The following is a 57671-nucleotide window of genomic DNA, read 5'->3' as shown; positions in this document are numbered from 1 at the left end:
GTGGTGCCGGCGGCGGGTGCGGTACGGCGGGTGGTGAGAGCGGTCATGGGGTCTCTCCCCGGTTCGAACGGGAGCCCACGGTCTTGAGGAAGCCGAAGGACAGCACAAGGGTGATGGCGGCGATGACGACCGAGGTGGCGGCCGCCGAGTAGATGTCGCCCTTGACGAAAGCGTCCTGGTACACCTTCATCAGCGGGGACCAGGTGCTGGGCAGCGAGTTGGTCAGCGGTCTGAGGGTGGTGGGTTCGCTGAACACCTGGAGTGTCGCGATGATCGAGAAGAAGAAGGTCAGCACCAGGGACGGGGCGACGATCGGGATCTTGATCCGCAGGGCCGTCTGGAACTGCGAGCAGCCGTCGAGCCTGGCCGCCTCGTAGATCTCGGCGGGTATGGAGCGCAGCGAGGTGTAGATGACGATCATGTTGAAGCCGGTGCCGCCCCACAGGGCGATATTGGCCAGGGCCACATAGAGCGGCCCGCCGTCCAGCAGATCCGGCTGCGGCAGGCCCGCCCTCTGAAGCAGGTAGTGGAACGGGCTGACGTCCGGCAGGTAGAGGAAGCCCCACATCAGCGCGGCGATCACCCCGGGGACGGCGTACGGCAGGAAGATCGCGAGCCGGGAGAAGCCACCGAGCCGGGTGCGCTCGGCGTCCAGCATCAGCGCCAGGACCAGGGCGAGTCCGAGCATCGAGGGCACCACGATCGCCCCGTAGCCCAGCACCCGCAGGGCGCTGCCGAGGAGTTCGGAGTCGGACAGCGCGCCGGTGTAGTTGGACAGCCCGGCCCACACCTCCTCGCGTGCGCCCCGACCGAGCCCCAGCCCCTTGACCTCGACCTTGCGCAGGCTCAGATAGAGGGCGTAGCCGATGGGCAGGGCGAAGAAGAGCGCGAACAGGACGACGGCGGGGAGGAGGAACGCGTACGGGGCGCCGCGTACGCGCCGGCCGGCGCGTCCCCGGCCCGCGCGTTCCCGGCCGACGGGAGCCGGTGGGGCCTGAGAGGTTCTGGTGGTGCCCGGTGCGCGGCCCGGGCCGCGCACCGGGCGGGTGTCGGCGGCCTTCACCCCTTGACCTCGAAGCCCTGCTTCTGGAGGTCGGCGACGGTGGCCCGCTGCATGGTGGCGAGGGCCCCGGGGAAGTCCGACTTGTTCTTGGCGGCCTGCGCGAAGGAGTCCCGGAAGGTGGTGTACGCGACGTTCACATTCGGGCCCCACGCGGAGGGCGCGGTGGTCTTCGCGATCTCGGCGGCCTTCGCGTAGAAGTCCGGCTGGTTCGGGAAGAAGCCGGGGGCCGCGCTGAGCGCGCCGCCGGTCTGGGCGGCGGTGGCGGCCGGGTAGATGCCGCCCTCCTTCACCAGCGCGGCCAGTGCCTCGCTGTCCGTGTTCAGCCAGCTCGCGAACCGTGCGGCGGCCTTCTTGTGCTTCGAGTCGGTGGTGACGCCGGTGGACGAGCCGCCCCAACTGCCGGTGGCCTGCTGCCCCTTGCTCCACTGCGGCAGCGGCGCCATGGCCCACTTGCCCGTGGTGTCGGGCGCCGCCGTCGTCAGGGTGCCCGGTGCCCACACCGCGCTCACCCAGGCGATCTGCTTGCCCGTGTTCAGCGCCTTGTTCCAGGCCGGGGTGTACATCGGCTGGTTGTCGACGGCGCCTTCCGCGACCAGATCACCCCAGAAGCCAGCGACCTTCTTGGTGGCGGCGTCGTCGATCGCGACGTTCCAGGTCTCGCCCTTGGTGGTCCACCACCGGGCGCCCGCCTGCTGCGCGAGGCCGGCGAAGAGGCCCGCGTCGTTGCTGGAGAACGTGGTCAGCGCCTTGGACGGGTCCTTCTTCTTCAGGGCGCGCGCGGTCTTCGCGAACTCGTCCCAGGTCTCCGGGACCGTCAGCCCGTACTTCTTGAAGAGATCCGCGCGGTAGTAGAACATCATCGGCCCGGAGTCCTGCGGCACCGCGTAGACGGCGTCGGTGCCGAGGGTGGTCTGCTGCCAGACACCGGGAGCGAACTTGCCCTCGACACCGGAGACTTCGGAGGAGACGTCCGCCAGGACGTTGTTGCTGACGAGGGTCGGCAGCGCCTGGTACTCGGCCTGCACCAGGTCCGGGGCCTTCTTCGCCTTGGCCGCGGTGATGATCTTGGTGACGAGGTCGTCCCCGGAGGCCTGCTTCTTGACCGTCACCGTGATGCCGGTCTTCTTGCCCTCCGTCGCGTTCCAGATGCCGGCGACCTTGTCCATGCCGGGTGCCCAGGCCCAGTAGGTGAGCGCGGCGGGACCACTGGACTCCGGGTCGCCGTCGTCGCCCGAGCCGCAGGCGGCGAGGGTGGTGACGCCGAGCGCGAGGGTGAGGGACGTGGCCACGAGGCGTCGTCGCGTCGTGAATTGCATGGTGTTACTCCCCTGACGAAGGTCTCCGCGATGAGTGCGGCCGACCGGCCATGCTCTGTGAGCGTTCACAGTAGAGAAACTTTCCGGACACTTGTCAATGGTTGTTCCTGTGCGCTTATGTTGGCTCTGCGTCGCCGCCTCAGTGTGTGCACGTTCCCAGACCGTGTATCAATCTTCTGCATGCCGTACAGGAGGCATCCATGCCGGATACCGCACCCGAGGGCCTCGAAGGACTCGCGTACGGCGGGGACTACAACCCCGAACAATGGCCGGAGGACGTCTGGGCGGAGGACGTCCGTCTCATGCGCGAGGCCGGCGTCACCCTGGTGAGCATCGGGATCTTCTCCTGGGCCCTGATCGAACCCGAGCCGGGCCGCTACGACTTCGGCCGGCTGGACCGGATCGTCGCCCTGCTGCACGAGAACGGCATCCGGATCGACCTCGGCACCCCCACTGTCGCCCCGCCCGCCTGGTTCTACCGCGCCCACCCGGAGGCGCTCCCCGTGAGCCGGGAGGGCATGCGGTACGCGTTCGGGTCGCGCGGCGCGATCTGCCACAGCTCGACGGCGTACCGCACGGCCGCCGCGGCCGTCACCGAGCAGCTCGTCCGCCGCTACGGCAGCCACCCGGCGCTGGCGCTCTGGCACGTCCACAACGAGTACGGCGTCCCCGTCAGCGCCTGCTACTGCGAGAACTGCGCCGCCCACTTCCGCCGCTGGCTGACCGCCACCTACGGGAACGTGGAGGGGGTCAACGAGGCATGGGGCACGGCCTTCTGGGGCCAGCACTACGGATCCGTCGAGGAGATCGAGCCGCCCCGCGCCACCCCCACCGTGTGCAATCCCGCGCACCTCCTCGACTACGCGCGCTTCGCCGACGCCACCATGCGGGAGAACTTCGTACGGGAACGCGACATCCTGCACCGGCTCTCCCCGGGGATCCCGGTCACCACCAACTTCATGACCGCCCTCAGCCAGTGCGACTCCGTCGACTACTGGGCCTGGGGACGGGAGGTGGACCTGGTCACCAACGACCACTACCTCATCACCGACGGCCGGCGGACCCATGTGAACCTCGCCATGACCGCCGACCTCACCCGCTCCGTGGCGGGCGGCGCCCCCTGGCTGCTGCTCGAACACTCCACCAGCGGAGTCAGCTGGCAGCCCCGCAACCCCGCCAAGGCGCCGGGCCAGATGGCCAGGAACAGCCTCGCCCATGTGGCCCGCGGCTCCGACGGCGCGATGTTCTTCCAGTGGCGCCAGTCCCGGCGCGGCGCCGAGAAGTTCCACTCGTCGATGCTCCCGCACGCCGGCACCGACAGCCGCGTCTGGCGCGAAGTCGTCCGGCTCGGCGCCGACTTGGACAGTCTGGCGCCGGTACGGGGTACGAGAACGGTCGCCGACGCCGCCATGCTCTGGGACTGGCAGTCCTGGTGGGCCCAGCGGCTGGAATGGCGGCCGAGCGAGGACCACGACGCCCGCGAGCGGGCCGACAGCTTCTACGAGGCGCTCTACGACCGGCATCTCACCCTCGACTTCGCCCACCCGGAAGCCGATCTGTCGGCCTACCCGCTCGTCGTGGTGCCCGCCCTCTACCTCGCGAGCGAGGCCACCGGCCGCAATCTGCGGACGTACGTCGAGAACGGCGGCACCCTGGTCGTCTCGTACTTCTCCGGCATCGTCGACGAGCACGACGCCGTCCACCCCGGCGCCTACCCCGGCGTCCTGCGGGACGTACTCGGCCTGACCGTCGAGGAGTTCTCGCCCCTCGGCGAAGGCGAACGGGTCCGGATCACCGCGGCCGACGGCTCCGAGCTGACCGGAGACGTGTGGAGCGAGTTCGTGGTCCCGCGCGGCGCCGAGACGGTCTGGACCTACGCGGACGGACTCGCCGCCGGTCAACCGGCCATCACCCGGCACCGGCTGGGCCGGGGGACCGCCTGGTACATCTCGACCCGCCTGACGCCCGCCGCCCTCGACACGGTCCTCGGCGCCGCCACCGAGGACGCCGGCCTGACGCCGCGCACCGATCTGCCGCGCGACGTCGAGGTGGTGCGGCGCTCCGGCGAGAGCGGCGAGTACGTCTTCGTCGTCAACCACACCGGGACGGACACCAAGGTGCCCCTGCCCGGCCACGGGACCGAACTCCTCACCGGCGAACGGGCCGCGGGCCGGCTCGCCCTGCCGGGCGGAGCGGTACGTGTCGTGAGGCTCGACAGCTGAACCCGCCGTCCCACCCGTCCTACCCGTCCCACCCCTGACCTCCCGGGCCGCGCCTGTCATTTCGCGGCGCGGCCCGGGAGCACCACCGTTCTTCCCCGCGTACGGTCGAAGGGACATCGACGATGCACTCCGCACACCGCCCATGGCGCAGACCGCTCAGAGCCATGGCCATATCCGCGCTCGGCGCGCTGCTCCTGACAGCCCTGCCCGCCCACGCGCAGGCGCAGCCCGCGGCGACGCCACGGGCCAAGGCCGCCGCCACCCTCACCAACGCCGGATTCGAGACCGACGGAACCGGTACGAGCACCCCGTCCGGCTGGAGCACCTACTCGGCGGGCGGCCAGAACACCGCCTCCTTCACGGAGGCCGGAGGTTACAGCGGCAGCCACCGCCTCACCCACTGGTCGGCGTCGGCCTACAAGGTCGAGACGTACCAGTACCTGACCGGACTGACCGACGGGAACTACACCCTCAGCGCCCGGGTACGCTCCAGCGGCGGCCAGAACGCCACCTACATCGCCCTGCGCGGCTGTGGCAGCACCGAACAGCGCACCGATCTTCCGCCGACGGCCAACGGTCAGTGGATCCGCCTCGTGACCTCGGTGAACGTCCGTGGCGGGGCCTGCACCATCAGCCTCAACTCCGACGCCCACGCCGGGGAATGGGCCAACTTCGACGATCTCACCCTCACACCGGGGGCGACGGGTCTGTCCGTCAAGGGCGGTGACGTCTCGACACTCGCGAAGAACGAGGCCTTCGGAGCCACCTACCGCACCGCCGACGGTACGAGCGGGAACGCCCTGGGCGTACTGCGCGGCGCCGGAATGAACTACGCGCGGCTCAAGGTCTGGGTGAACCCGGCCGACGGCTACAACGACAAGAAGAATGTCCTCGCGATGGCCACGCGGATCAAGGCCCAGGGCATGAAGCTCCTGGTCGACTTCCACTACTCGGACCGCTGGGCCGACCCCGGTCAGCAGAACAAGCCGGCCGCCTGGGCCTCGCACTCGTACAGCCAGCTGCGGACCGACGTCTACAACCACACCTTCGACGTCCTGAACGCCCTCAAGGCGCAGGGCACCACCGCCGACATGGTCCAGATCGGCAACGAGACCAATGCCGGCATGCTGTGGCCGGAGGGTTCCACCGACAACTGGACCCAGCTCGCCGGTCTGCTCACCTCGGGCGCCCAGGCGGCGAAGGCCGTCGCGTCCTCCACCAAGGTCGCTCTGCATCTGGCCAAGGGCGGCGACAACGCGGGCACCCGCTGGTGGTTCGACCAGGCGGTGGCGCGCGGTGTGCCGTTCGACGTCATCGCCCTGTCGTACTACGGCTACTGGCACGGGCCGCTCTCGGATCTCCAGACCAATCTGGACGATGTGTCGGCGCGCTACGGGAAGCCGGTGCTCGTGGCGGAGACCGCGTACGCGCACACCCTCGCCAATGACGACTTCCTGGCGAACAACGTGTCCTCGGCCGGCCAGCTGCCGGCCGGCTACCCGGCGACACCGGCCGGTCAGGCGGCCAATCTCCGGGACGTGATGAATGTCGTGGAGGCGGTCCCGGGCGGCCGGGGCCTGGGGATCGTCTACTGGGAACCGGCGTGGACCGCGGTCCGGGGGAGCGGCTGGGATCCGCAGGACCCCGCGTCCGGAAACGCCTGGGAGAACCAGGCGCTCTTCGGGTACGACGACAGGCTGTTGCCCGCGGCGGGCTGGTTCGGACACCGGTAGGAGGAGCGCGCGGCTGCGACCGGTGCCCCTCCCGGCGAACACTGCCGGGAGGGGCACCGGTCGCGCTGCCGGGAGAGGCACCGGCGAAGGACACGTCCCCCGGCGGACCGGAACATCCGGATCCGCCGGGGGACGTATCAGTGTGTCCGCACGGTCAGTTGACGTGACGTCAGTTGACGAACACGCTCGGGCTTCCGGACTGGCTCGTGTCCTTCACCGGCCCGTACTTGGCGGAGAAGTAGCTGGACGACGGGCAGGTGATGGGCCCTCCCGACTTGCTGAACAGCTGGTTGGCGAACGTGATGGAGTTGTCCGTGTTCGACGTGGTGCCGTTGAGACCTGTCGAGGTGTAGGTGCAGGTCGTCAGGCCGAGCAGGGTGTTGAGCTTGACGGTCGTCTGCAACCCGCCGCCGACCCCCACCGTGATCGGCCCGCCGGAGGTGACCGACGTGACGGCCGGCAGTTTCTCGACCGTGATGCTCTGGACTCCGGTGGTGCCCAGGATGTTCGACGTGCAGCCACCGAAGGTCTGCGCCGTGAGCGACTCGGTGGCGGTGCCCGGAGCGGCCGGATTGGCCGTCACGGTGGCGGTGAACCCGGAAGCGGTGCAGGTGATGCCGGTGGTTCCGCCGACGGAGGTGCGGATCGCGACGGTCGTACCGGCGCTCAGTGACGAGGTCAGCACGTCCCCGACGGCGACGGCCGAACCGGCGGCGCCGCCGTAGGTGAGGACGTTCCCGGCGGCGGGCGCCGTCCCGGTGGCGAATGCCTGCCCGGCGGCGAGGAGAGCGGCCGCCGCGGTGAAGCCGGCGGTGGCGAGGACAGTGCGTCGAGCACCCATACGAAGTCCCTTTCGCGAGTGGAGGTGTTGACGTACGCGTGGTGGCGGGGGGCCGGGTACGGCCGGGCCGGACACGGAGTCCGGCACCGCGCGACCCACTGCGGCTCTGCCGTGGGTCACACACCCGCCGCGGCCGCGCCGCGCGCGTCGTCGATGGCGCAGGACGGCGGAGGCGAGGAGGGCGATGAGGCCGTTCCGCGCCTGCGACGTGCTGACGGTGGGGGGAGAAGGTCTGCCCTGGGTGGTTGAGACGGCGCGTCCACCTGGAGGGCGTCCGGGGCTGGAGGGTGTCCGGGGCCTGGAGCACGGGGGAGGAGCGGAAGTGGAACAGGCCCGGCGCCACGGACCTGTTCCACGCCACGGACGAGTGCGGCACAGAAGGAAACCCAAGAGGGTTGTAGACCTGTCCGATGGATGGAGTCAAGGGTCCGGGAGGAAAGAGACCGAGGGAAGTTACCCGCGGTACCCAGACGTCAGAGGTGCCTGCCACAGGTGCACACATGGTCAACACCCAATTTTCACAAGGTAGTTGACCCCGTCGATACCTGGGAGTAACTTTCGGGTCGACTCCCACGGCCGCGCCGGTGACACACCCCGAGGGACCCTGCCGGCGCCGGGAGCTGTCCGCGCCAGGACTTCGCCGCTCAAGCTCGTTCCGGTCACCACATCTTCAGGAGCAGCTCATGGCCACGTCCGAAGTCACCGGCGGTGAAACGCCGGAGAGAACTTTACGGCGGGGGAGAGTGCGGTTCCGCCGCGCCGCGCTCATGGGCGCACCCGCGCTCGCCGCGGCCGCCACTCTCGTGATCCTCACCGCCCAGGGCGCGATCGCCGCCCAGTTCGCCATCTCCGGCATGCCGTTCACCGTCACCGCGGACCGTATGGAGGGCAGGGGCTTCGAGCAGTTCGGCGGCATGGACAACATGGCGGAGGGAAGTCCCAACGCCGGCGACACCGGAGGGCAGGTCCTGGTGGTGGTCTCCGCCATCAAGACCGCCAAACTGACGAAACTGTGCCAGAGCGTCGAACTCGGTGGCACCTTCCTGCACATCACCGCGGGCGACAAGGGAACGCCCGTGACCGCGACCGATCTGACGACCGACTCGACCGTCCTCACGGGCAACACCGCGGACTTCGACAACATCGAGATCGGCGGGGACGCCAGCACCTTCGACAAGGCGGGCGTCAAGGGACCCCTGGGCGTCTTCGGCCAGCAGGCCGACACGGTCACCATCACCAAGCTGCGGCAGACCAACTGGGCGACCACGGCCGCCAAGTTCCGGCTGCCCAACCTCCACCTCGGCTTCAGTTCCCAGGGCTGCTGAGCGTGGATCCTCGCGAAACGGAGCCCCCGGCCGGGACAGCCGTCCCGGCCGGGGGCCGCCGTCCCGTGCGCTCCTTCAGGGCCTGGCGCAGGCGCCGCCCTTTCTGGGGCGGACTTCTCCTGCTGCTCGGCGGCGGTGAGATCCTGCTCACCGAGCAGGCCTCCATCTCGGTCGTCCTCCAGGCGGGCGCGGGCGGCATCGCCGCCTATCTGCTCCCGCTGGTGATGGCCGTGTGCGGACTCCTCGTCCTGCTGAACCCCGCCCAGCGGCTGTTCTACTCGGTCATCGGCGTACTGGTCTCGCTGGGCACCTGGGTCACCTCCAACCTCGGCGGGTTCTTCATCGGTCTGCTGCTCGGCCTCATCGGCAGTTCTCTGGCTTTCGGCTGGCTGCCCGATCAGGAGCCGCGCCGCTGGAGGCGACGGTCACGCCACGAGACGGCGTGACACCGCCCGGGCCGTCCGGCTTCCGGCGCCGGGTCAGCGGCCGCTCGACGAGGTAGTGGGAGGCGAGGGCCGCGGCGAAACTGGCGGCGACAGTGGCGGGCCCGTGCCAGGCGGCGTCCACTCCCAGGTCGGAGATGAGCCGGCCGATCGGGTAATGCCACAGGTACAGGCCGTAGCTGAGGTTCTGTCCGATCCAGACCAGCGGCGCCAGGGACAGCATCCGGGACAGCCGGGCGCGCGGGCGCAGTTCCAGCGCGGCCAGCACCGTGGCCGACAGGACGGCGGCCACCAGGAAGCCGACGGTGTACCAGGGCATGGACCAGGCGCCGGCCCCGGTCAGCGGAACCTGCCAGACGATCAGGGCCAGCACCGCGAGCGCGGGCCAGGCCAGCCGGCCCGACCACCGCGCCAGCGCGGCGAGCCGCCGGTCCTCGCTGTGCAGCCGGGCGACCACCACGGCCAGCAGCGCACCGACCAGCAGTTGGTCGGCGCGGGTGTCCATGCCGTTGTAGATACGGTGTGCCGCGCTCGGGCTCCACAGGACGAAGCGCCACACCAGGGGCAGCAGGCACAGCGCCGCCGTGCAGAGCAGCACCGTACGCGCCCCGACCCGGCGCAGGAGCAGCAGCAGAATCGGCGGCCAGAGCAGGTAGAACTGCTCCTCCACGCTCAGTGACCAGGTGTGGGAGAGGAGAGAGGTGTCGCTGGAGTAGATACCGGGCTGCGCCGCCCGGACGATGTTCATCAGGAACGTCGCGGACAGGACGACGGCCGCCCAGGCGTTGTCGAAGCCGGGCAGCCGGGTGGTGAGGGCCAGAACGGCGCACACCGCGCAGACGGCCAGCAGGGCCGGGACCAGCCGGAGCCAGCGTCGCCAGTAGAAACCGCGCAGGGCGACATCGCCGGTACGGGCGAACTCCGCCAGCAGCAGCCGGGTGATGACGAAGCCGCTGATGGTGAAGAAGACATCGACACCGAGGGAGCCACCCGGCAGCAGGTCCGGCTCCAGGTGGTAGACCATGACCAGCGCCACGGCCACCGCCCGCAGCCCGTCCACGCCCCGCACCCGTCGGCCGCGCAGCGCGGAGGGGAAACCGCGCCCGTCCCGGTCGGACCGCCCTCCCCGGTAGAGCCGCCCACCCACGCGCACCGGGATCAGATCCCACGCGAGACCGGGCCGGACGCCTTCGCGCCCGGCCCGTTGAGGCAGTTGTACGGTGCTGCCGCCCGGTCTGTCCGGGCCGCTCGCGCTGTCCTCTTCCGTCGCTCCGGGCGCCGCCGTCCCCGCCGTCGCTTCCGTAGTCCGAGTGCTGTCCATTTACAGCCCGTGCCCGCAAAGCGATCGGGCACGCGGGAGTTCATCGAATCCTCAGAAAGCGCGTGCGTGCCCGAGAGAAAGCGCGTGCGTGCCCGAGCCTGGAATACGCCGTACGGCTCTGCCGCGGTGGCTGCGCGAACATGGCACTGCGTGAGCACACGGCGATACGTGAAGCACACGGCTCTACTTGAGCGGCTCCGCGAACAGCGGGACGACCTTCTCCAGCGCGTACACCACCGAGAGCACCGAGTCCGTCGCGAAGGCCGAACTGAGGTTTTCGTCGTCGAACACCACGGAATGGCCGGCCTTGACAGACGGGATCGCCTTGTACAGAGGGTCGTCGCTGATCGTCTTGGCGTCGACCCCGATGGGGGCCATCACCGTCAGATCGGCGTCGAGCAGGTCGAGGTTCTCGCGGGAGACCGTGATGGAGAACGAGTCGCCGGCCTTGGCGTCGATATCGGGGCTGTTCTTGAAACCGAGGCGTTCGACGAAGTCGACGCGGCCCGTGCCGCGCACATAGGCGCCGAACGCGCTGCCGGTCCGGGAGCCGAGCGCGATCGTCCTGCCCTTGAACTCGGGGTGGGCGGCGACGGCGGCCGCGAACTTCTTCTCGGTCGCCGCGATGAGCTGCTTGCCCTTGTCGGCGACGCCCAGGGCGGTCGAGACCATCTCGGTCTGCTTCTCCCACGAGATCTTGTACTGGTCACCGCCCTTGGGGACACCTATGGTGGGGGCGATCTTGCTCAGTGTGTCGTAACGTTCCTGCGCACCACTGGACTTGGTGTCCAGGATGAGATCGGGTTCGAGGGCCGCGATCTTCTCGAACTCGGGCTCCAGCGTGCCGATCATCCGCGGGCTCTTCTTGTAGAGGCCCTTGGCCCACGGACCCACCCCGTCGCCGCCGAACGCCAGCCAGTCGCTCGCTCCGACGGGCTGCACTCCGAGCGCCAGCACGGCTTCCGCGTCGCCCCAGCCCAACGCGACGACACGCTTGGGCTGTTGCTTGACGGTGACATCGCCGAACTTGGTCGCGACCGTGGCCGGGAACGCGCCCGACGCGGCGCCGGACGCGCCGTCCGACGACGTGTCCTCGGACGATGACGTACCGCAGGCGGTCAACCCCACGACCAGGGCCGTGAGAACGGCCCACAACGCCACAGGAGCCGGACGGGAACGACGGGTCGGGGTGGCGGAGTGAACAGAGGGAGCCGGAGACATTCTTCGCATTCGCATGTATTTAGGTTAGCCTAACCTGTGTTACTTCAAGGCTGCGGGGTTCTGCTTTTCCGGCGCCTCACCGATGATGTGGTGCCGTCCGATGGGCACGATCATCGGAGTCCCCGAAGCGGGATCCTCCGTGACCGAGCACCGCATCCCGAACACGTCGGAGACCAGCTCCGCCGTCACGATCTCCGTGGGAGCCCCCTTCGCCACGATCCGCCCGTCCTTCATGGCGATCAGGTGATCGGCGTAGCGGCAGGCCAGGTTGAGGTCGTGCAGGACCACCACGGTGGTGGAGCCGTACTCACGGTTGAGGTCGGTCAGCAGGTCCAGTACGTCGAGCTGGTGGCTGATGTCGAGATACGTGGTCGGCTCGTCCAGCAGAAGGATGTCCGTACGCTGGGAGAGCGCCATGGCGATCCACACCCGCTGCCGCTGGCCGCCCGACAGTTCGTCGACCGGCCGCGCCGCGAGTTCCAGCACATCGGTGGCCAGCAGGGCCCGCGCCACGGCCGTGTCGTCCTCGGCCGTCCAGCGGCGGAACCAGCCCTGGTGCGGATACCGGCCCCGGCCCACCAGGTCGCTCACCGTGATGCCGTCGGGCGCCACCGGGCTCTGCGGCAGGATGCCGAGGACCGTGGCGACCTCCTTGGTCGGCATCTCCTGGATGTTCCTGCCGTCGAGGAGCACGCTCCCTGAGGACGGCGCCAGCAGCCGGGCCATCGAACGCAACAGGGTGGATTTCCCGCATGCGTTCGGGCCGACGATCATGGTGATCGCGCCCGGCGGTATGTCGACACTCAGCCCGCTGACGACCTCACGCCCGTCGTAGCCGAGCCGGACGTCCCGCGCCTGGAGAGTGTGCTCCGCACTCATGTGCAGATCCTTCCGTTCCATCATTCATCCGCCCCTGCCCACCCGGTTCGCGCGAGCCAGAAGCCACAGCAGATACGGCGCACCGATCACACTCGTCACCACACCCACCGGGAACTGGGTGGCCCCCAGCAGATGCTGTGCGGCGAAGTCCGCGACGAGCACGATCAACGACCCGGTCAGCGCGGCGGGCAGCAGCGCGGCGCCCTGGCGCGGGACGAGGCGCCGCGCGATCGGCGCGGACACGAACGCCACGAAGGCCACCGGACCGGCCGCGGCAGTCGCCACCCCGGTGAGCGTCACCGCGCAGGCGAGCAGGGCGAGGCGCCCGCGCTCCACCCGGCTGCCGAGCCCCACCGCGGTCTCGTCGCCCAGTTGCAGCGTGCGCAGTGAACGTGCCGCGAGAAACGTCAGCGGTACGAGCACCGCCATGGCTCCCACGAGGGGCCACAGCTGGTTCCAGGAACGGCCGTTGAGGCTTCCCGTCAGCCACGCCAGCGCGTCCTGTGCCACGGCCACGTCGGAGCTGGTCATCAGGTGCGAAATCATGCTGGACAGTGCCGCGCCGATGCCGATGCCGATCAGGACGAGCCGGTATCCGGTCACACCGCCGCGCCACGCGAGCGAGTAGATCGCCGCGGCGGCCAGTACGGCACCGAGCAGCGCGCTCGCGGAGAGCGCGTAGCCGCCGGCACCGAAGGCCACACTGGCCAGGACCGCCGCGGCGCTGGCACCCGAGCTGATACCGATCACATCGGGGCTGGCCAGCGGGTTGCGCAGCAGCGTCTGGAACACGATGCCCGAGAGGCCGAACGCGGCTCCGACGAAGGCCCCGATCAGCGCCCGGGGCAGCCGCAGTTCGAGGACGACGAACCGCGAACCGGCGTCGCCTCCGCCGAACAGGGTGGCCACCACATCGGCCGCCGGGACGACCAGGTCGCCGAAGGCCAGGGTCGTGCACAGGGCGGCCAGTACGGCGGCCAGCAGCGCGAAGGAGACGGCGGTGGAACGGGCCCGGCCGGCCCGGCGGACGCGGGCGACCTCCCGTACCGCACCGGCCAGCCGGTCCTCCGGGGATCCGCCGTCCGGAGACATGCCCTTTTCGGTACTGCTCACGGCTTCCTGGGCCACCGACCCTGCCAACTCCCTCACAGCTCGGCCAGGTTGCGACGACGCACCAGGACAATGAAAGGCACGGCGCCCACCACCGCGGTCACGATCCCGACCTGCACCTCGCCGGGCCGGCCGATGAACCGGCCCACGACATCGGACAACAGGATCAGCGAGGGCGCCAGGAGCGCGCTGTACGGCAGGATCCAGCGGTAGTCCGGGCCGGTGATCATCCGGCCCGCGTGCGCGATGACGAGGCCCACGAAACCGATGGGCCCGGCGATCGTGGTGGCCGCGCCGCACAGCAGCACCACGGCGGCGGCCGACACCAGCCGGGCCACGCCCACACGCTGACCCAGCGCACGCGCGATGTCGTCACCCAGGGACAGGGCGTTGAGCTGCGGCCCCAGTGTGAGGGCGAACAGCACGCCCACGGCGATGAACGGCACCGCCTGCCACAGCACTTCGGCATCCCGGCCGGACAGCGAGCCGACCTTCCAGAAGCGGAACCGGTCGAAGACCTGACGGTCTGTCAGCAGGATCGCGGTGGTCAGTGAGGTGAGGATGGCAGTGGTCGCCGCTCCGGCCAGAGCGAGTTTGACGGGTGTGGCGCCCTCCCGGCCCAGCGAACCGACGCTGTACACCAGCACGGCGGCGACGAGCGCGCCGATGAACCCGAACCAGATGTACTGGGACGGAGCCGTGAAACCGAGTACGCCGATCCCGAACACGACGGCCACCGAGGCACCCGAGTTGACGCCGAGGATGCCCGGGTCGGCCAGCGGATTACGGGCGACCCCCTGCATGACCGCTCCGGCGAGTCCCAGCGCGGCTCCCGTCAGCAGGCCCGCGACCGTACGCGGAACGCGCTCCTCCCGTACGACCAGCTGCGCCTTGTCGGACAGGTCCGGGTCGAACACCGCGCGCAGTACGTCGTCCACGGTGATGTGTTCCGAGCCGAACAGCAGGCTCGCCCAGGTCGCGGCGACGAGCACCAGCACCGTCATCAGCAGGCCCACGGCGAGCTGGGGGCGGCTACGGGCCGGGCGGCGGGGCGTGTGCGTGGGGCGGTCCGACGCCTCGTCCGTCAGGGACTCCGCTGTCACGCTCCGCCTGCTCTCGAATGGAGCGCGCCACCGTGCATCTGAACTGCCCTCACTGTGCTTTCCGCGAGCGGGTGCCCGCCGCACGGAGCCCTCTGTTCCTCGTAAAGTAAGGGGAGCCTAACATCGCTGGCCCGCTCTTTTACCACCCCTGTCCAGGAGAAACCGTGATGCCGGACGACGTGACACCGGTCCCTCCGGCCCGGGAGCGCTGACGGCGCGAGAGATTTTTTTCCGCGAGGTTCCGAAGTTTTTGTTATCCGGCCCCGCCCCGCCACGTCTCCCAGAGGAACGCACCCCCCACCGCGACAGGAGCGCATTTCATGGGCCGCGACAACAAGCACAAGATGAGCCGCCGCAGCATGCTGCAGATAGCCGGCGGACTGGCCGTGGCCGGAGCCGCGGGCGGCGTCACCGCCGCCATGACGGGAGACAAGGCCGACGCCGCGCCGGCGACCTTCACCCACCCGGGCATGCTGCACGCCCACGGGGAACTCAACCGGGCCAAGGTCAGGGTCAAAGCGGGCTCCCAGCCCTGGACCGCGGGCTGGGACCGGCTCGTGGCCAACAACCACGCGCAGAGCACCTGGACGCCACGGCCGACCGGGACGATCATCCGCGGTGGCGCCGGCCAGAACTACCCGCAGCTCTACAACGACATCCACGCCGCCTACCAGAACGCGCTGCGCTGGAAGACCGCCGGAACCACCGCGCACGGCGACACCGCCCGGGACATCCTCAACGCCTGGTCGGCCACCCTCACCACACTGACCGGCAACGCCGACCGCTTCCTGGCCGCGGGCATCTACGGCTACCAGTTCGCCAACGCCGCCGAGTTGATGCGCGACTACCCGGGCTTCGACCTGAAGCGGTTCCAGCGGATGCTGCTCGACGTCTTCTACCCGCTGAACGACCAGTTCCTCAAGGGACACAACGACGCCTGCGTCAGCAACTACTGGGCGAACTGGGACCTGTGCACCATGAATTCGATCCTGGCCATCGGCATCCTCTGTGACGACACCGCCAAGTTCGACCAGGCCGTCGACTACTTCAAGAACGGCGAGGGAAACGGCTCCATCAAGAACGCCGTCCCCTTCCTCCACCCCGACGGCCTCGGCCAGTGGCAGGAGAGCGGACGGGACCAGGGCCACACCGTGATGGGCATCGGCCTGATGGGCGCCTTCTGCGAGATGGCCTGGAACCAGGGCGTCGACCTGTACGGGTACGACGACAACCGGTTCATGAAGGGCGCCGAATACGTCGCCAGGTACAACCTCGGCCACAGTGTGCCGTTCACCACCTACATCTGGGGCACCGGCACCAACTGCGCCCGCCGGGAGCAGACCGAGGTCTCCCCGGCCGGCCGCGGCCAGCTCCGCCCGGTGTGGGAGCTGCTCCACAACCACTACGCCAAGCGCCGTCGGCTTTCCGTCCCCCACATCACGGCGAGCGCGGCGGCGGTACGCCCCGAAGGGGGCGGCGGCGACTTCGGCTCCACCAGCGGCGGCTTCGACCAACTCGGCTTCGGCACACTGCTCTACTCCCGCTGAACGGACCGAATCTCTGTTGTCCGGACACGGGCCCGGCCCTCCCCTGTCCGGCATGATCGAGTGAGGGCGCGAGGTACGGAGCAGGTGTGGACGACCGTCAACGGCGAAGCAGAGTCACCGCGGCGCAGGCCGGGGACCAACAGGCGCTGGGCGACCTCATATCGGAACACCTGCCCCTGATATACAACGTCGTGGGGCGTGCGCTGGCCGGCCACGCGGACGTCGACGACGTCGTACAGGAGACGATGCTCCGTGCCGTCCACGGCATCGAGGGACTCCGTGACCCCGGCAGCTTCCGGTCCTGGCTGGTCGCGATCGCCATGCGGCAGGTACGGGACCGGGCCCGCGCCCGGGCGACCGCGCCGGCGCGCGGCACCGGGCCGCTCACGGCGGAGCGCGAACCGGCCGACCCCGGCTCCGACTTCGTGGACCTCACCGTCCTGCGGCTCGGTCTGGACGGACAGCGCAAGGAGGTCGCCCAGGCGACCCGCTGGCTCGACGCCGACGACCGGGAACTGCTCGCACTGTGGTGGCAGGAGGTCGCGGGGGAGCTGACCCGCCGCGAACTGGCCGAGACCCAGGGACTGACCAGGCAGCACGCCGCCGTCCGCGTGCAGCGCATGAAGGCACAGCTGGAAACGGCGCGCGGGGTCGTCCGCGCGCTGGACGCCGACCCGCGCTGCCGAGGGCTGGCCGGCCTCCTCCTCGGCTGGGACGGCCGGCCCGGCTCCGTATGGCGCAAGCGGATCGCCCGGCACCTGCGGGACTGCTCCGCGTGCGGCGGCAGCCGGCCCGGTCTGGTGCCGGCGGAACGGCTGCTGGCCGGGCTCGCCCTCGTGCCGCTGCCGGCCGGATTCGCCCTGCACGCCCTGCCGGGGCTGCTCGGTGGGGGAGGGGCCGCCGCCATGTCACCCGTGGCGCTGGCCACCGACCCCGGCGGGTGGCCGGCGCAGCTGGCACGGACCGTGCTGGACCTGATCACCAAACCGGCCGTCGCGGCGACCGCCGGAGTGACCCTGGTCGCCGGGGGCGCCTACGTGGTGCGGGACCAGGACCGGCAGCCCCCGCAGGCCGCGCCCACGACGACCGCCACCCCCACCTCCGGGCCGCGTTCGGAATCTCCCGCGCCCACGCCGTCCAGGACCGCCGCCCCCTCACCGACCGTCTCCCCGTCACCCTCGCCCCGGCCCGCACCGCCGCCCGGGTACGGATCCACCGTGGACACCGCGGACCCCGCACCCGATCCGCTCCGGGCCCCGGGCCCGTTGCCCCGCCGCCCCGAGAACGGGTTCCGCAGCTCGGCCGGTGCCAAGGCGGTGATGGTGCACAACGGCGACACGGTGACGCTCAGCGGCAGCGGATACTTCCTGGTCCGCTGGCAGATCATGCCCGGCCAACGCTCCGGCGCGCTCACCATGCCCACCTGGACCGGCCTGCGGGGAAAGCTCTTCCACGCCGCCTCGGGCGGCGGCAAACGGATGGACGACGAGCAGCCGGGCCAGGAGGGGGACGGCCCGCACACCGCGATGGGCAGCCCGGCCACCGGCTTCGCCGTCCTGCCCGCCGGGGCCCAGCAGATGTGGCAGAACGAGTACTTCCACGTCGACGGCTCCGTCACGCTCCACCAGAACGAGAGCCAGGCCGACTACAACCTCATCGTCATGCCGGCCACCTGGGAGTCGGTGACACAGGACATCCAGCAGGCACCGGGTCCGGGCGGCCCGCTGCGCCACGGGCTGGTACGCGACACCGGAACCGACACCGCGCCGGTCCCGCAGTACCTCACCCGCGCGAAACCGCCGAATCCCGGCGACGTCCCGCAGCACTCGGAGGTCGACTAGCGTGCTGAACAGGGCCTAAGGCCGGCTCCGGCCGGGCGGCGGGGCGGAGTCCCGTACGACGACATGGGTGCCCAGCATGACGTGCTGGGCACCGGTGTACCGGTCGCGGTCGAGCGCGAGACGGACCGCGGTGCGCCCCAGCTCATCCTGCGGCACATGCACCGTGGTCAGCGCGGGAAAGAGGTCGGAGGCGAGCGGGATGTCGTCGTACCCCACGAGCGCCACGTCCTCGGGGACCCGCAGGCCCGCCGCGCGCAGTTCGTGCAGGGCGCCGGCCGCCACGACATCGGTGGCCGCCATGACCGCGGTGAACCCGGCTTCCCGGTCGAGGAGTTCACGTACCGCCCGGCGACCGTACTCCCGGCTGAACTCTCCCGGCAGAATCAGCGCCGGATCCGGTACGAGCCCGTACGCCTGGTGGGCACGGGTGAAGCCGGTGATGCGCTGACTGCTCGTCACCAGCCCCTGGATCGCGCCGAGATAGGCGATCCGGCGGTGACCGGAGGCCAGCAGATGGCTGGTCGCCGCGTACGCCCCGCCCTCGTTGTCGTACTCCACGACGGTGGCGGGGGCGTCGGCGGCGGCCAGCGGCGGCCGGCCGACCAGCACCAGCCGCGACCCCGAGCGGTCCAACGCGCGGGCGTAGTGGGCCAGCCGCCCCTCGTACTCCTCGTTCTCCCACGCCCCGCCGACGACGATGACCGCGTCGGCGTTCTGCTCCCGCATGAGCTCGATGATCAGGAAAACCTGCTCCGGCTCGGCGTCCGTCGTGCAGAGCATGCACAGCCGGCCCTCGGCCTTGGCCTGCTGCTCGACACCGCGCCCGATATGGGCGTAGAAGGCGCCGGTGACATCGTCGACCAGGAAGGCGACCGCCTTGGTGGCGCCGCCCGACAGCGCCCTCGCCTGGGCGTTGACGACATAGTCGAGTTCGCGCATCGCGCGCAGCACCCTGGTCCGGGTGGCGGAAGCCACCGGATACGTGCCGCCGAGAACCCGGGAGACGGTCGCGGGAGACACCCCCGCGCGTGCGGCGACATCCCGTACCGTCGCGCGTTCTGCGTGGTCGGATGTCGGTTTCCTGCCCAATTCAGCTACTCTCCCACGCCACACACCCGACAGTGCGCCCACGATAGCGCCAGGTGCCGCACGTCAGCCGGTCGCGGCGGGTGTGAGGAGAGGAAAGGCGTCGCCGAACGGCTCACCTCGATAAGGCCCGCGATACGGCCCGAGGCCACCGCCGAGCCGGACGTCCGGCCCTCGTGCTTCTCTCAACTCGCGCGCTTTATCCGCTGGTACGACACCAGGGCCCTCACTAGTATCTGCGGGTCACGCACATGGAAGGGCGGGGGGCCGGGGATCGTATGCACGGACAACGGCGACCACCGGGAACGGCCCGGCAGCGGCCTGGAAACCGACGACGGGCCGCTGACTCACCCGCGCGCCCGCATCGACGGGCGGCGCCCGGCCTTGACAACGAAAGCAGGAGAGTACGTTGAAGAAACCGCCCTATCTCGCCGCGGACAGTCGCTACGCCGATATGCGGTACGAGCGCAGTGGCCGCAGCGGAGTGCGGCTGCCGGTGGTCTCCCTCGGCCTGTGGCACAACTTCGGTGACACCGCTCCGCTGGAGAACCAGCGCGCGGTGCTGCGCCACGCCTTCGACCGGGGCGTCGCCCACTTCGATCTCGCCAACAACTACGGCCCGCCGCACGGCAGCGCCGAGGCGAACTTCGGCACGATCTACACGCAGGACTTCCGCCCGTACCGCGACGAGCTGTTCATCTCGACCAAGGCGGGCAACGACATGTGGCCCGGCCCGTACGGTGAGTTCGGATCGCGGAAGCATCTGCTGGCCGGCCTCGACCAGTCGCTGGCCCGGATGGCGCTCGACTACGTCGATGTCTTCTACTCCCACCGCTACGACCCCGACACTCCGCTCGAAGAGACGATGGGGGCGCTGGACTCGGCCGTACGACAGGGCAAGGCCCTGTACGCCGGCCTCTCCAACTACCCGCCGGAGCAGATGCGGCAGGGGGCCGAGATTCTCAAGGGCCTCGGCACCCCGCTGCTGATCAACCAGCACGCGTACAACATGCTGAACCGCGAGATCGAGCACAACGGCCTGATCGCCGCCTCCGCCGAGGTGGGCGCCGGGGTCATCGCGTACTCACCGCTCGCTCAGGGGCAGTTGACGGACCGCTACCTCAATGGGGTGCCCGCCGACTCGCGGATGGCCGTCGGCCACTTCCTCAAGCGGGACGCGCTCAGCGACGAGAAGCTCACGCTGCTGCACGCGCTGAACAAGGCTGCGGGGGAGCGCGGCCAGACGCTGGCGCAGCTGGCGCTGGGCTGGGTGCTGCGCGACGCGCGTGTCACCTCGGTGGTGATCGGCGCCAGCAGTGTCAGGCAGCTGGAGCAGAACCTCGACGTGCTGGACGCGGCGCCACTCGATGAGCGGGAACTTGCCCGTATCGAGGGCCTGTTGGCCGACTTCGAGGCATCCCAGGCGTAGCTGCGGTACGGGCGGCGGCGACGAGACACCCGCCGAGCCCGCCGTCCGGTCCGGTGGCCCTTCCGCATGACTTCCGCGCGGGAGGGCCACCGGCATGTGTGCGCGACCGGCCCGAGCGAAACTTTCGGTTTCGGTGTCCGCCGAAGACACCGCGGTGATGTTCCGGCACCATGGATACCGGTTTCCATCCCCCACGGCGCGCACCCGGGACACCGTCCGGCCGCACAGGGACGGCGGCCGATCCCCTGTCGCACAACCGCGCGCCCTCACTGGATCCGAGTCGTCGGACGCCCGCCCGATCGGAGAGAAGATCTCAATGAGCCGCAGCAGTACGAGCCGCAGCAGTACACACGGAATGAGCCGTCGCGGAATACTGAAGGCCGCGTCAGGTGCCGCCCTGACCGGGACGGTGGGCGGACTCGCCACGGTCGCCGCCGGCGGCTCCGCCCAGGCCGCCCCCGCCGTCTTCACCCACCCGGGCATGATGAACGCCTTCGGCGAACTCAACCGGGCGAAGGTACGGGTGGCCGCCGGGAACGACCCCTGGCTGGCCGGCTGGAACCGGCTGACCGCCAACGCGCACGCGCAGTCGGGATGGAAGGCCAGGCCCCAGGCCACGGTCATCCGCGGCGGCACCGGCGAGAACTACGGGACCCTGTACAACGACATCCACGCCGCCTACCAGAACGCGCTGCGCTGGAAGATCGGCGGGACCGGCGCTCACGGAGACACGGCCCGGGACATCCTCAACGCCTGGTCGGCCACCCTCACCACGGTCACCGGCAACGCCGACCGGTTCCTCGCCGCCGGGATCTACGGCTGGCAGTTCGCCCAGGCCGCCGAACTGATGCGCGGCTACTCCGGGTTCGACCTCGACCGCTTCCGGCGGATGATGGTGAATGTGTTCTACCCGCTCAACAACCAGTTCCTCAACCAGCACAACGACGCCTGCATCACCAACTACTGGGCCAACTGGGACCTGTGCAACATGGCCTCGATCATGGCCATCGGCATTCTCGACGACGACGGCGCCAAGTACGACCAGGCCGTGAACTACTTCAAGAACGGCGCGGGCAACGGCGCGGTCCAGAAGGCGATCCCCTTCCTCCACAACGACCAGGGACTCGCCCAGTGGCAGGAGTCCGGCCGCGACCAGGGGCACACCATGATGGGCATGGGCCAGATGGGCGCCATCTGCGAAATGGCCTGGAGCCAGGGGGACGACCTGTACGGCTACGACGGCAACCGCTTCATGAAAGCCGCCCAGTACGTCGCCAAGTACAACCTGGGCCAGGACGTCCCGTTCACCAAGTACACCTGGGGCAGCGGCCAGAACTGCGCGTACAACGAACACACCGCGGTCTCCTCCGCGAGCCGGGGCCAGACACGGCCCGTGTGGGACATGCTGCACTACCACTACGCGCGCCGCCGCGGGCTGTCCGTCCCGTACATCACGGCCATGGCCGAACTCGGCCGTGCCGAGGGAGGCGGCGGGGACTACGGCTCGACCAGCGGCGGCTTCGACCAACTGGGCTTCGGCACCCTGCTGTACGCCAAGTAGCCGGACGGCGCTGGTGTGGTGTGCGGGAGCGCCGGAATTCCCACGCTCCCGCGCACCACCCGGCGCGAGGTGCCCCTCGAAGGTGACGGTCAACTCCCGTTGACAGCACGGGCGGTTCAGAGCACGTCCGCCAGCGGGCCCCGCAACCGCTCCCGGACGTGCAGCGCCGTCCGCGCGGCATCCCGCCCGCCGACGTCCACGACCACCACGTTCCACGGTGTTGTCGCCAGCAGACCAAGGCTCAGTTCCGTTTCGCGGCGCAGGTGGTCGGCCGCCGACGCCAGATCGCCGACGGTACGTGTCCCGGGGGAGCCGCTCAGTCTGCCGACGTACCAGTCCGCCCATCCCGGACCTTCCCGCTCGACCGCGCGGCGCAGCGCGGTCCCGGGGTCGTCCCGCAGGTACACCACGGTCACCCGGGTCGGCTCGACGGCCTCCGACACGTCACGTACGACCTGGGCGATCGCCGTTTCGTCGTGTCCCCAGGCCACCAAGGACGGGATGTACGGGAGCAGGGCGTCCGCCACCACCACATCCACACCGTCCGCTCGGGTCTGTTCGGCGTAGATCCGGGTGGCGTCCACCAGCGTCCCGGGCCGCACACTGCCACTGCCGTCGGCGAACTCCCCGGCCACGGCGCGGAACGCGGCGCGGGTGAGGATGTCCGCCTCCCGGAAGTGGTCGACGACAGCCCCGCTCTCGCCGATCCAGCGCGCCAGCTCGTCGCAGAGGGTCGACTTGCCCACGCCGGGACTGCTGCCCACCACGGAGATCAAATGCTGTGTCATGGGAGCAGCCCCGCACGGGGCGAGGGCTGCTCGGTCGGTGAGGCGGGACCGTAACGGCAAACGCCACGCACGAGTGTGCGGGCGGCAGCGGTCGGCATTCGGCCAATGTGGAATCGTCCCTTGTCTCCCCTTCCATCCCCACGCAGAGCGAGTTAGCGTGACGGTGAGTTAATTGCTTTTGTTAGGTAACTCGTATGCCCAGCCACTCCCGTCCGCCCGGCTGGCCCTCTCCCGCGGAACCTCGCCTGCCGTCCAGCGCGAAGGAGACCCTCCGGTGACTGTCACCGAACACATCCCGCACCTCAACGCGCCTGCCACCCGGGGCAGTTGCCCCTTCGCCCCGCCGCCCGCGTACGAGCAGGCACGCGAGGAGTCCCCCATCGCCCGGGTGACGCTGTGGGACGGCTCCCAGTGCTGGCTGATCACCCGTTACGAGGACGTCCGGGCGGTCCTGGGCGACGCGAGGATCAGTTCCGACGCCACCCGGCCCGGATTCCCCTTCCTCAGCGCCGGCCGCAAGAAGGTCGCGGCGCTTTCGGGGCCGGGCAGCTTCATCAGGATGGACGACCCGGCCCACGCCCGGCTGCGCCGCATGCTCACCGCCGACTTCATGGTCAAGAGGATCGAAGCGATGCGCCCCGAGATCCAGCGCATCACCGATGACCTGCTGGACCGTATGACCGAGGGCCGCACCTCCGCGGACCTGGTGTCGGAGTTCGCGCTGCCGCTGCCGTCCCTGGTGATCTGCCGGTTGCTGGGCGTGCCCTACGAGGACCACGCGTACTTCCAGGCGCGCAGCCACGTCCTGTTGGACGAACGCTCGACGCCGGAGGAGATGAGCGAGGCCATGGACGACCTCGGCGAGTATCTGAGCCGGCTGGCGAAGGAGAAGGAACGCGAACCGGACGACGGCATCATCAGCCGGCTGATGGCCCGGGGTGAGCTCAGCTCCGCCGACGCGGCTTCCATGGGGCGGCTGTTGCTGATCGCCGGACATGAGACCACCGCGAACATGACCGCCCTGTCGGTGCTCAGCCTGCTGCGCGAACCGGACCAGCTGGCCCGGCTGCGGGAGGATCCCTCGCTGATCAAGGGCGCGGTGGAGGAACTGCTGCGTTACCTGAGCATCGTGCACATGGGGCTGCCCCGCGCCGTCACCGAGGACATCACCGTGGGCGGCCGGACCCTCCGCGCGGGAGAGGGGGTGCTGTGCGTCGTCAACGTGGCCAACCGGGACGAGGACGTCTTCCCCGCCGCGGCGGACCTCGACGTGGAACGTGACGCGCGCCGCCACGTCGCGTTCGGCTTCGGCGTCCACCAGTGTCTCGGCCAGCCTCTCGCCCGTGTCGAGCTGCAAGTGGCCCTGGAAACAGTCGTCCGCCGCCTGCCGGGGCTGCGGCTCACCGTGCCCTTCGAGGACATCCGTTTCCGGGACGACATGCTCGTGTACGGAGTCCACGCGCTCCCGGTCGCCTGGTGACCGCCGACGAGGGGAGGGGAATCGTGCGCGTCGACCTGGATCAGGACAAGTGCTGTGGAGCGGGCCAGTGCGTCCTCACGGCCCCCGAGGTCTTCGATCAGCGCGACGACGACGGAATCGCGTTCGTCCTCACCGAGCGGCCGCCGGCCGCACTGCACGAGCGGGTACGGGAGGCCGCGCTCCTCTGCCCGGCGGGCGCGATCCAACTGGCGCCGGAGTGAGCCGAATCCGTCGGGCCACCCCGCTGACGGCGCCTCAACCGCCCAGGCCCGATGAGCGGATCATTCGGGAAAGCCCCTGAACCGTGCCGCCCTCATGAGGTGCCGGACCGCTCGCCCCTTGTGAGGTACCGCACCGCTCGTCGGCTCCGTCCGCCCGGTCGCCACACGTTAAAGGGAACCTCAATAGACGGTAAATCCCGCACAGGGCCGCCCAGGAACGCCTTCCGGGGAATTCCGTGCGCGCATCCCGGAACCCTGAAGCAGTCGCCGGAACACCTCGGCGACCAGGCCTGACGGCCGATCGATCCAGGGCGGGGAGTAGCGCAATCCCGCCTGGGTATGCGAACCGCCGGCCGGGACCGACACGCGGTTCCCGGCGCTGTTCACATCGATATGGATCAGGCAGGGGAATAATGCGTCACGCCAATTCCGCCCTGCGGACGGGATGAAATGAGGACTGGACCCCGGAAGCGCTCGGCCCCACGGCGGGGCAGGCCACCAGACGTCGGAGGAAATACCGCCAGCGACCGTCTGCTCCGCATTCTGGTACGCCGGCGCAAACAGTCGCTGAGCGCCGAGGATGTGACGATCACAGACAAGCCCGAAGTGCGCCGGGCGGTGTCCGCGGCAGCGCTGGGCAACACCATGGAGTGGTTCGACTTCGGGGTATACGCCTATCTGGCAGGCACCCTGGGAGAAGTCTTCTTCCCGTCGAGTTCGCCCGCGACCCAGGTCGTATCCGCTTTCGCGACCTTCGCCGCGGCATTTCTCGTCCGGCCGCTCGGCGGACTGGTATTCGGCCCGCTCGGCGACCGTATCGGCCGTAAACGCGTACTCGCCGCCACCATGATCATGATGGCGATCAGTACCTTCGCCGTCGGTTTCCTGCCGGGTTACGCCACCATCGGCTTCGCCGCGCCCGTCCTGCTGCTCGTCTGCCGTCTCGTACAGGGCTTCTCCACCGGCGGTGAGTACGCCGGCGCCACCACGTACATCGCCGAGTACGCACCGGACAAGCGGCGCGGATTCCTGGGCAGTTGGCTCGACTTCGGCACCTTCGTCGGCTATTCGCTCGGCTCGGGCATCGTCACCGTACTCACGGCCGCCCTCGGTGAGGACGGCATGGTGGACTGGGGCTGGCGGATCCCGTTCCTGATCGCCGGGCCGCTGGGCCTGATCGGCCTGTACATGCGGCTACGGCTGGAGGAGACCCCGGCCTTCCAGCGGGAGGCCGAACAGGCCCGGCGCGAGGCGGACGAGGCCGGCGGCGACGAGGACCCGACGGAGGCGGCCCGGCAGTCCGGCAAGGGGCGGCTGAAGGAGATCTTCACCCAGCACTGGGAGGCCGTGCTGATCTGCATGGGCCTGGTACTGCTCTACAACGTCACCAACTACATGGTGACCTCGTACCTGCCCACCTTCATGACCGAGACCCTCGGCCAGGACGCGCTCACCGCCCAGTTGCTGGTGCTCGGCACGATGATCGTGGTGGTGCTCACCATCACGATCGTGGGCCGTACGTCCGACCGTTGGGGCCGTCGGCCCGTCTTCATGGCGGGCAGCGTCGCGCTGGTCGTGCTGGCCGTGCCCGCCGTGCTCCTCATCCGGGCCGGTGGCATCCTGCTGCCCGCCTTCGGCTGTCTGATCCTCGGACTGCTGCTGGTGTGCTTCGCCGGTACGTCGGCGTCCACCCTGCCCGCGCTCTTCCCCACCCGGCTGCGCTACGGAGCCCTGTCGATCTCCTTCAACATCTCCGTGTCCCTCTTCGGCGGCACGACACCGCTGTTCGTCTCCGGCCTGGTGGAGCTGACCGGCAGTGAGATGGTTCCCGCGTACTACCTGATGGCCGCGGGAGTCATCGGCTTCATCGCCACGTTCTTCCTGCACGAGACGGCCGGCAAGCCGCTGCGGGGATCGGGACCGATGGTGGAGAGCACCGAACAGGCGCAGGCGCTGGTCACGGACAGCCGTGTCGAGGCCAGGCGCCGGGCCCGCGACGTCTGGATCCGGCTGCGGCACCCGTGGGCACGGCACGACGACAAAGAGGAGCAAGGACGGTGACGCGCGCGGGATCGCGCTCGTACCGGACGTGAACGACCCCGCGCCGGGTGCCGACGGTGGCACCCGGCGCGGGGTCGTTCACGGAGTGTGCCCCGCCCAATGCCCGGGGAACGTACGGCGGTTGGCCGTTCAGCGATCGGCGGACACGGAGGCCGACTCCGGGGGCGTCCCGGCGCCGGGGGACTTCGTGAGGGCGGCAGGCTCTCCGGCGGCGGGAGTCGCGGGCGGTTCGGGGGCGTCGGAGTCCGCCTGCCCGGCGAGCACCCGCTTGGCCTTCGCCGTGTCCAGCGCGCCCTCCCACCGCGAGACGGCGAAGACCGCGACGCAGTTGCCGAGCAGGTTGGTGACGACCCGCATCGAGTCCATGATCCGGTCCACACCGAGCAGCAGGGCGACCGCTCCGGCCGGGATGACGCCGAGCGCCGAGGCCGTCGCGGACAGCGCGAGGAACGCCGAACCGGGCACGCCCGCCATGCCCTTGCTGGTGAGCATCAGCACGAGCACCACCGTGATCTGCTGGCCGATGCTCAGATGCACGTCCACGGCCTGCGCGATGAACAGGGTGCCGATGGAGAGGTAGATCGACGCGCCGTCGAGGTTGAACGAGTACCCGGTGGGCAGCACGAGCCCGACCGCGTCGTCCCGGCAGCCCGCCGCCCGCAGTTTCTGCATCATGCGCGGCATGACGGTCTCGCTGGAAGCGGTCCCGAGAGCGAGCAGCAACTCCTCGCGGGTGTAACGGACGAACTTCCACAGGCTCAGCCCGGTGACGGCCTTGAGCGCGACGGCGAGCAGCACCAGGAACAGCATCGCGACGCCGTAACAGACCGCGATCAGTTCGCCGTACGTCCTCAGAGCTCCGAGGCCGTACTCGCCGACCAGGTGGGCGGCGGCGCCGAAGACGGCGAGCGGTGCGAGCCGCATGACGAACCCGACGACCGCGAAGACGACCTCCTGCGCCTGCTCGATGGCCGGGAGGATGGCCGGCACCTTCGTCTTCCCCAGGTGCAGCACGGCCGCGCCGACCAGGCAGGCCAGCACCAGGACTTGGAGCAGCGAGTTCTCCGCGAAGGCGCCGATGGCACTGTCCGGCAGGGCGTCCAGGATGAACTGCGTCGTCGACGGCAGCTGCCCGCCCTCGGTCTTGCCGTCCACGGCGGAGGCGTCGAGCGAGGCCGGGTCGACATGCATGCCTGTGCCGGGGCTGGTCAGGTTGGCGGCCAGCAGCCCGACGAGCAGCGCCAGTGTGGTGGCCACCTCGAACCAGATCAGCGCCTTGAGACCGATCCGCCCGAACGCCTTGAGGTCACCGGCTTTGGCGATGCCCGCCACGACGACGCAGAAGACGAGCGGGGCGATCATCGCCTTGATGAGCCGGATGAAGCCGTCGCCGAGCGGCTGAACGGCCGTCCCGACGTCCGGCCACAGCCGGCCCACCGTGATTCCGAGCACCAGGGCGCAGACGACCTGCGTGAACAGCGAGGTACGCAGCAGCCTGGCAGCGCGCCGGGCCAGAGATGGGGCCACCTGCGGCACAGTTACTCCTCCAGTCAAAGGTTCTGTCATGCGGAAGATGTTTTCCGACCCGCGCCACTATGGACGGAAGAGAATTTCCGGAGAAGTGCTCCGTGTTACAGGCAGGAAAAAAGTGGGGCCCGTCGAGCGGCTGACGGGGTGGGGCGGGCGGCCCGTGCGGCCGACTTCCGCCGTTGACATGTACGTTACTAAACGCAATATTGAGAGCGCTCTCAAGCGCTCTCAGACGCTCGTAGGCACTCTCAGTCGTCGTAACCGCGTGAACGGTGTGAAGGGGAACAGAACCATGTGGGACACCAGCCGTCCGAGGCAGACGCCCGCGAGACACCGGCCCGCCAGATGGCTCGTTCGCGCCACTCCACTGGCCGCGGCCGTGATGACCCTCGTCCTGGGCGCCTCGTCCGCCGTGGCCGCCCCGGTGACCGAGGAATGGACGGGTAGTTCGCCGTACTTCAGCCAGACGTCGGCCTCCGGGGGCACGGCACGCGCCGTGTCCGCGACCGGAGCCAACGACGGCAAGGCCCTGGAGCTCCGGCTCAACGCCCGCCCCGGTGCCGGCCCCGGCAGGGGTGTGGAGATCTCCAGCAACAGCGCCACCTACCAGTACGGCACCTACGGCACCCGCATCAAGACGGCGGACTGCACCGGGCTGGGCCGGGTGGGAGTCGTCACCGGTACGTTCACGTACTCCACCGACCACTCGGACGCCAACGGCAACGGCCTGCCGGACAACGACGAGATCGACGTCGAGGTGCTCTGCGCGCAGCCGAACGTGGTCTGGCTCACGCTGTGGACCGACTACAACGACGCCAACGCCGCGGTACGGAAGATCTCCCGCGCGATCGACATGCGTACCGGCCGGGTGCTGTACAACTGCTACGTCGAACAGCTGGGCGGCGACTGCCGGCCCGAGCAGGCCGGGGAGAACAGCCCCGCGAGCGTCACGCCCGTGCCCGGCTTCGACTCCTCGACCCAGTTCCGCACCTTCATGTTCGACTGGCAGGCGAACCGGGTGACCTTCTGGAGCTACGACAACAACGGCAACAAGATCACGCTGTGGGACTACAGCGGCCCGACCGCGCGTATCCCGCACAAGCCGTCGGCCTTCATGCAGAACGTCTGGCACACCGGCGACTGGGACCCGCTGGACGGCCCGGCGCACGATCAGCCCCAGGTGGCCGTCCCGGCCTTCGTCGACTCCACCACCCTGCCGCGCTGACAAGCCGGCCGCCGCCCGGCCGCGTCCGTGGGACGTTCGTGGCGGCGGTCGACTGCCCGGCGGCGGTGGTCACTTGCTCAGCGCGTTCGCTCCCACGATGCACAGCCCGAGCAGCATGTCCACGCCGCCCGCCCGGCAGGATGCCGCCCAGCCGCGTCCCGCGACGCGCGACGCCCACAACCCCCAACCGAACAGCGCCACCGTGTTGAGGGTCAGGGCGACATCGATCGCCGTGTCCTCGTCCCACCAGCCCGCGTACGCGCCGAGCAGCAGCGCCACGGTCGGGAGCACGGCGGTCACCAGCGGCCATTCGGTCAGCACCGACCGTACGGTGGCGGCCGTGACAGGGGCGCTGTCGGCGGTCTGGTGGACGATGGCATGGGCATAGCCGTGGGCGGCGGCCGATGCCACCGCCGCCAGCAGCACCCATACCGCGTCGTACCCGGGATCATTCGGCCCGCCGTCGTGCCCCAGGGCCGCCGCGAGGACACTGGCGAGCACCGTGCCGTACACACCGCCGAACAGCAGCCGCTGCAACGGTCCGGCGAACCGGCCAGGGGGCGCGGGCACAGGGGTACGGGGGTTGTCGGGCACGGCGCCGCCTCCCAGGACGAAGAGATCATTCCGCTCCGGGAGATGTAACCGCATGCCGGGAGGATCCTCGCGGACCTACGCCGACCTGACGGCGCCTCTTCGAAGACCGTGGCTACGCCCGGAGCCAGTCGGCCAGGAGCCGGTTGACCTCATCGGGGCGCTCCTGCTGGATCCAGTGCCCACAGCCTTCGAGGATGTGCGAGGAGACCAGGCCGGGCAGGGTGGTGGGATAGCTCTTGATGGCGTCGGCCATCCACATGGTGGAGGCGTCGCGGTCCCCGCCGATGAACAGCGAGCGCTGAGTGACAGGCGCCCCGTCCCACGCGGCGAGATCCTCCCAGTCCCGGTCGACGTTGCGGTAGCGGTTGAGCGCTCCCGTCAGGCCTGTGCGCTCGAACTCGTCGGCGTAGAAGTCGAGTTCGGCCTCGGACAGCCAGGAGGGCAGGACTCCGCGGGGGAAACGGCCGGAGAGCTTTCCACCCGCGGGGACGGTGAAGATGCTGCCGTTGTCGGCCGGCGGGGGCGCGTCGCCCGAGATCCCCGCATAGAACCCCGCCAGCCACGCGCGGACATCGGTCTCGATCTCCGCCTCGGCCCGGCCCGGTTCCTGGAAGTAGCTGACGTAGAACTCCTCGCCCCCGCCGACGTGGGCGAACGCCTCGGTCGGCCGCGGACCGCCCCTGGGCGCGTAGGGGACGCTGAGCAGCGCCACGGAGGTGAAGACGTCGGGCCGGAGCAGCGCCGAGTTGGCGGCGATGGGGGAGCCCCAGTCGTGCCCCACGATCGTCGCGGTCTGTTCGCCGAGGGCCCGCACGACTCCGACGTTGTCGGCGACATGCGCCAGCATCCGGTACGCCTCCACCTCGCGGGGCTTCGACGAACGTCCGTAGCCGCGCACGTCGATGGCGACCGCGCGAAAGCCCGCCGCCGCTATCGCCGGGAGCTGGTGGCGCCACGAGTACCAGGACTCGGGGAAGCCGTGGACCAGGAGGACCAGGGGGCCCGTGCCCTGTTCCGCCACATGGATACGGCCGCCGGGAACCTCCACCAGCCGGTGCTTCACATCCAGTGCCGGGGCGGACGCCCGCACCCGGTCGGCCTCGGGGTGCCCGGACGAAGGCGTGGGCTGAGACATGCATCCTCCTCGATGATCCCAACGGCGGTCATGCCGGTGGTGTGCGGCGGCGGGCCAACTGTCCACCCGTACGCGTGATGCCGCGACCAGTGCCCGCGACATCGCGGCGGGCTCACCGTGATCATTCGCCGACGGGCACCTCAAGGACAAGAATCTTTGCCGGTACGGCAAACCGACGCGCCCGCGCCGCCCTCGTGTCCTTTACGGCAGAGGCGTGTCGTCGCCGAAGAGGCGGCGGAAGGTGGCGCGGTGGTTGGCCCGTACGTGCGCGAGGGCGCTCGCGCGCGCCCGCTCGGCGTCGCCGGAGGCGATGGCCTCGTACAAGGCTCTGTGTTCGTCGAGGAGTCTGGGCCACTGTTCGTTGCGCCGGTTGAGCCAGCGCAGCCGTCCCTCGACCGGTTCCATGACGGAGATGAGCAGGCTGTTGCCCGCCATGGCCAGGACGCGGTCGTGGAAGCGGATGTTGATGTCGGTGATCCGCTCGGCGTCCAGGGTCCGGGTGGCGGCCTCGGCGTGATCGAGGAGGTCCGCCAGCTCGGCGAGGCTGTCGTGGCTCGCGCGGTCGGCGGCCAGTCCGGCGGCGTAGACCTCCAAGGCCTCACGGAGCCCGAAGAGTTCATCGACATCGGCGGGGGTGAGCCGGCGCACCACCGTACGGCGCGGGGTCTCGAACAGGACGAAGCCTTCGGCGACCAGCGCCCGGATGGCCTCGCGCACCGGGACGCGCGAGACCCCGAAACGGTCGGCGAGTTCGCGCTCGACGAGTCGGTCACCGGGGCGCAGCAGCCCGGCGATGATGTCCTGCCGCAGTGCGGCGAGCACGCGCGCGCGTACGGCCCCGAGCGGTTCGGCGGTGGTCATGTCTCCCATGATCCCCGACCCGGCAGGTGTTTTACCGAGCTGTAACGGCCGGGACATGGCGTGCGGTGCTCGGAGGGCGGACCATAATGTCGCGCTTGGTATACCAAACAAGCGCGTGTCGCCGAGCCGTGCCGTACAACCGCCCCGCGCAAGCGCCCCGTTCTCCGTCCCCTCACCGGGAGGCTCCGTGTCCCTCGCAGACCGTGCCGAAGCCGTCGGCACCACCGTGTCCGTTCCCGATCCCCGGCTCACCAACGAAGACCTGGCCCCCGCGGGAACCCGCAAATGGAAGGTCTTCGACCTCTTCGCGCTGTGGATGTCCGACGTCCACAACCTCGGCAACTACACCTTCGCCGCCGGGCTCCTGGTGCTCGGCATGAACGTCTGGCAGATCTTCACCTCCCTCCTCGTCGGCTTCGTCCTCATCTACGTCGGGATGAACCTGATGGGCCGCGTCGGCCAACGGCACGGCGTCCCCTTCCCCGTGGTCAGCCGCATCAGCTTCGGGATCTGGGGGGCCAACGTCCCCGCCCTGATCCGCGCCGTGATCGCCATCATGTGGTACGGAATACAGACCTATCTGGCCTCCGTCGCCGTCAACGTGATGCTGCTGGCGGCGATACCGGACCTGGCCTCCTGGACGGAGCACTCCTTCCTGGGGCTCGACGCCCTCGGCTGGACCTCGTTCCTCGTTCTCTGGGTCGTCCAGGCGCTGATCATCAGCCGCGGCATGGAATCGGTCCGTAAGTTCCAGGACTTCTGCGGTCCCGCGATCTGGCTGGTGATGATCGTGCTCGCCGTGTGGATCCTCTCCAAGGCAGGCTGGACGATATCGCTCACGTCCACTCCGCACCCGGTCTCCACCGGGGAGCAGTTCCGCCAGTGGTTCGGCGCGATCGGCCTGATTCTCGCGACCTACGGGACGCTCATGCTCAACTTCTGCGACTTCTCGCGCTTCGCGCCCGACTACCGCACCGTCAAGCGCGGCAACTTCTGGGGCCTGCCCATCAACTCGACGGCGTTCGTCATCGTTTCCGTCATCGTCACCGCCGGGTCCATCGAGGTCTTCGGGGAGGCGATCACCGACCCCGCCCTGCTCGTCGCGAAGGTCGGCAACACGTGGGTACTGGTGCTGGGCGCGCTCACCTTCGCCATCGCCACCATGGGCGTCAACATCGTCGCCAACTTCGTCTCACCCGCGTACGACCTGGCCAATGTCTGGCCGCAGAAGATCACCTTCAGGATCGGCGGAATGATCAGCACCGTCGCCGCGCTGCTGGTCACCCCCTGGAACCTCTACTCCAACCCCGACGTCGTCAACTACTTCCTCGGCGGTCTCGGCGCCTTCCTCGGCCCGCTGTTCGGCGTGATCATCGTCGACTACTACTGGGTGAAGCGCGGCCGCGTCGACGTCGACCAGCTCTTCGACGCGCGGCCGGAGTCCCGCTACTACTACCGGAAGGGCTTCAACCCCAAGGCGCTCTGGGCGTTCCTGCCGACCGCCCTCGTCGCCGCCATGTTCGCGCTCGTACCGTACTTCGGTGCCATCGCGCCGTACTCCTGGTTCATCGGCACGGTCGCGGCCGCCGCCCTCTACTCGGCCCTCTGCCGGGGCGAACGCGCGCAAGCCGTCGCCGACGAAACCCAAGCCGTCGCCGACGAAACCCAAGCCGTCGCCGACAAAACCCAAGCCGTCGCCGACAAAACCGCGGAGGCCTGATCGGCGTGCGGATCGTCGTCACCAACTGCAACACGACCCGGGCGATGACCGACGAGATCGTACGGGGCGCCCGAGCGGCGGCCGGCGCGGACACCACCGTCACCGGCCTCACCCCCGCCTGGGGGCCCGAATCCGCGGAGGGCTGGCTCGACAGCCATCTGTCCGCGGCGGCCGTCCTCGACGCACTGCGCGGATACCGGGAGCCGTACGACGCCGTGGTCATGGCCGGGTTCGGCGAGCACGGCCGCGAGGGGGCCCGCGAACTCCTCGACGTGCCCGTCGTCGACATCACGGAGGCCGCCGCCCACTTGGCCTGTCTGCTGGGGCGCCGGTACGGGGTGGTCACCACCCTTGACCGGACCCGCGGCCAGATCGAGGACAGCCTCTACACCGCCGGCGTCGCCCCGCACTGCGCCGCCGTGGTCGGCACCGGCCTCGGCGTCCTCGACCTCGGCGACGAAGAACGCACCACACGGGCGTTCCTGGCCGCCGCCGAGCGCGCCCGGGACGCGGGCGCCGAGGTGCTCGTACTCGGCTGCGCGGGCATGACCGGGCTCCAGCGCACCCTGGGGGACCGGCTGGGCATGCCGGTCGTGGACGGCGTCGCCGCGGCCGTCAGACTCGCCGAGTCGCTGGTCGCGCTGAGCCTTCGCACGAGCCGTGTGGGGAGCTACGAGCGGCCCCGCGCCAAGCGGCGCACCTGGCCCTCGCCCCCGCCTTGGTAACCCGTACGTGAGGTCGGCGGCGGGGGAGCGGGTGGGACAGCCGGGCCAGGCTGTGCCGGTTGTGCCGGTCGGGTCAGGCAGTGGCGCTGAAGGCGTCGACGCCGGTGAGCTCGGCGGAGAGCGCCCACAGGCGGGCGGCCTCTTCGGGGTCGGTCGCCCACTCGCGCACGCCGCTCGTCAACACGGCGTCGCTCGTGGTGGGTTCCGCGATGTCGCAGTCTTCGCAGTAGAGACCGCCCCTGCCCGCCAGCTGCGGGGAGGTCGCCGCCCACACGTGGGTCGCGGCGCCCTGCGCGGGTGTCTTGATCGAGGGGTCCGTCGGGTTGCCGTTCTCGTCGATCCAGCCGGCGGCGATCATCTCCTCCGTGGGCACGTGGCGGCCCAGAGCGGTGAGGATGACACCGGGATGCAGAGAGAAGGCCCGGACTCCGGAATCCCGGCCGAGCGCGTCGAGCTGTACGGCGAACAGCGCGTTGGCCGTCTTCGCCTGGCCGTACGCCTGCCACTTGTCGTAGCCGCGCTCGAACTGCACATCGTCCCAGCGGATGCCGGAGAGCTGGTGACCGTTGGAGGACACCGATACGACCCGTGCCCCGCCGCGCGCGAGCGCCGGCCAGAGCCGGTTGACGAGCGCGTAGTGGCCGAGGTGGTTGGTGGCGAACTGTGCCTCCAGTCCGGGGCCGACCCGGGTCTCGGGGGCGGCCATGATGCCCGCGTTGTTGATGAGCAGGTCGACATCGCGGTCCGAGGCGAGGAAACGCTCGGCGAAGGAGCGCACACTGGCGAGGTCGGAGAGATCGAGCTCGTCCACCTCCACGCCGTCGATGCCGTCGACCGCCTCCTGGGCGGCCGCGCGCCGCCGTGCGGGTACGACGACCCGGGCGCCGGCGCCGGCCAGCGCGCGGGTCGTCTCCAGGCCGAGACCCGAGTGGCCGCCGGTGACGATCGCGAGCTTCCCGGAGAGGTCGATGCCGCGCAGGACATCGTCTGTCGTGGACCGGGCGCCGAATCCGGATCCGAGCTTGTGCTGTTCTGTGTTCATGTGCCGGAGGCTACGAATTGGAGTGCGCTCCAGGGCAAGCCGACGCGGGCCCGGGCGTTGTGCTGTGCTGTGCTGTGCTGTGCGGGAACCGTGCGGCGCGCCGAGCCGGGCATTGCCGACTGGCGACCGTCGCGTGTGCCGCGTACACCTGCGGAGCCTTCTGGCCTCACGCGCCGGGGGCCCCCGTTGCGCGGGTGCTCACCCGCCCCGCCCGGTTCGTTCTCTCACACCACGACCGGCAGTCCCTCCAGCCCCCGGATCACGAAGTTCGGTTTGCGGACCGGCTCGGCGGCCGGGCTCAGCCCGGGGGCCAGGTCCAGCAGAGCTTCCATGGACGCGGTCAGTTCGATACGGGCCAGTGGGGCACCGATGCAGTAGTGGATGCCCGCGCCGAAGGAGATGTGCGGGTTGTCGCGGCGGGCCAGATCCAGGACGTCCGGGGTGGCGAAGGCCGCCGGGTCGTGGTTGGCGGAGCCGAAGAGCAGGGCGACCTCGGCGCCGCGCGGGACGGTGGTTCCACCGATCTCGATCTCGTCGAGGACCCACCGTTCGAACAGCTGGAGCGGTGTGTCGAAGCGCAGCAACTCCTCGACAGCCGTGGGCAGCAGGGCCCGGTCCGCGCGCAGGGCGGCGAGCTGCCCGGGATGACGGAACAGTGCGTGCCAGCCGTTGACCGTGGAGTTGACCGTCGCCTCGTGCCCGGCGTTGAGCAGTAGCGCGCAGGTGGCGACCATTTCCGCCCCGGTCAGCTTCTCGCCGCCGTCGACGGCGGCGAGAAGCCCCGAGATCAGGTCGTCACCGGGCTTCTCCCGCCGTACGGCGATGAGTTCACGCAGATACGCGGAGAACTCCCGCGAGGCGGTTACCGCGCGGCGGGCCGTCTCCTCTCCCGGGTTCAGCTCGTACATGGCGCAGATCGCCGCCGACCACGGACGCAGCAACGGCCGGTCCGCCTCGGGAACCCCCAGCATTTCGGCGATGACGGCGACCGGCAGGGGCTCGGCGACGGCTTTCAGTAGATCGCCTCCGCCCCGCTCCACGAGCCGCCCCGCCAACTCGGCCGCCAGGCGCCGTACATACGGCTTGAGCCGTTCGACCGTACGCGCGGTGAACGCCTTCGACACCAATCGCCGGATACGGGTGTGGTCCGGCGGCTCCAGCTCCAGCATCCCGTGGTCGTTGAGCTCGTGGAACGGCTCATGGCCGGGCTCAGGGGCGCTCTTCCCGAACTCCTCGTGCGTGAACCGGTGCCCGTAGGAACGCCCGAGCCGCCGGTCCCGCAACAACGCCGACACGTCCGCGTGGTGCGGCACAAGCCACTGATCACTCGGCTCGTAGTAGAGCACCCGGCCACGGTCCCGGAGCTCGGCGTAGGCCGGGTAGGGATCGGCGAGGAACGCGGGCGAACGAGGGGCGAAGCCGGAGTCGGACACCCCAGGACGGTAACCGGCGGCGGGGCGGGGAACCAGAGGGCGGGAAAGCACGTACGTCGAGGAGCGCGGACGGTTCGACTGTGACGCGGCGTCATGTTTCCCGATGGCGGCAGGACCGCCCGGCCGCGGGCCGCGGGCCGCGGGCCTCGGGGCTCGGGGAATGACGCTTGCCACAGCCAAAAATTGCCAAGCGTATGCAAATATTGCTGTAGAGTTTATTGCGCTTACGCAAGCACATCGTCCGGAGAGCAAGCAGAGCAGGAGCACAACGATGACTCGTACGCCCCAGGAGATCTTCGAGGACCACGGCCGCCGGCTCGGTACCGGCGACCTGGATCTCATCAGTGGCAACTACGCGCAGGATGCCGTTCTCATTACCCCGGACGGCATCCTGCGGGGTCGGGAAGGGGTCAAGCGGGGTATCGGCAGGCTCCTGGCTGATCTCCCCGATGCTGACTGGGCTCTGAAGCCGCAGTTCGCCGACGGTGTCCTCTTCCTGGAGTGGTCGGCTGTCGGTCCCACTGCCCGAGTGGATGACGGTGTGGACACCTTCGTCTTCCGGGACGGGGCCATCCAGGCGCAGACCGTCCGGTACACCTTGGTCACTCCGTAGTCACCGCTGCGCCGACAGGCGATCGGGGCCGCGCCGGGCGGGCCGTCATCCCGGGTGGAAGAGCGAGGCGCGGCCGTAGGGTGTGCCCCATGCCGGACGCCCCGCCCCGCCCCGAGCCGTTCACCGCGCGGACCGCTCCCGCGGTGATCGAGGACCTCCGCGCGCGTCTGCGCGCGACGCGCTGGCCCGACGCGCCCGAGGACGCCGGGTGGTCGCTCGGGACCGACCTCGCCTACCTCCGCGAGCTCGTGGCCTACTGGGCGGACGGGTTCGACTGGCCGGCGCGGGAGGCGGCGCTCGCCCAACTCCCCCGCTTCCGCGTTCCGCTCGGCGGCCTCGGAATCCACTTCGTACACGTCCGGGCCGCCGCGCCGGCCGGGCCCGTTCTGCCGCTGGTTCTCAGTCACGGCTGGCCGGACTCGTTCTGGCGCTACACGAAGGTCATTCCGCTCCTCACCGACCCCGGCGCGCACAGCGCCGATCCCGCCGACGCGTTCGACGTGGTCGTACCCGACATGCCGGGCTACGGGTACTCCGACCGCCCCTCCGGCCCGCCGCTCGACGCCATCGCCGTGGCCGGCCTGTGGGCCGAGCTGATGAGCGTCCTCGGCTACGCGCGGTTCGGCGCGGCGGGCGGGGACATGGGCAGCCACGTGAGCCGCTGCCTCGCGCTCGACCACCCCGACCGGGTCGTGGCCGTCCACCGTATGGACGCGGGCCTGCCCGTCTTCACCGGCGACCCGGCTGACCTCGCGCCGGAGGAGCGCGCCTGGCTCGACGGCGCCGCGGTCTGGGGCGCTGGCGAGGGTGCCTACGCGGCCATGCACCGTACGAAGCCTCAGACCCCCGCTTTCGGGCTCAACGACTCGCCGGCCGGGCTCGCCGCGTGGATCGTCGAGAAGCTCCGGGCGTGGAGCGACTGCGACGGCGACGTCGAGCGATCCTTCACGAAGGACGAGATTCTCACGAACGTCACCCTCTACTGGCTCACGGGGACGATCGGCTCGTCGATGCGCATGTACCGTGCGAACGCCGCGATCCCGCCCGCACAGCACGCCCGCCGCGTCCACGTGCCGTCCGGCTTCTCGCTCTTCGCCGGTGACGTCGTCCGCCCGCCGCGGGCTTGGCTGGAGCGCACGGCGAACGTCGTGCGCGTGACCGAGCCCGCTCGTGGCGGGCACTTCGCGCCGTTCGAGGAGCCCGAGCTCTACGCGGAGGAACTGCGCGCGTTCTTCCGCCCCTACCGGGCGGCGGCGACGGGCTGAAGGCATCCGCCGCCGCGCCGACGCGGCAGGCGTCGCCGACGAGTTGACGATCACGGCCAACGCGCACGGTGGCAAGCCCGGACCGCGCAACCACGAACTGAGCGCGCACGGTTACGACGTGCCGGTTCGACGTCGGGGTGCCGGTTCTGGCGGTTTGCGTCATGGAGCTTCAGTGACGTGCTGGATCCCCCTACATTCAGGTCATGGCCGATGACTCGGAATTCTCCTCACGTCCTGCCACCTCCTGGGGCCCCTCCGGTCCCTCTGAAGCCTCCGGCCTCTCCCGCCGTGGTGTGCTGCGCGCCGCGGCGGCTGCCGGAGCGTCGGGCATCCCGCTCGCCGCCGCCATAGCCGGGGCCTCCCCGGCCGCGGCGGCGCCCGCCATCGTTCCGAGCGCCGCACCAGAACTTCCCGCCGGGCTCGTGCCCTACCTCTCTCCCTACATCAACTGGGCCGGCGAGATCACCCACGGCGGGCTGTGGGCCTGCGCGCCCCGTACCGGTCAGGACCTCGCGGACCTCTCCAACTGGGCCCGCGCCAAAGGCTGGCGGCTGCGTGCCCGGGGCAAGTCGCACAACTGGTCACCCCTGAGCATCACTTCGGCCACCGAGCCCGACGCGCAGGTCCTCCTGCTGGACACCACCAAGCATCTGACGCACCTGGAACTCACCACTCCGCCCTCCGGCGCCCCCGGCGCGGTACGTGCACAGGCCGGAGTGACCCTCGAAACGCTGATGGCCTTCCTCGCCGATCACGGACTGGGCGTCACCAACACGCCCGCACCGGGAGAGTTGACCCTGGGCGGCACCCTCGCCATCGATGCCCACGGAACCAGCGTCCCCGCCGACGGCGAGTCCGCCCGCCCCGGCCACACCTACGGCAGCCTCAGCAACCTCGTCCTGTCCGTCACCGCCGTCGTCTGGGACTCCGGCCAGGACGCCTATGTCGTGAGAACCTTCCACCGAGGAACCGACGAGGAGTGCGAGGCACTGGCCACCCACCTCGGACGCGGCCTCGTCGTAGAGGCCGAGATCCAGGCGGGCGAGGACATCCCGCTGCGCTGCCGGAGCCGCGTCGACCTCACCGCCGACGAACTGTTCGCGGCCCCGGGCAGCGACCTCGCCGCCCGAGGAAACACCTTCGCGGATTTCATGGCCGAGTCGGGGCGGGTGGAGACGATCTGGTTCGCCTTCACCGACCGGCCCTGGCTCAAGGTGTGGAGCCTCAGCCCTGAGCGCCCGGTGACCTCCAGGCAGGTGTACGCCCCGTACAACTACCCGTTCAGCGACGTCGTCCCGACCCCGGTGGCCCGGCTGGCCGGGCTTCTCGTGGGAGGCGCCTGGTATCTCGCGCCGGTGCTCGGCGCCACGCAGTACACGGTGGCGGCGACCGGACTGACCACCACCGTCGCGAAGGACCTGTGGGGCCCTTCGCACACTCTCCAGTTCTACTTGCGCCCCACAACACTTCGTGAGACCGCCAACGGATACGGGATCCTCACCCGCCGCGCCGACGTCCAACGCGTCGTCTCCGAGTTCGCCGGTTACTACCGGCAACGGCTGGCCGCCTGGGCCGCCGCGGGCAGATTCCCGATCAACGGGCAGGTGGAGATCAGAGCCGGCGGCCTCGACCAGCCCGACGACTCCGCGGCGCCGGGCGCCCGCCCGCCGCTGCTCTCCGTCGTCCGCCCGCATCCCGATCACCCGGAGTACGACTGCGTGGTGTGGGTGGACGTGCTGACCCAGCCGACCTCACCCGGGGCCCACGAGTTCTACCGCGAACTGGAACGGTTCCTGATGAGTACCTTCGACGGCCGTTACGCGCTCGCGCGCGTCGAGTGGTCCAAGGGCTGGGGCTACACGGATACGGCAGCCTGGGCCGACGAGCAGATCATCGAATCCGCGGTGCCCGCTTCGTACGGCGCCGGACAGTGGTCCGAAGCCGTCTCCATCCTGGACCGGCTCGATCCGCACCGGGTCTTCGGCAACGGCTTCACGGATCAGCTGGTGCGCTGATGCCGCGACCGGCCATGTGAGCCTTCCGCAGACTGGCCGGGAGCCGGGAGCCGGGAGCCGGGAGCCGGGAGCCGGGAGCCGGGAGCCGGGAGCCGGGAGCCAACAACGTTCTCGCGATGCACCGGTGAGGGCTGGGTAGCAATTGATGATGTCGACCGAAGCCCTTGACCCGATGGAACGTCTCTTCGCCGAGCGAGCCTGCGAGCGTCTGATAGTCGAATTCGTGCGCCGCCTTGACCTGGGAGATCCGAGCGGTGTCGCGGACCTCTTCACGCCTGACGGGGTGTGGGAGTGGCCTCACGACGACCGCAGAGTGGAGGGACGTGAGGCGCTCCGCGGCTACTTCGGTTCGCGTCCCACGGACCGGCTGTCGCGCCGCATGACCACGAACATCCTGGTCACGGTGGTTTCCCCGGCGGAGGCCACTGCCACTTCCTACTTCGCGACGTACCGGGTCGACGGCTATACCGGTGGCATGGTGCCTCCGAGGCTCCCCGCGAACGTGGGCCACTACGAGGACACGTTCCGGAAGGTCGAGGACACCTGGTTCCTCGCCTGCCGGACCGTGCAGCTGCCCTTCGGTGGAGAGACGGTGCGTCTCAACCGCCCCGACCGGTCGTGACGGCCGGGCCCCACCCGGCCATGTCCACCGGCGTGTTGGGCTGCTCGACGGAAACGGCGACCACTGCCGCCTCTTCCGTCACCACGAGCCTCTCAGGAATCAGCAGTGCCTTTGGAGGGCAGTTGAATCGTCCGACCCGTGCGGAGACCGAAAACACCCTCATGCCCCGGCTCCACTCCCCGTTTCCGCCGCAGTGTCACCCCGACCTCGCCCTGGCCGCCGAATCCAATCTGGCCTGGGCCCGCGTCTCGGGACTCCTCACGTCGCCCGCCGCGGTCTCCAGGTTCACCGCTCTCCAACCGGCGCTGCTGGCCGCAGGCGCCTACGTCGCCGTCGATCGGGACGCCCTGATGCTCGCGGCGGACTGGTGCTCCTGGCTGTTGCTGTTCGACGACCAGGGCGACGAATCCCCCTGTGGTCGCGACCACCACCTCTGGCGGACCCTGGTACATCCCCTCGACCCTGTCGTACGCGGAGAAGTCAGGGCCCCGAACGACCTCCAGCCTTTGGCATGTGCCCTGCACAACCTGCTCTCGCGTACCACGCCGGGCATGTCCGATGCCTGGACCGCTCGCTTCCGCCGGCACCTTGCCGCCCACCTCGCCTCGTACGCGGACGAAGCCCGTCACCGCGCGCACCTCCTGAAGCCGCAGACGGCCGCCTACATCACGCATCGCCGTAACTCGGGTGCGACGCGGGTCGTCTTCGACTTGCTCGAACCCGCCCACGGAGTCGAGATCCCCGAAGACTGGTTCCACTCCCGCGAGCACCAGGACGTCCATCCGGCCGCAGCCGACATCGTGTGCTGGGAGAACGACATCGTCTCCATGCGCAAGGAACTGGCCGGAGGGAGCGCCGGGGAACGGCGCCGGGTCGCGGTCACACTCGGCACGGTGCTGACGGATCTGGACGGCGTACGGTCCATCGCCCGGCTGATCGAGCACGCGGCGGCGGTCGACGCGGAGTTCCTGCTCGCCATCGGCGACGCCGACCTCGCGCCGCTCGGCACGCTGCCGCCGAACGTACGGCCGCTGCCATGGGTGCCGCTCGCCCAGCTGTTGGACGGCTCCGACGCCATCGTCCACCACGGTGGCGCGGGGACGATGATGACGGCGGCCGCCGTCGGTACCCCGCAGCTGATCCTGCCGCAGGGCGCCGACCACTTCGACAACGCCGCTGCCGCCGAGGCGTCGGGCTTCGCCCTGCGGGCCACCGCCGACGCCGTGGACAGTCACCTGCTCGACGCGCTGCTGAACGACGACGGCCTGCGGAAGGCGGCCACCGCCATGCGCGCCGAGATCGCGGCCCTCCCGTCGCCCGCGGCGCTGGTCCCCGCCTTCGAGGACCTGGCCGCCACCCGCTGACACCGCTGCGCAGACCGAGGCGAACGCCGAAGAGTGGGGGGGTGCCGGACTCCCAGGAAAGCGGCTCCTGAGAACGTCGTGGCCTGGTTCCCCACGCGCCGGGGCGCGACCGTAGAGCCATGAACGCGAACGCAGCGCCTCACCCCTTCGTCGGTATGTGGGTGACGGCAGACGGTCACATCCGGCAGGAGCTTCTCCCGAACGGCCGTTACGACGAGGCCCGTGGCAGCCGGCAGAGCGCCTACACCGGCAGTTACACCGTCACCGGCACCCACCTCGACTACATCGACGACACCGGCTTCACCGCCACCGGTGACGTCCGGGACGGTGTGCTCTTCCACGAGCACCTCGTCCTGTACCGGGAGGATGCCACCCGGCCGGACACCTCGCGGTAGCGAGCGCCGGGCCCGTCACACGCGGGCGGGCCCCAGCGGTGCGGAGGACCTCTCTGTCCGATTCCCCTGTATGCGGCTCCTCCGCGCATGCCCCGACGCCTCTTCCCGCCCCCTGGCGCCTCTTTCCCCGTATCCGATCGCAGGGTTTCGGTCAGGTACGGCGAAGACGAAGCGCCGCGGGCTGTCATGGGTGCGCCGCACCCAGGGAAACGGCGGCCTGGTTCCCGCACGTACAGGGACCGAGTGTTGGGCCGGAAGACGCCGTGGCCGGAAGCCGCTCGGCCAGACTCAGCGCCACCCGAAAGGGGCACTCCATGAACACCGACGACACCACCAGCGCCGGCCTACTCGAACAACTGCGACGCCGGTCCACCGATCCACAGCGACGCATCCTGTTCACCGGCGCCACCATCGTCACGATGGACCCGGAACTGGGCATCCTGCGGAACAGCGACCTGCTCGTCGAAGGCGACGCCATCGCCGCGATCGGACCGGACCTGAGCGCGGACGGTGCGGTGGCCGTCGACGCCTCCGGCACGATCCTGGCCCCCGGTCTCGTCGACACCCACCGGCACGCCTGGGAGGCCCAGTTGCGCCGGATCATGCCCGACGTCGACGACCTCGGCGGCTACGTGATGTCCACGCTGGCCGGCTACGCCACCGTCTACCGGCCGCAGGACATGTACATCGGAACCAGACTGGCGGCGCTGACCGCGATCGACAGCGGCATCACCACCATGCTCGACTTCTCTCACAACTCCCGTACTCGCGAGCACTCCGACGCGGCCGTCGAGGCCCTGCGGGACACCGGTATCCGAGGGGTGCACGCCTCGATGGGACCGCACTTCGGGGAGTGGGACCGTCAGTGGCCGGCCGACCTGACCCGCCTCAAGGACGAGTACTTCAGCAGTGACGACCAGCTGCTCACGCTCCGCATGGCGACCCTGGCCACCGGCGAGATCGCCGGCCCCGACCTCGCCTACGGCCCTGAACTCGCCCGCACCGCGGCCGACCTGGGGATAGGTGTCAGCATCGACGCGGTCTTCGGCCCATCCTCGTCGGAGGCCGTGCTGTCCTGGGCCGAGAACGGCATCCTCGGTCCCGATGTCACCCTGATCCACTCCACCGGTCTGACCGCCGAAGCCTGGAAGGCGATGGGGGAGTCCGGTACGACGGTCGCCCTGGCGCCCACCTCGGACGCGCAGATCGGTCTGGAGACGGCGATCCCCGCGGTGGACGAGGCACTCGCCGTCGGCATCCGCCCCGGCCTGAGCATCGACGTCGAAGTCGCCCTCGTCAGCGACATGTTCACGCAGATGCGGGCCCTGCTCGCGATCCAGCGGATGCGTGCGGTCAACGCCGCCTACGGGACGGGCGGCGAACTCTCCCGTATCACCACGCACGACGTCCTGGACTTCGCCACCCTCCAGGGCGCGCGGACCAACGGCCTCGGCGACGTCACGGGTTCCCTCACCCCCGGTAAGAAGGCCGACCTGCTGGTCGTCCAGGCCGAGGACCTCAACAATATGCCCCTCAACGACCCCATCGGCACCCTCGTGCTGGGCTCCGACGCGCGCAACATCACCGCGGTCCTCGTCAACGGCCGCCCCCGCAAGTGGAACGGCCAGGTCCTCGACGTGGACCTCCCCGCACTGCGCGGCGAGGTCCACGCCTCCCGCGCCTACGTGCTCGACACACCGGCCGGCTGACGATGGTCCGGCGCGCTCCCCGGCCGGTACGGCGAAGGGCTCAGCCCAGCCGCATGACGTAGCCCGCGTGGGTGTGGATGACATATATCGTCTGCTCCTCAGGTGAGTGCGTCCTACACGCCGGCCTGGTCGCGTCGATGGAACGCAACCATGCCGCCGTTCACTCAGGTGCACGGCACCCACCCTGTGCTCAGCCCGCGGCAGAGGCGGAGTTCAAGGGATCGCGCGATGGGTTGACAGTCCATTTCCGGGCGCCCATCATCGGTGCAACTTCGGCGAGGCGCCTCGCGGACTCACTGTCCCGTCCATTCCCAGGACTTCGTCGGCGATCGATTGAATCGATTCAAGCGGCACGATTCAAGCGGCACGATTCAAACAGGCACGATTCAGGCAGCACGATGTCAGACAGCCTCGTTTCCGCACCGATCCGGGAGGTATCCAATGCGCCGCCGCCGTCTCCTGCTGAACCGAATGCCCTGTCCGGGGCGTCTGCTCGGCCTCGTCATGGTCGCGGCCTCCGCGCTGGCCGTGGCTCCCGTGCCGTCTGCCGGCGTACCCCTTCCCGCGACCGTGTCCGCGGCGACGCCGGCAACCGCGACGACCGGCCCCCGAGCTGCCCTCGACGCCCTGAACTACTCGCCGACATCACGCACCCTCAAGCCGACCGCCGTCCACAGAACGTCCGGCGGCGTCGCGAACCCGCAGAACGTGCTCAGCGGGGAGCCGACGCGGATCTCCGGCTCGCAGTCGGCCATCACTCTCGATTTCGGCAAGGAGGTCGGCGGCTCGACAACGTTGTCGTTCGGTAGTGCCAGCAGCAGCGGCCAGAGAATCGGCCTGGCCTTCAGTGAGTCGTCCCTGTACGTGGGCAACAACAGCGACCGGAGCAGCGGCCGCGACGGCGAGGACGGGGCCCTCTACGCCACGGCCTCCGCCAACGGCACCTACACGACGCCCACGGCACAACTGCGCGGCGGTTTCCGCTACTTGACGGTCTTCCTCGACACCTCCGGCTGGGTGGACCTCAAGGGCGTCAGCCTCGCGTTCACCGCGGCACCGGGGAAAGCCAACCCGGCCGACTACGCCAACTACTTCTCCTCCAGCGACGAGTTGCTCAACAGAATCTGGTACGCAGGGGCGTACACGGTTCAGCTCAACACGATCGCCTCCGACCAAGGCCGCGCCTGGCCCCCGCCGGCCTCGGCGTGGGACAACGGCGCCACCGTCGGGGTGGGTGACTCCGTCCTGGTCGACGGGGCCAAGCGCGACCGTACGGTGTGGCCCGGCGACCTGGGCATCGCCGTACCCACCCAGTACGCGTACTCGGGCGACCTCACCTCGACCCGCAACGCGCTCACCACGATGTACAACGCGCAGTCGGCGGAGGGCGAAATCCCCTGGTCGGGCCCGCCGTTCGACCTCACCGGCTCGGACACCTACCACATGTGGACGCTGCTGGGCACGGCCACGTACTACACGTACTCGGCCGACCGGGCGTGGCTGGACTCCCAATGGGCGGACTACAAACGCGGGATGGCCTTCATCACCAACAAGATCAATGGCAACAACCTGCTCCATGTGACCCGCACCCAGGACTGGGCCCGGGTCGGCCAAGGTGGCGAGAACATCTCCGCCAACGCGCTGCTGTACGCCGTGCTCAAGGGCGGCGCCACCCTGGCCACGGCCGAGGGGGACGGCGCGCTCGCCGCGAGCTGGGCAGGCAAGGCGGCCGCCATAAAGGCCGCGGCCAACTCCCGGCTGTGGGACGCCTCGAAGGGCCTGTACAAGGACAACCCGACCAGCGGCCTGTACCCGCAGGACGGCAACTCGCTCGCCGTCTGGTACGGACTCACCGACTCCACGGCGAAGGCGCAGAGCATCATCACCCGGCTCGGCACCCGCTGGGGCACCTACGGCCCGGCCACCCCCGAGTGGGGCGGCAACGTATCGCCCTTCGCGGGCGGAATGGAGCTCAACGCCCGGTTCACCGCCCATGACGACCACGGCGCCCTGGCCCAGATCCGCCGTACCTGGGGCCACATGCTGAACAGCGACATCGGCACCAGGAGCACCTTCTGGGAGGGCATCAGGGCCGACGGCGGCCACGCCTACGGTGGTTCGTTCATGAGCCTGGCCCACGGCTGGTCCACCGCCCCCACCTCCACGCTCACCTTCGACGTGCTCGGCACCGCACCGGAGTCGGCGTCCGGCGCGTACCGCTTCGTCCCGCACACCGGGGACCTGACCAGCGCCGAGGGACGCATCACCATGCCTCAGGGCGCCGTCAACGCGTCATGGTCCCGCGACCCCGGCGCCGGCACCTACGCGGCGCACCTCACCAGTCCGGCCGGCACCACCGGCCGCATCGGCGTCCCGAAGTCCGGCGGCGGCAACATCTCGGTGTCCGTGAACGGCGACGTCGTATGGCGGAACGGAACCTTCACGCCCACCTCCGGCATCACCGGCGCGAGCCAGGACGACACCTACGTGTACCTCACCGGCGTCGCCCCTGGCAGCTACACCGTGGCCGCCACCGGACTGGGCAACCCTCCCGCGCCTGCCGAGCCGGGTACCGCTGCCTTGCGTGCGGGCTTCACCCGGTGCGCGGGCGAGGGCGGTACGTGCTCTTTCAGCGGCACCCGCGCGGTGGCCTACGGGGCCGGGACATACGAGTACAAGACAGTGACCGGCAGCACCGCCTGCACCAACGCCTCCTTCGGCCGCGACCCGGCGTCGGACCTCGTCAAGTCCTGCTACGTCGCGGACGCGGGCGGCCCGCCCGGATACACCGCCTGCGCGGCCGAGGGCGGCACCTGCGCCGTGCCCGGCTACAACCGTGACGTCGCCTACGGCGCCAACGGCGGTTTCACGCACCAGGTCACCAACGGCTCCGTCGCCTGCGCCAACGCCCACTTCGGCGATCCCATCGACGGAGTGGCCAAGTCCTGCTACCTGCCGCCCGCCGGAGGACCGCCCGGTGGCTGGACCAAGTGCGCGGACCAGAACGGCACGTGCGCGGCTGTCGCGGGGCAGCCAGTGACGTACGGCGCCTTCGGCGCGTTCACGACGATCACGGCCACCGGCGACACCGCGTGCACCGACGCCTCGTTCGGCGACCCGATTCCCGGCGAGTCGAAGTCCTGCTACACGGCCACCGGCGGCCCGGCCGGATACCCCACGGCCTGCTCGGACGAGTCCGTGACCTGCTCCTTCAGCGGGCAGCGGACCGTCGCCTACGGTGCGCGGGGCAGCTTCGTGTACAAGTCGTCCGACGGCGGCACCGGTTGTACGACGGCGGTGTTCGGCACCGATCCGCTGCCAGGCGTACGGAAGGCCTGTTACCTCACCTCCTGAGGAGTTCTCCGTGGCGCGGTGTGGGGAGTCGGGTCCGGCGCGGGCGCGTCATGGCGGGGAGGAGCAGCACTCGGCTGTTCCTCCCCGCCATGACGGGACGGACTTCAGATGGCCTGGGCCGTGGGCAGGATGGTGATCTCGGTGAGGTTGACGTGGCGCGGGACGGCGGCCATGAAGGCGACGGTTTCGGCGATGTCGGCGCTCTGGAGGACGTCGATGTCGTGAATGAGGTCGGCCATCAGTTTCGAGGCGTCGGGGTCGGTGACGTGGTCGGGGAGTTCGGTGTCGACCATGCCGGGTTCGATGGTGGCGACGCGGACCATCTTGGGACCGAGTTCGACGCGGAGCAGCCGGGTGAGGTGGCTGATGTACGCCTTGGTGCCGGAGTAGACGGAGAACTTCGCCAGGATGCGAGTGGCCGCGATGGACGAGGTGTTGATCAGGTCGGCGGGCCTGCCCTGGGCGGCGGAGTCCGTCAGGTGGGGGACGAACGCGGCGATGATGTTCATCAGGCCGGTGATGTTGAGGTCGATCTGGCGCTGCCAGTCGTCGACCTTGAGCTCCTCGATGCCGGAGATGAGCTGGACGCCGGCGTTGTTGAACACGAGGTCGGCCTTGCCGAAGCGTGCGGTGACCTGGTCGGCGGCGGCCTGGACGGCGTCGCGGTCGGTGACGTCGACGGCCAGGGCGAGCGCGGTACCACCGGCGGCCTCGATCTTCTTGACCAGACTGTCGAGGCGCTCCTTGCGCCGGGCCAGCACGACCACTGTGGCGCCGAGTTCGGCGAGGCGTTCGGCGGTGACGGCACCCATGCCACTGGAGGCGCCGGAGACAACAGCGACACGGCCGGCGAGGGGAGTGCCGGTGAGCAGAACAGCGGACATCACGAAACCTCAATCTCTTTGACCGGAAGGCGGGGACAGCCGGAAGGCAGGGAAAAGCCGAAAGGCAAGGAAAAGCCGGAAGGCAGGGAAAGCCGGAAGGGAGGGGAGTCGAATCGGGGTGATGCCCGGCCGGGCCAGGTCCTTCGGCCCGGCCGGGCTCCCCGAGAGGGCTGCGGGCGTCCGAATGCGATGGCGCCCGGCGGTGCGTCAGGCGGCGTCGCTGTGTGCGGTGGCGGCGGACTTCTCGCGCCACGGTGCGAGGTCGTCCCGCACCTGCTGGTGCTTGACATCGAGCCGCTCGATGGTGTCGCGTCCGAGGTAGAGGTGTGTGGGCAGCTTCTCGGTGGAAGCGACTTCGACAATGAGGGCGGCGCCCTTGACGGGGTCGCCGAGCTGGGCGTGGTTAGCCTGGTCGATCCAGTCCAGCGTCACGTGCGCGGGAGTGCCGTCGTAGTCGGCGACGCGGTTCGCGGCGACCGACAGGGAGCTGGCGTCGAGGAAGTCGGTACGGAAGACTCCCGGCTCGACCACCATCGACTGGATTCCGAACGGGGCCACCTCGGCGGAGAGTGCTTCGCTGATGCCGGCGACGGCGAACTTCGACGCGCAGTACAGACTGACACCGGGCTCACCCTCGAATCCCGACCGGGAACCGATGTGCACCAGCCGGCCCGATCCCTGCTTGCGCATGACGGGCAGTACGGCGCGGGTGACGTTGATCAGGCCGAAGACGTTGAGGTCGAACAGTGACCGGGCCTCCGCGTCGGTGATCTCCTCCAACGCGCCGAGCAGGCCGCGGCCGGCGTTGTTGACCAGGACGTCGATGCCGCCGAACCGGTCCACGGCGGCCTCGACCGCCTGCGGGATGCTGTCGTTGTCCGTGACGTCCAGGGCGACCGCGAAGACGCGGTCGGAGTTCTTCAGATCGGCCGGGACGCGTTCCGGGTTCCGGACGGCGACGACGACGTTGTGACCGCCTGCCAGCGCGGCGCGGGCGATTTCGGAGCCGATTCCGCGGGAGGCACCGGTGACAAACCACGTAGCCATGGGGAAAACCTCTTTCGTTGCTTCCCCTTTTCGGGGATTTCCTGTTGCCGCATTTGAGTGTGCCCGTCGGCTTCGGTGCCATGAAGGCTGTGCTTTTCCTGGGAGTCTCACACCCAGGAAAACGAGCCGGCCGGGAAAATCGGCATGTCAACGACCTCGGCATGTCATCAACCCCGCAGGGGCACGGGCATGTCCCGGCGGATACGGGTTTCCGGCGGCCCCCGGCTCAGGCGTCGTGTGCGGGATTCTGCCGGTGAGGTACTTCAGGTGCGCCGATGGAGCCCAGCAGGGCCACGCCGTCGGCGGACGGCGAACCCGGCTCGGCCTGCAGGACGACGAGTTGCTGTCCCGGAGCGCTGCGGATGTGGAGGGCCTCACGCCGTAACTCCAGGTATCCCACGCCGGAGTGGTACATCTGCTCGACGTCGTAGGGCGGGACCCGGGTGTACTCGCGAGCCCACAGGGAACGGAACTCGCGGCTGCGCACCGACAGTTTGCCGACGAGCTCCAGGACGCGGGCATCCTCGGGGGTGCTCGCGGCGGTCTGCTGAAGGTCGACGACCGCGCGAAGCCTGGCCCGCTCCGGGTTTCTGTAGAAGGCCTTCGCCGCGGGGTCCAGGAAGAGCATGCCCAGTACGTTGTCGGGCTGGGCGAAGTCACGGTGGAGAGCGTCGGCCAACGCGTTGGTGGCCAGCAGGTCCTGGGCATGCCCGATGACGAAGGCCGGCGTCCTGGTCCAGCTCTCGATCAGTTGCCGCAGGTGCGGGCGGACACGCTCGACCCGGAACGGGGGCTTCGTACGGCGGGTCGCCGGCGGGACCAGCCGGAAGAGTTCCCGCTTCTCCGCTTCCCCGAGTCGCAGCACGCGGGCCATGGCCTCCAGCACCCGGGGGGAGGGGCTGAGCTCACGGCCCTGTTCCAGTCGGCTGTAGTAGCTCAGGCTGACACTCGCGAGCGCCGCGACCTCGTCGCGTCGCAGGCCGGGCACTCTTCGCCGTCCAGCGCTGGGCAGCCCCGCGTCCGCGGGGCTGAGGCGTTCCCTGCGGGAGCGGAGGAACTGACCCAGCCCTCCTGCCGAGTCAGGGTGCGTATCGCTGCACATACCGTCGAGGCTAGGTGGGCAGCGCCTGGAAAAGTGCTGGCGACGGTGGGTGCGTTACACCCAGGAATGGGGGACCTCGGGTGGCGCGAGGACCCGACGTACGGTGAGAGAGGCGTCCCATTACCCTCTGTGAAAGCCGTTCGGCGTGGAGCTATACACGCGACCGGCACTTCTCATCGGTTGAAAAGCATCTAGGATTGCAGCATGAGCAAAGGGACGCCTTTGGGTGATTTCCTCAGAGCCCGCCGAGAGGCCTTGAAGCCACACGACGTCGGTCTCCCCGAGTACGGGCGACGCCGGGTTCCGGGACTGCGCAGAGAGGAAGTCGCTCTGCTCGCCGGCGTCAGTTCCGACTACTACATCAGGCTCGAACAGGGGCGTGAAAACAGTCCGTCCCCGCAGGTACTCGACGCCGTGGCGCGGGCGCTGCAACTGGACGCGGAGGCCACCGACCACCTCAACCGCCTCTGCCTCACCGCCTCGCAGCGCCCACGCGACTGGGGTGAGACGGCCGTCGGCCAACAGCTGTTGCAGCTGATGGACGGATGGGAGCACACTCCGGCCTTCGTCGTCGGCCCGGCCCTCGACATCTTGGCGGGCAACTCCCTTGCCGTGGCGCTTCACAGCGGGTTCGACCAGTTCGACAACCTCGCCCGCATGGTGTTCGTCGACCCGGCAGGACGCGATTTCTACCAGGAGTGGGAGCGGGCCGCGCATTCCTGTGTTGCCGAGATCAGGGCGGCCTACGGCCATGATCCCGAATCGGCCCGCATCGCCGAGGTCGTGGCGGAACTGTCAGCCCAAAGCGAAGAGTTCGCCGAGATCTGGCACATGCACGAGGTCAAGAGCAAGTCCCAGGAAGGCAAGCATCTCAAGCATCCCCTGGTCGGAGACGTGCACATCAAGTTCGCGGCTTTCACGGTCAACGGGGCGTCGCATCAGCAACTGGTGGTCTATCAGGCCGAACCGGCCAGCCCGACGGCGGCCGCCTTCGAGACGCTGAGGACAACGGCCGCCGAGCCGAAGCAGGTCCGGGCGGCCGCGCCCGTGGCCGACTTCGCCGTCAGGGAGCAGTAGCGGCGACCGTGGCATGGCCCGCCGCCCGGTCAGCGCCGCGGCCGGTGCGGGCCGACCGTCAGGATTCCCCGCCCGGTGCGGGGCGGGTGAACGCTCCGGCTCCCGCGGCCAGGGTCGCTGTGAGGGCGGCATGACCGGGCAACAGCGGATCAGGAGCGGTCCGCAGAAGTACCAGCTGGTGGTAGAGCGGTGCGGTGGCGGCGATCAGCAGGCGCCGCGCGTCCGTGTGCGGCGCGAGTTCACCGCGTTCGACGGCGCGCTCGACGAGGACCTCGCAGCGCGCGTACCGGTCCTCCCACAGCTGCTGCTGCGCGTGGGCGGCTTGCGCGGAGCGGAACGAGGCGGCCATCAGGGCTTCGGGGATCGACGGTCGTGCGACCAAGGACTCCTGGATCTCCTCGTTGAGGACTGTCAGATCGCCGCGCAGGGAGCCGGTGTTCGGGGGCTGCCAGTCGTCCTCGCCGGCGGCGGCGAAGACGTCGGCGAGCAAGCCGCCGACGTCCTGCCAGCGCCGGTAGACCGTGGCGCGGTGCACGCCGGCGCGGGCGGAGACGCCCTCCATCGTGAGCCCCTCGTAACCGCGTTCACCGAGTTCGGCGCGCACCGCGTCGAGTACTTGGGCGCGGATGCGGGCGGTGCGGCCACCCGGTCGGCGGTCGGGCGGTGCGGTGGGGCGGGCGCGTTCCGTCACATTGTCCGGTGGGTCTGTCATCGGGAATCCGGTTGTTCGGCGGGGCTAGATCATGTCAGCATCTTAAAGCAACAGTTGTCGCACTAGCGGAGTTACCGATGCTCTTCCGAAGTGTTCTTCCGGCCTTGCGGTCCCAGGCGACCGTTCCGTCCCCGACAGCTTCGGAGCTGCTCGTATGTCCACCCAGATCACCGCGCTCGCGGTCGGCGAGTCATTCGACGGCAGGCCCGTTCTCGACTCGGTGACCTGCTCGCTCAGGAAGGGCGAGCGCACCGGGATCGTCGGCGAGAACAGGCCGGGCAGGACCAACCGCCCCGACCGGTAGCTTCGGCGGCGCCGGGGAGGAACCCACCTGGCTCTGCGCGCCACCCGAGTGCCCACGGCCGGAGGCTGAGGGTTCCTGCCCGACCCCCTCCACAGCCTCTACATCCGTTCCAGCGTTCCAGCGTTCCAGCGTTCCAGAGAGGAATCGACTCACGATGCCGACAGTTCCCGCCGACCCCGCCGTCCTCCACCCGATGCCCGAACAGAGACGAGTGGTGCTGCTCAAACCGCTGGTGAAGTCCCCGCTGATCGAAGTCGGCGAGTACTCCTACTACGACGATCCGGACGACCCGACCGCGTTCGAGACGAGCAACGTCCTCTACCACTACGGTCCCGAGAGACTCGTCATCGGCAAATTCTGCGCGCTGGGCACCGGAACACGGTTCATCATGAACGGCGCCAACCACCGTATGGACGGTCCCTCGACCTTCCCCTTCCCCACCATGGGCGGCTCCTGGGCCGACCACTTCGACCTGCTCACCAACCTGCCCGGCCGGGGCGACACCGTCGTCGGCAACGACGTCTGGTTCGGCCACGGCGCGACGGTCATGCCCGGCGTTCGGATCGGACATGGCGCGATCATCGCCTCCGGCGCCGTGGTCACAGGCGACGTACCCGAATACGGCATCGTCGGCGGCAACCCCGCCCGGCTCATCCGTACCCGCTACGACGCCGAGGACGTCGCCCGCCTCCTCGCCGTCGCCTGGTGGGACTGGCCCGCGGAGCGCATCACCGAGCACGTACGGACGATCATGTCGGGATCGGTCGCCGAACTGGAGGCCGCCTCGCGCACGTGCCATCCGTGACGCCGACGGAAGTACCTCGATCCCGCCCATGCCCGCCGCGCACCCGAAACGAGTGACCGCCCATGTCCCGTCGCCGTGCCCACATCGCGATGGTCGGCATCCCCGTCGTCAGCCACGCCCGGCGCCTGAGAGCGACCTTGAACGACTTGGTCACCGACACCGAAGTCGCCTGCCGGTTGGCACAGTTGCGCGCTGACACACGGGCCGAGGGCGGCACCCCGCGTGCCGCCGACCTCATCGAGAACATGCTGGCCATCGCCGACGGACCGGCGATCTGAACGTGCGGTCGAACGCGACCTCGCTCGGCTGACGCCCACTCACCGAACGAAGCGACGTCCTAATCCCTGACCTTGAGGAAGCGCATCCGGGTTGCGCCATTGCTGTCGGTGCCGCCGGCCTCGGCGTCGGAGATCTTGCCGCCGGTGAGGACGAACATCAGGTGCAGGCGGACCGTCCGGGGGCCGGAGGCGACCGCGTACTCGGTCATGATGTGTGTGGTTCCGCCTTGCTGCTCCTGCCTCGCCGCGTTGATCGCCGCGATCTGGGTGAAGCTCGTCAGGAGGGTGTCCGTGGTCTCGTCCCTGAGCCAGCCGATGATGTAGCCGCTGCCGCCGGTGGCGGAACCGAGCGCGTACCGTACATCGCTGTCGATGTGGTACACCCCGGCTTCCGGGAGCACGATGTCGGACGCGGGGATCGGCACGTCGGTACCTGCCCGGGCCAGGAGGTTGGCGTGCTGCCCCTCGGCGTTGAGGAACGCGCTCACCGGCGTGAGGCGGGCGCCGATCTCCCACCTTTCGGGGCAGCCGGGCGTCCCGGTGACGTCGATGTCCACCGACCGTTCGATGCTGCTGTTGCCGCCAGGAGCGATACCCGTCAGGCCGATCCGCGGCACGAGCAGCCCACCGGTCGTGTTCCGTGCGGCATTGCACGGGGACGGGTCCAGAGCAGGCGTGTCGGGCGCGTACAGACACCCGTCGCTGCCCCGAGTGATGGCGTTGCCCCGGTCTGTGGAGATGCACGGAGGGCGGGCGGTGGCGCATCCGTCCTGGCAGGAGGCGACCGGGACGACCGGCGGGACCGCGGCGTAGGGAGTCGAGCCGTCGAGGGTGTCGGTCGTACAGGTGACCGCGCCGTCGCAGTTACGGCAGGTCGTACGGAGGAACGGCCTGCCGCAGCCCGGGGCGGACGCCTGGACGGTGAGGACGAAGCTGTCGACGGTCCACTGCTTGGGGCCGACTCGGCACGTGTCGTCGTTGCCTGTTTCCAGGTTGAGCTCGACGACGATCTTTCCCGCGAGGACGTCCGCGAGGGACACGGTGGTCGGTGGGATGACGCCGTTGTCGTCACCACCCGCCGGCAGATCGGGTGGGCCCAGGAGATCGGTGCTGATCGGGGTCGTGCCGTTCCACAGGGCGAAGCGGCCGTAGAGTTGGCAGGCCGTGTTCCTGCCGTCGTTGTGGACATGGACCGAGGCGCTGATCGTGACGCTGGTGGGGTTGCCGCGCAGCGACGTGGTGTCGATGTGCACGACGCCGGCGAGCCAGGTGTGCCGGCCGTTGTGCGTCCCGTCGTCGGCCGGGAACGTGCCCGTGCCGCTGTTCAGGATGGTCTGGGCGACGACAGGGTCCAGTGCGGCATGGGTGTTGGCGATGGTGTAGTACGGCGTCGGGTCGGTGCTGCTCGCGGTCGCCGCGACCCGGTACGGCGCGGAGTCGCGCAGTGGGGTCGTCTCGCAGTGCTCGCACGGCTTGGAGCCGGGACAAGCAACGGGGGGACAGGCCGGCTTGGCGGGCTGACAGCCGCCGATGGCGATGGGGGACTGCCCGCAGCCGCATCCACTCATGGGCCAACTCCTTTTGTGAGGTGGGGTGGTGGCAGTGACGGTGTGCCCCGTGCCACTTTGGCGCGGTCGGGGCACGAGGGGTGGTGCGCCGGCTCGTCGGCCGAAACGGATGAAAGCCGAGCGGGCAGGCACATTGAGGGATACGGGCGGACCTGAAGTCGGCCGCGCAATCAGGAAGCGGAAGAAGACCGTCTGGCGGACCGCTCGCCGGGCCGTGGCTGACATGACGTCGATCGTCATCCAGCTACGTGTTCCCGCAGCCGGTCATGTCCTTGGGGTGGGAAACAGAAGCGGCCGTGTCGGCCCCTCTTCGCGATTCAGCTACTGGTACCGGGCAAACCGCGTTGGGCGCTCGGACATTGGAATACCTGAAGCTCAGTCAGTTATCTTCTTCGTTGCCATCCCTAATGTACTATCCGGTGATCTGTTGGGCATTACTCCGTTAGGGTGGATGATTTCACCGTCAAGGTGGCAGAGCGCCCACATTTCTGTCGGCGTACGAGCTCAGCCACACCACCTGTGCCTGACACGCTGGTTGGCCCGACGCGTTGGCGACTGCCAGACTCGCTCCGTGCGGATGATCATCCAGAACATGGCCAGCCGTCTGGCCGAGGTGCCGGGCGTAGTCGGAGTGATGCTCGGCGGCAGCCGGGCCCGCGGAGAGCACCGGCCGGAATCAGACTGGGATCTCGGCGTCTACTACCGCGGCGGGCCCGATCTCGCCGCGCTGCGCGCGTTGGCCGGACCCGATGTGGAGGTGGCCGGCCCAGGCGGCTGGGGGCCCTGGGTGAACGGTGGTGCTTGGCTGCAGGCCGACGGTGTGGCGGTGGACTGGATCCTGCGGGATCTGGACCGAGTCGAGCGGGTGTGGGCGGACTGCCGCGAGGGCCGGTACGAGGTGGGCGTGCAGGCGGGTCATCCGCTCGGGTTCTGGTCGCCGTGCTATGCGGGCGAGGTAGCGCTCGGTGAGGTACTGACCGACCCGGCAGGCGAACTGGCGGATCTTCGGAGCCGGACCAGGACCTATCCCGAGCCGCTGCGCGAGGCGTTGACGGCGGGAGCCTGGGAGGCGGAGTTCCTCGTCGACGCCGCGGCAAAAGGAGCGTCCCGGGCGGACACGCTCTATGTCTCGCTCTGCCTGTCCCGGGCCGTGGGAGTTCTGGTGCAGGCGATGTTCGCCGAGGACCGACGTTGGTGCCTCAACGAGAAGGGCGCGCTGGCTGTCGCCGAGACACTGCCGGGGGCGCCCACCGGCTTCGGCCTCCGAGTCCGAGGCTTGCTGGGGGCGCCCGGCGAAACCGCAGAGTTGCTGGCGGCGACGGTGGCCGAGGCACGGGTGCTCGTTGAGGAGGCCCTTACCGCCCTCAGGAGACAAACCGAGTAGCGACAGGAAGCCACTGTCGTGGCGACACCGGCTCTCGGCCGATCACGCGCTGCGACGCGAGACCGTGCAGTCCTTGTACGTGTGTGGCTGGGCCGACAGCGATCAGAGCGGGGCGTGTCCGACTCGGCGCAAGTCCTGGAGCCGGGACGGAGCCGGGATGGAGCCGGGTCAATTGCAGTGACCCTTGCTTGCATCGTGCGACCACGATTTCTCTCGGCCGCCTCCCCCGTTATGTTTTTCGCGGTCCTGCAATGGGGCCGCTGGCCTCCGGGCCCGGTATGACTGTGTCCCCTCTGTCGAAGGCATGACCTGGGGGG

At 69.7% G+C, this 57671-nt stretch carries 49 protein-coding genes (1 of these 49 running past the window's edge); 27 read left to right on the top strand and 22 right to left on the bottom strand.

The genetic code is table 11. The features are described from left to right. The 3 genes in view from ACIQD6_RS35575 to ACIQD6_RS35565 are tightly spaced (each overlapping or abutting the next) and all read right to left on the bottom strand, a layout consistent with a single transcriptional unit that may run on beyond the window. Positions 1-47, bottom strand: partial view of a carbohydrate ABC transporter permease gene (locus ACIQD6_RS35575; protein WP_401891035.1) — the start only. 877 nt of this gene lie to the left of the window's left edge; 47 of the gene's 924 nt are visible here — the first part of the coding sequence; its start codon is at positions 45-47; its stop codon lies off the left edge, out of view. Then, the gene (locus ACIQD6_RS35570; RefSeq protein ID WP_401891034.1) at positions 44-1063 is read right to left on the bottom strand and encodes a carbohydrate ABC transporter permease; all 1020 of its coding nucleotides are present in this window, start codon (positions 1061-1063) and stop codon (positions 44-46) included. Before ACIQD6_RS35570 ends, ACIQD6_RS35575 begins: the two co-directional genes overlap by 4 nt. After that, positions 1060-2379, bottom strand: coding sequence for an ABC transporter substrate-binding protein (locus tag ACIQD6_RS35565; RefSeq protein WP_401891032.1), 1320 nt, complete (start codon positions 2377-2379; stop codon positions 1060-1062). Before ACIQD6_RS35565 ends, ACIQD6_RS35570 begins: the two co-directional genes overlap by 4 nt. A gap of 200 nt (positions 2380-2579) precedes the next feature. Between ACIQD6_RS35565 and ACIQD6_RS35560 the strand changes: the two genes are divergently transcribed. Both ACIQD6_RS35560 and ACIQD6_RS35555 read left to right on the top strand, forming a co-directional pair. Next, a complete protein-coding gene (locus tag ACIQD6_RS35560) occupies positions 2580-4601 on the top strand; it encodes a beta-galactosidase (RefSeq protein ID WP_401891030.1) in 2022 nt (673 codons plus the stop codon). Between the two features lie 164 nt (positions 4602-4765). Continuing rightward, on the top strand, positions 4766-6334 hold the full coding sequence (locus ACIQD6_RS35555) for an arabinogalactan endo-beta-1,4-galactanase (RefSeq protein WP_401891028.1): 1569 nt from the start codon (positions 4766-4768) through the stop codon (positions 6332-6334). Between the two features lie 169 nt (positions 6335-6503). Here the strand turns inward: ACIQD6_RS35555 and ACIQD6_RS35550 are convergent, their stop codons facing one another. Continuing rightward, complete coding sequence (locus ACIQD6_RS35550) at positions 6504-7175, bottom strand: Tat pathway signal sequence domain protein (RefSeq protein ID WP_401891026.1); 672 nt, start codon at positions 7173-7175, stop codon at positions 6504-6506. A 683-nt stretch (positions 7176-7858) separates the two neighbouring features. On the opposite strand from ACIQD6_RS35550, the gene ACIQD6_RS35545 reads away from it, so the two are divergent. Then, a complete protein-coding gene (locus ACIQD6_RS35545) occupies positions 7859-8500 on the top strand; it encodes a DUF6230 family protein (protein WP_401891025.1) in 642 nt (213 codons plus the stop codon). A 2-nt stretch (positions 8501-8502) separates the two neighbouring features. Then, complete coding sequence (locus ACIQD6_RS35540) at positions 8503-8946, top strand: DUF6114 domain-containing protein (protein ID WP_401891022.1); 444 nt, start codon at positions 8503-8505, stop codon at positions 8944-8946. On the opposite strand, the gene ACIQD6_RS35535 is transcribed toward ACIQD6_RS35540, so the two are convergent. From ACIQD6_RS35535 to ACIQD6_RS35515, 5 genes are all read right to left on the bottom strand, one after another. Continuing rightward, positions 8861-10264, bottom strand: a complete 1404-nt coding sequence (locus ACIQD6_RS35535; RefSeq protein ID WP_401891020.1) for an acyltransferase family protein — start codon at positions 10262-10264, stop codon at positions 8861-8863. The genes ACIQD6_RS35540 and ACIQD6_RS35535 overlap by 86 nt on opposite strands. Before the next feature lie 183 nt (positions 10265-10447). Beyond that, positions 10448-11485 carry an iron-siderophore ABC transporter substrate-binding protein gene (locus ACIQD6_RS35530; protein ID WP_401891046.1) on the bottom strand — a complete coding sequence of 346 codons (1038 nt, stop codon included), beginning with the start codon at positions 11483-11485 and terminating at the stop codon, positions 10448-10450. A 39-nt stretch (positions 11486-11524) separates the two neighbouring features. Continuing rightward, complete coding sequence (locus tag ACIQD6_RS35525) at positions 11525-12364, bottom strand: ABC transporter ATP-binding protein (RefSeq protein ID WP_401891018.1); 840 nt, start codon at positions 12362-12364, stop codon at positions 11525-11527. 24 nt (positions 12365-12388) lie between these two features. Further along, on the bottom strand, positions 12389-13456 hold the full coding sequence (locus tag ACIQD6_RS35520; protein WP_401891044.1) for a FecCD family ABC transporter permease: 1068 nt from the start codon (positions 13454-13456) through the stop codon (positions 12389-12391). 53 nt (positions 13457-13509) lie between these two features. Then, the gene (locus ACIQD6_RS35515) at positions 13510-14577 is read right to left on the bottom strand and encodes a FecCD family ABC transporter permease (RefSeq protein WP_401891016.1); all 1068 of its coding nucleotides are present in this window, start codon (positions 14575-14577) and stop codon (positions 13510-13512) included. A 320-nt stretch (positions 14578-14897) separates the two neighbouring features. Here ACIQD6_RS35515 and ACIQD6_RS35510 point away from each other — a divergent pair, with 320 nt between their 5' ends. Both ACIQD6_RS35510 and ACIQD6_RS35505 read left to right on the top strand, forming a co-directional pair. Then, positions 14898-16124, top strand: a complete 1227-nt coding sequence (locus tag ACIQD6_RS35510; protein ID WP_401891013.1) for an alginate lyase family protein — start codon at positions 14898-14900, stop codon at positions 16122-16124. Between the two features lie 86 nt (positions 16125-16210). Beyond that, positions 16211-17965: a sigma-70 family RNA polymerase sigma factor gene (locus tag ACIQD6_RS35505; RefSeq protein ID WP_401891011.1), complete on the top strand. Its 1755-nt coding sequence runs from the start codon at positions 16211-16213 to the stop codon at positions 17963-17965. A 15-nt stretch (positions 17966-17980) separates the two neighbouring features. Here the strand turns inward: ACIQD6_RS35505 and ACIQD6_RS35500 are convergent, their stop codons facing one another. Beyond that, positions 17981-19054, bottom strand: a complete 1074-nt coding sequence (locus tag ACIQD6_RS35500; protein ID WP_401891009.1) for a LacI family DNA-binding transcriptional regulator — start codon at positions 19052-19054, stop codon at positions 17981-17983. A 451-nt stretch (positions 19055-19505) separates the two neighbouring features. Here ACIQD6_RS35500 and ACIQD6_RS35495 point away from each other — a divergent pair, with 451 nt between their 5' ends. Both ACIQD6_RS35495 and ACIQD6_RS35490 read left to right on the top strand, forming a co-directional pair. Beyond that, the gene (locus ACIQD6_RS35495) at positions 19506-20480 is read left to right on the top strand and encodes an aldo/keto reductase (protein ID WP_401891041.1); all 975 of its coding nucleotides are present in this window, start codon (positions 19506-19508) and stop codon (positions 20478-20480) included. Between the two features lie 316 nt (positions 20481-20796). Further along, positions 20797-22041: an alginate lyase family protein gene (locus ACIQD6_RS35490; protein ID WP_401891006.1), complete on the top strand. Its 1245-nt coding sequence runs from the start codon at positions 20797-20799 to the stop codon at positions 22039-22041. A 116-nt stretch (positions 22042-22157) separates the two neighbouring features. Here ACIQD6_RS35490 and ACIQD6_RS35485 read toward each other — a convergent pair whose 3' ends face one another. Beyond that, the gene (locus ACIQD6_RS35485; protein WP_401891004.1) at positions 22158-22829 is read right to left on the bottom strand and encodes a hypothetical protein; all 672 of its coding nucleotides are present in this window, start codon (positions 22827-22829) and stop codon (positions 22158-22160) included. Between the two features lie 274 nt (positions 22830-23103). On the opposite strand from ACIQD6_RS35485, the gene ACIQD6_RS35480 reads away from it, so the two are divergent. From ACIQD6_RS35480 to proP, 3 genes are all read left to right on the top strand, one after another. Then, a complete protein-coding gene (locus tag ACIQD6_RS35480; protein ID WP_401891001.1) occupies positions 23104-24309 on the top strand; it encodes a cytochrome P450 in 1206 nt (401 codons plus the stop codon). 23 nt (positions 24310-24332) lie between these two features. Further along, a complete protein-coding gene (locus ACIQD6_RS35475; RefSeq protein WP_401890998.1) occupies positions 24333-24530 on the top strand; it encodes a ferredoxin in 198 nt (65 codons plus the stop codon). Between the two features lie 450 nt (positions 24531-24980). Next, positions 24981-26591 carry a glycine betaine/L-proline transporter ProP gene (gene proP, locus ACIQD6_RS35470; protein ID WP_401890996.1) on the top strand — a complete coding sequence of 537 codons (1611 nt, stop codon included), beginning with the start codon at positions 24981-24983 and terminating at the stop codon, positions 26589-26591. Positions 26592-26720: 129 nt separating this feature from the next. On the opposite strand, the gene ACIQD6_RS35465 is transcribed toward proP, so the two are convergent. After that, on the bottom strand, positions 26721-28127 hold the full coding sequence (locus tag ACIQD6_RS35465) for a cation:dicarboxylate symporter family transporter (protein WP_401890994.1): 1407 nt from the start codon (positions 28125-28127) through the stop codon (positions 26721-26723). 376 nt (positions 28128-28503) lie between these two features. Here ACIQD6_RS35465 and ACIQD6_RS35460 point away from each other — a divergent pair, with 376 nt between their 5' ends. Next, on the top strand, positions 28504-29346 hold the full coding sequence (locus tag ACIQD6_RS35460; RefSeq protein ID WP_401890991.1) for a glycoside hydrolase family 16 protein: 843 nt from the start codon (positions 28504-28506) through the stop codon (positions 29344-29346). Between the two features lie 69 nt (positions 29347-29415). On the opposite strand, the gene ACIQD6_RS35455 is transcribed toward ACIQD6_RS35460, so the two are convergent. The 3 genes from ACIQD6_RS35455 to ACIQD6_RS35445 all read right to left on the bottom strand — a co-directional run bounded on the left by ACIQD6_RS35455 (position 29416) and on the right by ACIQD6_RS35445 (position 31936). After that, positions 29416-29994: a hypothetical protein gene (locus tag ACIQD6_RS35455; protein WP_401890989.1), complete on the bottom strand. Its 579-nt coding sequence runs from the start codon at positions 29992-29994 to the stop codon at positions 29416-29418. Between the two features lie 58 nt (positions 29995-30052). After that, positions 30053-31075, bottom strand: a complete 1023-nt coding sequence (locus ACIQD6_RS35450; RefSeq protein WP_401890986.1) for an alpha/beta fold hydrolase — start codon at positions 31073-31075, stop codon at positions 30053-30055. A 201-nt stretch (positions 31076-31276) separates the two neighbouring features. Then, the gene (locus ACIQD6_RS35445; protein WP_401890984.1) at positions 31277-31936 is read right to left on the bottom strand and encodes a GntR family transcriptional regulator; all 660 of its coding nucleotides are present in this window, start codon (positions 31934-31936) and stop codon (positions 31277-31279) included. Between the two features lie 187 nt (positions 31937-32123). Here ACIQD6_RS35445 and ACIQD6_RS35440 point away from each other — a divergent pair, with 187 nt between their 5' ends. Together ACIQD6_RS35440 and ACIQD6_RS35435 are read left to right on the top strand one after the other, a co-directional pair. Continuing rightward, positions 32124-33656, top strand: a complete 1533-nt coding sequence (locus ACIQD6_RS35440) for an NCS1 family nucleobase:cation symporter-1 (RefSeq protein WP_401890981.1) — start codon at positions 32124-32126, stop codon at positions 33654-33656. 5 nt (positions 33657-33661) lie between these two features. After that, positions 33662-34381, top strand: a complete 720-nt coding sequence (locus ACIQD6_RS35435; RefSeq protein ID WP_401890979.1) for an aspartate/glutamate racemase family protein — start codon at positions 33662-33664, stop codon at positions 34379-34381. Positions 34382-34454: 73 nt separating this feature from the next. Here the strand turns inward: ACIQD6_RS35435 and ACIQD6_RS35430 are convergent, their stop codons facing one another. Together ACIQD6_RS35430 and ACIQD6_RS35425 are read right to left on the bottom strand one after the other, a co-directional pair. After that, positions 34455-35423, bottom strand: coding sequence for an SDR family NAD(P)-dependent oxidoreductase (locus ACIQD6_RS35430; RefSeq protein WP_401890976.1), 969 nt, complete (start codon positions 35421-35423; stop codon positions 34455-34457). A 224-nt stretch (positions 35424-35647) separates the two neighbouring features. Then, a complete protein-coding gene (locus ACIQD6_RS35425) occupies positions 35648-36856 on the bottom strand; it encodes a cytochrome P450 (protein WP_401890975.1) in 1209 nt (402 codons plus the stop codon). A 271-nt stretch (positions 36857-37127) separates the two neighbouring features. On the opposite strand from ACIQD6_RS35425, the gene ACIQD6_RS35420 reads away from it, so the two are divergent. The 8 genes from ACIQD6_RS35420 to ACIQD6_RS35385 all read left to right on the top strand — a co-directional run bounded on the left by ACIQD6_RS35420 (position 37128) and on the right by ACIQD6_RS35385 (position 48193). Then, complete coding sequence (locus ACIQD6_RS35420; RefSeq protein WP_401890973.1) at positions 37128-37469, top strand: nuclear transport factor 2 family protein; 342 nt, start codon at positions 37128-37130, stop codon at positions 37467-37469. An 89-nt stretch (positions 37470-37558) separates the two neighbouring features. Next, positions 37559-38734 (top strand): epoxide hydrolase family protein, encoded by a 1176-nt coding sequence (locus tag ACIQD6_RS35415; protein WP_401890971.1) that lies wholly within the window; start codon positions 37559-37561, stop codon positions 38732-38734. A gap of 203 nt (positions 38735-38937) precedes the next feature. Beyond that, entirely contained in the window at positions 38938-40749 is a 1812-nt protein-coding gene (locus tag ACIQD6_RS35410) for a cholesterol oxidase substrate-binding domain-containing protein (RefSeq protein ID WP_401890968.1), read from the top strand. Positions 40750-40897: 148 nt separating this feature from the next. Continuing rightward, positions 40898-41371, top strand: a complete 474-nt coding sequence (locus ACIQD6_RS35405; RefSeq protein ID WP_401890965.1) for a nuclear transport factor 2 family protein — start codon at positions 40898-40900, stop codon at positions 41369-41371. Positions 41372-41532: 161 nt separating this feature from the next. Beyond that, positions 41533-42735 carry a nucleotide disphospho-sugar-binding domain-containing protein gene (locus ACIQD6_RS35400; protein ID WP_401890962.1) on the top strand — a complete coding sequence of 401 codons (1203 nt, stop codon included), beginning with the start codon at positions 41533-41535 and terminating at the stop codon, positions 42733-42735. Between the two features lie 119 nt (positions 42736-42854). Continuing rightward, entirely contained in the window at positions 42855-43130 is a 276-nt protein-coding gene (locus tag ACIQD6_RS35395) for an Atu4866 domain-containing protein (RefSeq protein ID WP_401890960.1), read from the top strand. A gap of 314 nt (positions 43131-43444) precedes the next feature. Then, a complete protein-coding gene (locus ACIQD6_RS35390) occupies positions 43445-44839 on the top strand; it encodes an amidohydrolase family protein (protein ID WP_401890958.1) in 1395 nt (464 codons plus the stop codon). A gap of 441 nt (positions 44840-45280) precedes the next feature. Next, positions 45281-48193, top strand: a complete 2913-nt coding sequence (locus ACIQD6_RS35385) for an MGH1-like glycoside hydrolase domain-containing protein (RefSeq protein ID WP_401890955.1) — start codon at positions 45281-45283, stop codon at positions 48191-48193. A 104-nt stretch (positions 48194-48297) separates the two neighbouring features. Here ACIQD6_RS35385 and ACIQD6_RS35380 read toward each other — a convergent pair whose 3' ends face one another. The 3 genes from ACIQD6_RS35380 to ACIQD6_RS35370 all read right to left on the bottom strand — a co-directional run bounded on the left by ACIQD6_RS35380 (position 48298) and on the right by ACIQD6_RS35370 (position 51226). Further along, positions 48298-49077, bottom strand: a complete 780-nt coding sequence (locus ACIQD6_RS35380) for an SDR family oxidoreductase (RefSeq protein WP_401890952.1) — start codon at positions 49075-49077, stop codon at positions 48298-48300. Between the two features lie 207 nt (positions 49078-49284). Beyond that, on the bottom strand, positions 49285-50124 hold the full coding sequence (locus ACIQD6_RS35375) for an SDR family NAD(P)-dependent oxidoreductase (protein ID WP_401890950.1): 840 nt from the start codon (positions 50122-50124) through the stop codon (positions 49285-49287). Positions 50125-50350: 226 nt separating this feature from the next. After that, positions 50351-51226, bottom strand: coding sequence for a helix-turn-helix transcriptional regulator (locus ACIQD6_RS35370; RefSeq protein ID WP_401890948.1), 876 nt, complete (start codon positions 51224-51226; stop codon positions 50351-50353). 204 nt (positions 51227-51430) lie between these two features. On the opposite strand from ACIQD6_RS35370, the gene ACIQD6_RS35365 reads away from it, so the two are divergent. Continuing rightward, complete coding sequence (locus tag ACIQD6_RS35365; protein WP_401890946.1) at positions 51431-52303, top strand: helix-turn-helix transcriptional regulator; 873 nt, start codon at positions 51431-51433, stop codon at positions 52301-52303. A 58-nt stretch (positions 52304-52361) separates the two neighbouring features. Here ACIQD6_RS35365 and ACIQD6_RS35360 read toward each other — a convergent pair whose 3' ends face one another. Further along, entirely contained in the window at positions 52362-53015 is a 654-nt protein-coding gene (locus ACIQD6_RS35360) for a TetR/AcrR family transcriptional regulator (protein ID WP_401890944.1), read from the bottom strand. A 154-nt stretch (positions 53016-53169) separates the two neighbouring features. Here ACIQD6_RS35360 and ACIQD6_RS35355 point away from each other — a divergent pair, with 154 nt between their 5' ends. The 3 genes from ACIQD6_RS35355 (at position 53170) to ACIQD6_RS35345 (ending at position 54402) form a co-directional block, all read left to right on the top strand. Next, the gene (locus tag ACIQD6_RS35355) at positions 53170-53319 is read left to right on the top strand and encodes a hypothetical protein (RefSeq protein ID WP_401891049.1); all 150 of its coding nucleotides are present in this window, start codon (positions 53170-53172) and stop codon (positions 53317-53319) included. A gap of 154 nt (positions 53320-53473) precedes the next feature. Next, a complete protein-coding gene (locus ACIQD6_RS35350; protein WP_401890942.1) occupies positions 53474-54124 on the top strand; it encodes a CatB-related O-acetyltransferase in 651 nt (216 codons plus the stop codon). A gap of 62 nt (positions 54125-54186) precedes the next feature. Then, positions 54187-54402: a hypothetical protein gene (locus ACIQD6_RS35345; RefSeq protein WP_401890939.1), complete on the top strand. Its 216-nt coding sequence runs from the start codon at positions 54187-54189 to the stop codon at positions 54400-54402. A gap of 59 nt (positions 54403-54461) precedes the next feature. Here the strand turns inward: ACIQD6_RS35345 and ACIQD6_RS35340 are convergent, their stop codons facing one another. After that, a complete protein-coding gene (locus tag ACIQD6_RS35340; protein WP_401890936.1) occupies positions 54462-55970 on the bottom strand; it encodes a hypothetical protein in 1509 nt (502 codons plus the stop codon). A gap of 592 nt (positions 55971-56562) precedes the next feature. Here ACIQD6_RS35340 and ACIQD6_RS35335 point away from each other — a divergent pair. Next, the gene (locus ACIQD6_RS35335) at positions 56563-57354 is read left to right on the top strand and encodes a nucleotidyltransferase domain-containing protein (protein WP_401890933.1); all 792 of its coding nucleotides are present in this window, start codon (positions 56563-56565) and stop codon (positions 57352-57354) included. Positions 57355-57671: the final 317 nt, after the last annotated feature.

Source organism: Streptomyces sp. NPDC088400, assembly GCF_044753355.1.
Classification (GTDB): Bacteria; Actinomycetota; Actinomycetes; order Streptomycetales; family Streptomycetaceae; genus Streptomyces.
Note: the sequence above shows the minus strand (reverse complement) of the source record. Positions and strands in the feature narration are given on the sequence as shown.

Excerpts from the sequence above, each read along its gene's own strand:
- ACIQD6_RS35360 (WP_401890944.1), bottom strand. The coding sequence starts at position 53,015 with ATGACAGACCCACCGGACAATGTGACGGAACGCGCCCGCCCCACCGCA.
- ACIQD6_RS35525 (WP_401891018.1), bottom strand. The coding sequence starts at position 12,364 with ATGAGTGCGGAGCACACTCTCCAGGCGCGGGACGTCCGGCTCGGCTAC.
- ACIQD6_RS35375 (WP_401890950.1), bottom strand. The coding sequence starts at position 50,124 with ATGGCTACGTGGTTTGTCACCGGTGCCTCCCGCGGAATCGGCTCCGAA.
- ACIQD6_RS35455 (WP_401890989.1), bottom strand. The coding sequence starts at position 29,994 with ATGCGGTTACATCTCCCGGAGCGGAATGATCTCTTCGTCCTGGGAGGC.
- ACIQD6_RS35385 (WP_401890955.1), top strand. The coding sequence starts at position 45,281 with ATGCGCCGCCGCCGTCTCCTGCTGAACCGAATGCCCTGTCCGGGGCGT.
- ACIQD6_RS35560 (WP_401891030.1), top strand. The coding sequence starts at position 2,580 with ATGCCGGATACCGCACCCGAGGGCCTCGAAGGACTCGCGTACGGCGGG.
- ACIQD6_RS35510 (WP_401891013.1), top strand. The coding sequence starts at position 14,898 with ATGGGCCGCGACAACAAGCACAAGATGAGCCGCCGCAGCATGCTGCAG.
- ACIQD6_RS35370 (WP_401890948.1), bottom strand. The coding sequence starts at position 51,226 with ATGTGCAGCGATACGCACCCTGACTCGGCAGGAGGGCTGGGTCAGTTC.
- ACIQD6_RS35400 (WP_401890962.1), top strand. The coding sequence starts at position 41,533 with ATGCCCCGGCTCCACTCCCCGTTTCCGCCGCAGTGTCACCCCGACCTC.
- ACIQD6_RS35530 (WP_401891046.1), bottom strand. The coding sequence starts at position 11,485 with ATGTCTCCGGCTCCCTCTGTTCACTCCGCCACCCCGACCCGTCGTTCC.
- ACIQD6_RS35545 (WP_401891025.1), top strand. The coding sequence starts at position 7,859 with ATGGCCACGTCCGAAGTCACCGGCGGTGAAACGCCGGAGAGAACTTTA.
- ACIQD6_RS35520 (WP_401891044.1), bottom strand. The coding sequence starts at position 13,456 with ATGTCTCCGGACGGCGGATCCCCGGAGGACCGGCTGGCCGGTGCGGTA.
- ACIQD6_RS35335 (WP_401890933.1), top strand. The coding sequence starts at position 56,563 with ATGGCCAGCCGTCTGGCCGAGGTGCCGGGCGTAGTCGGAGTGATGCTC.
- ACIQD6_RS35485 (WP_401891004.1), bottom strand. The coding sequence starts at position 22,829 with ATGACACAGCATTTGATCTCCGTGGTGGGCAGCAGTCCCGGCGTGGGC.
- ACIQD6_RS35340 (WP_401890936.1), bottom strand. The coding sequence starts at position 55,970 with ATGAGTGGATGCGGCTGCGGGCAGTCCCCCATCGCCATCGGCGGCTGT.
- ACIQD6_RS35380 (WP_401890952.1), bottom strand. The coding sequence starts at position 49,077 with ATGTCCGCTGTTCTGCTCACCGGCACTCCCCTCGCCGGCCGTGTCGCT.
- ACIQD6_RS35535 (WP_401891020.1), bottom strand. The coding sequence starts at position 10,264 with ATGGACAGCACTCGGACTACGGAAGCGACGGCGGGGACGGCGGCGCCC.
- ACIQD6_RS35410 (WP_401890968.1), top strand. The coding sequence starts at position 38,938 with ATGGCCGATGACTCGGAATTCTCCTCACGTCCTGCCACCTCCTGGGGC.
- ACIQD6_RS35495 (WP_401891041.1), top strand. The coding sequence starts at position 19,506 with ATGCGGTACGAGCGCAGTGGCCGCAGCGGAGTGCGGCTGCCGGTGGTC.
- ACIQD6_RS35395 (WP_401890960.1), top strand. The coding sequence starts at position 42,855 with ATGAACGCGAACGCAGCGCCTCACCCCTTCGTCGGTATGTGGGTGACG.
- proP (WP_401890996.1), top strand. The coding sequence starts at position 24,981 with ATGAGGACTGGACCCCGGAAGCGCTCGGCCCCACGGCGGGGCAGGCCA.
- ACIQD6_RS35445 (WP_401890984.1), bottom strand. The coding sequence starts at position 31,936 with ATGACCACCGCCGAACCGCTCGGGGCCGTACGCGCGCGCGTGCTCGCC.
- ACIQD6_RS35405 (WP_401890965.1), top strand. The coding sequence starts at position 40,898 with ATGTCGACCGAAGCCCTTGACCCGATGGAACGTCTCTTCGCCGAGCGA.
- ACIQD6_RS35415 (WP_401890971.1), top strand. The coding sequence starts at position 37,559 with ATGCCGGACGCCCCGCCCCGCCCCGAGCCGTTCACCGCGCGGACCGCT.
- ACIQD6_RS35365 (WP_401890946.1), top strand. The coding sequence starts at position 51,431 with ATGAGCAAAGGGACGCCTTTGGGTGATTTCCTCAGAGCCCGCCGAGAG.
- ACIQD6_RS35460 (WP_401890991.1), top strand. The coding sequence starts at position 28,504 with ATGACCCTCGTCCTGGGCGCCTCGTCCGCCGTGGCCGCCCCGGTGACC.
- ACIQD6_RS35550 (WP_401891026.1), bottom strand. The coding sequence starts at position 7,175 with ATGGGTGCTCGACGCACTGTCCTCGCCACCGCCGGCTTCACCGCGGCG.
- ACIQD6_RS35565 (WP_401891032.1), bottom strand. The coding sequence starts at position 2,379 with ATGCAATTCACGACGCGACGACGCCTCGTGGCCACGTCCCTCACCCTC.
- ACIQD6_RS35555 (WP_401891028.1), top strand. The coding sequence starts at position 4,766 with ATGGCCATATCCGCGCTCGGCGCGCTGCTCCTGACAGCCCTGCCCGCC.
- ACIQD6_RS35450 (WP_401890986.1), bottom strand. The coding sequence starts at position 31,075 with ATGTCTCAGCCCACGCCTTCGTCCGGGCACCCCGAGGCCGACCGGGTG.
- ACIQD6_RS35355 (WP_401891049.1), top strand. The coding sequence starts at position 53,170 with ATGTCCACCCAGATCACCGCGCTCGCGGTCGGCGAGTCATTCGACGGC.
- ACIQD6_RS35390 (WP_401890958.1), top strand. The coding sequence starts at position 43,445 with ATGAACACCGACGACACCACCAGCGCCGGCCTACTCGAACAACTGCGA.
- ACIQD6_RS35345 (WP_401890939.1), top strand. The coding sequence starts at position 54,187 with ATGTCCCGTCGCCGTGCCCACATCGCGATGGTCGGCATCCCCGTCGTC.
- ACIQD6_RS35420 (WP_401890973.1), top strand. The coding sequence starts at position 37,128 with ATGACTCGTACGCCCCAGGAGATCTTCGAGGACCACGGCCGCCGGCTC.
- ACIQD6_RS35350 (WP_401890942.1), top strand. The coding sequence starts at position 53,474 with ATGCCGACAGTTCCCGCCGACCCCGCCGTCCTCCACCCGATGCCCGAA.
- ACIQD6_RS35430 (WP_401890976.1), bottom strand. The coding sequence starts at position 35,423 with ATGAACACAGAACAGCACAAGCTCGGATCCGGATTCGGCGCCCGGTCC.
- ACIQD6_RS35490 (WP_401891006.1), top strand. The coding sequence starts at position 20,797 with ATGAGCCGCAGCAGTACGAGCCGCAGCAGTACACACGGAATGAGCCGT.